Raw genomic sequence first — 55,570 nt, 5'->3', positions numbered from 1 at the left:
GTCGACAATGTCGTCGAGCCACGCGCGAAGACGGTCGTGCGGCAGATGATCGCCGAGACCTATGCCGATCTTCTTTCGTCCGTGATCGAGGAAAAGACCTTCCGCAAGATCGATGAAGGCCTCTATGTGCAGATCTCGCAGCGGCTCGCCGGCCGCACGCTCAAAGGTCTCTTCGTCGCCGACGAGCGCGAGCCGAATAACGAACTCATCTATTATGCGCGCGAAGGCGCCGTGGATGATATCGGCACGTCGCTGATCATGCATGATGGCGAAGTCCATCGCAAAACGCCCGATGGAAACGTCTCGGTCATCAAGTTCGATTCCTATTCCTTCGACCTTTCGGATATGACGGAAAATAACGGACAGGCGACGCTTCGCGCGAGCGACCGCGATCTCGCTTTCCTGCTCAATCCCGATCCGAAAGATCCTGATTATATCGCCAAGCCCGGCAGCTATACCGCCGAGCTTCATCGCCGCCTGACCGACTGGATGCTTCCCTTCGTTTTCGCGCTATTCTCGCTCGCCATAGCCGGGGATGCGCGATCGCATCGCGAGGCACGCATGCATCCGATGATCGGCGCACTGGGCCTCGCGTTCGTCCTGCGCTGGGCGGCGTTTTACGTTGCCAACCAGATCGACAAAAGCACGATCTATATCCCGATCCTCTATGCGATCCCGATCGTGACCAGCCTGGTTTCGATTATTTTCCTGAACATGCATAAGCGGCTGGCCATGCCGCTTGTCGTCAGAAACCGCACCTCGACGATCTGGAAGCGCGCCCAGAAGCGGGTACTTGCCGCGACGGACCGGACCGGCGGAGGCGCTGTGCGATGATTTTCGGGACATTGTCGCGGTATTTCTTCCGCCGGTATGTCGTAACCACGATGTGGTTCCTGATCGGCATGAGCGCCATCACCTTCCTGCTGGACTTCAGCGAGACGGCAAGCCGCATCTCCAATTTCCCCGGCTACACGCTGGGTGGTGCTGTGCTGCTCACCGCCGTTCGCCTACCGTTGATCCTGCAGCAGACCATCCCCTTCGTGGCGTTGTTCGTCGGCATCACCGTGCTGATCGGCCTCAACCGGAGATATGAACTCGTCGTCACCCGTGCGGCGGGCATCTCGGTCTGGCAGTTCATGCTGCCTTTTATCGCGGGGTCCCTGATTCTCGGGGTGCTGACGGTGGTGGCGCTCAATCCGCTCGCAGCCTGGGGCCAGAGGCAGGCAACACAATTCGAAACGGCCTGGCGCGGTCAGGACAATGCCATGATCAGGGCACTGCAGGTTCCGTGGCTGCGCCAGATCAGCGGCCGGGACGATGTCATCATCGGCGCCAAGACCGTGCTGGAGAACGGCACGCTGCTTATGGACGCCGTGCTTGTCCACTTCGATTCCACCGGTCAGGTCATTCTGAGGCAGGATGCCTCATCCGCCAAATTGGAAGATGGTTACTGGCAGCTTAACAACGTCGTCGAACGCAAGCCTGGGGAAATCCCGGTGCGTAAGGCTACGGAGCAGCTTCGTACCAATCTGAAGCAAGACTTCATCAAGGAGCGGCTCACAGCGCCGGAAACAATTGGTTTCTTTGACCTTTCCAACCGTATCGCTGCCGCCAAATCCTTCGGAATTTCAACGAAGGCACTTGAGACTCAATTCAACTCTCTGCTGTCGCAGCCGCTGCTCTTGGTGGCCATGACTCTCATTGCTGCAACAGTGTCTCTGAAATTTAGCCGGTTCAACCAATCACGCTCTGTGATTCTGGGTGGAATCCTTTCAGGCTTCATGCTTTATGTCGTCACCGTGCTTGTAAAAGCATTCGGAAGCAGCGGTGTCGTGCCGCCGTTTGTGGCGACTTGGATACCGGTGGTCGTAGCGCTCGCTTTAGGCGCAACGATCCTGCTTCATCAGGAGGATGGCTAGTGGCGGTAGGCGACCGCAAGGTTGTTAGTAAACAGTTGGTTGCCCTGCTCCTAGGTGCGGCTCTGTGTAGCTATTTCGAAAGTGCTCCGCTGGCCTATGGCCAAGAGAACAATACAGGCATGCCTGCGATCGGCCAGAATGTCTCGCCGGATGCTAAGCTGATGCTGTCCGCGAACGAGCTCCTCTATAATAGGGACCAGGAGCTCGTCTCTGTGATCGGCGGCGTGCAGATCAACTACGGCGGCTACAGGCTGGTCGCCCAGAAGGTCGACTATAACCAGAAGACCGGCCGCATGATGGCGACCGGCAACATCGAGATGGTGACGCCCGACGGCAACCGAATCTATGCCGACCACCTCGATGTGACCGACAATTTCGCAGACGGCTTCATGAATGCGCTGCGAATCGAGACAAGCGATAATACCCGCCTCGTTGCCGAAACCGGCCAGCGAGTCGGCGGTACGCAGATGATTCTCAATAAAGGCGTCTACACGGCCTGCTTGCCCTGCGCGGAAAAGCCCGAACGCGCGCCCTTCTGGCAGGTCAAGGCCGAACGCGTTATCCAGAACAGTGAGAAGCATACGATCCGCCTTGAAAAGGCGCGTTTCCAGCTGCTTGGCCGTTCGCTCGCATACCTGCCGTGGATCGAAGTCCCCGACAATACCGTGAAGCGCAAGTCCGGCTTCCTGTTCCCGTCGATGAGCGTTTCACAAAATCTCGGCTACGGTCTGTCCGTTCCCTATTATTACGTCATCTCCCCGAGTTCGGATTTCACCGTCACGGGCACCGGCTATACCTCGCAAGGCTTCCTGCTCGAGGGCGAATATCGCCGTCGCTTCGAAAACGGCACGGTGACGATGCACGTCGCCGGCATCGATCAGATGAATCCCGGTAATTTCAGCGCCGGTACAAGCGATGCCGAAGCTGAACAGCGCGGCATGGTCGCGTCGAAGGGGGATTTCAGGATCAATCCCCGCTGGACCTTCGGCTGGGATGTGATGGTGCAGAGCGACAACAACTTCTCGCGCACCTACAAGATCGATGGTTACGACAACACGCCGCAGGTCAATACCGTCTATCTGACGGGTCTCGGCAAGCGGAATTACTTCGACCTGCGCGCCTTCTATTTCGACGTTCAGGACGCCGATTCCGGCAGCACCGCTGAAAAGCAGCAGCCAATCGTCTATCCGACGCTTGACTATCACTATGTCGCGCCGCAGCCGCTCGCAGGCGGTGAGCTTTCCGCCGATGTCAATCTGACCAATCTTTCGCGCTCTCAGGACGACTTTACCACCGTCGACGGTTTCGATCGCTTCCCCGGCCTGGAAGGTCAGACCACACGTTTGACCACGGAACTACAGTGGAAACGGACCTTCGTAACACCCACTGGGCTGGTTATCACGCCGTTGCTCGCGGCACGCGGCGATGCTCTGGCGCTCAACATGCAAAGTCCGGTCGATGCCAACGGCGTTCCCTATGCCGGCAATTATCTGGACGATAATGCGGCAACGCGCGGAATGGTGACGGCCGGGCTGGAAATGCGCTACCCGATCCTGTTCACGACCAGCAACAGCACGCATGTTCTGGAGCCGATTGCGCAGATCTACGCACGACCGGATGAACCACTCGCCGGCCGGCTGCCGAACGAAGATGCGCAAAGCTTCGTCTTCGATGCGACCAACCTTTTCGATCGTGACAGGTTCTCCGGCTACGACCGTATCGAGGGCGGCACGCGCGCAAACGTCGGCTTCCAGTATACAGGCACCTTCGACAGCGGCTACAAGCTGCACGGCATCTTCGGACAGTCCTACCAGCTCGCCGGCCAGAATTCGTTTGCGACCGACGACCTCGTGAATGTCGGCGCCGATTCCGGCCTTGAGACCGACCGTTCCGACTATGTTGGCCTCGGCGGCATCGAAATGCCTTTCGGTCTCTCCGTGGCAGCATCCTACCGACTGGACGAGAAGGATTTCGCCTTCAATCGCGGCGACCTGACGACGGCCTATCAGAACGATACCTTCTCGGGCCAGGTCACCTATACGCACGTGGGTGCCCAGCCGGCATACGGCTTTGCTGAAGACCAAGACGAGATTCAGGCGAGCAGCAGGATCAAGTTCAAGGATTACTGGTCGATCTTCGGTGGTATCGCCTGGGATCTGAACAATGACGTTGTTGTCAGGCGTTCGCTCGGCATTTCCTATCAGGACGAGTGCACCATCTTCACCATCGCCTATGTGGATAGGCGGGATACGACGGATCAGACGGCAAGCGACTGGACGATCGCCGCCCGCCTGACCTTCCGCACGCTCGGCGATATCCGGCTGGGCACGGGTGATGCTGCGAATAACCTCTGATGACAGATGGACGGCCGGAGATTTCCGGCCGGGCCATTCTTTCGCCGTAAGCCTGTGCAGGACATTGCGACCAGTCGTTATGTGAGACATAGGGTGTCGCGGAGCAAGAGATGCGATTTCCGCTGGTCTCAGTGTATGGTAAGAACGCCGCGCGTTGGATCGTGCGGCGCTATCGGGAGGTCAACAGATGATTGACGCGAAGAAAACCGTAACCACGCTTATTGCAGGCGCAGCCTTCATGCTTGCTGCCTTCAGTACACCTGTCTTCGCCGCCAGCGAAGTCAAGGCAGTGGTAAACGGTACCGCGATTACCAGTGGCGACGTTGCAAAACGACAGGCCTTCATGCGCCTGCAGCGCTTGAAACCCGACGCCAAGGCTGCCGAAGAACAGCTTGTCGACGAGGCGCTGAAGCGGCAGGAAGTCTCCCGCGTGCGCATGTCCGTCTCGCAGGACGACGTCAACGCCTCCTTCGCTCGGTTTGCCGCCAGCAACAAGCTTTCCGTCGAGCAGATGGGGCAGATCCTCGACCGCGCCGGCGTCGGCGTCGATCATTTCAAGAACTTCATTGCCGTGCAGATGAGCTGGCCGCGCGTCGTCAACGCGCGTTACGGCTCCAGCGCACGCCTATCGAATTTCGACCTCGTCAACCGCATGATGCAGAACAACAAGCAGAAGCCGGTGACGACAGAATATATGCTGCAGCAGGTCATCTTCGTTGTTCCCGCATCCAAGCGCAACGCGATCACGGCGAAGCGCAAGAGCGAGGCTGAGGCGTCACGCTCCAAATATCCGGGTTGTGACCAGGCAAAGACTTTCGCCGCCACAATGCGGGACGTTTCGATCCGCGATCTCGGCCGCATGCTGGCCCCGGAAATTCCGGCGGACTGGAAGGATCTGGTCATAGGGGCCAAGGGCAACACCACGGCTACGCGCGTGACCGACAAGGGCGTGGAATATCTCGCGATCTGCAGCCAGCGCCAGGTCTCGGATGACCAGGCGGCTGAAATGGTGTTCCGTCAGGAAGACCTTGACAAGGCAAAGGCAGACAAGTCCGCGGCGCCGGAAAACGAAAACGCCACCAAATATCTGGATGAACTGCGTAAACACGCGCAGATCATCTATCGCTGATTTTTCCATGGCGACACCGTTTTCGCGACCGCTTGCACTGACGCAGGGCGACCCTGCCGGCGTTGGGCCTGATATAACGCTCATGGCTTGGCTTCGCAGGCGCGAGCTTGGACTGCCGCCGTTCTTCCTGATCGGCGATCCCGATGTGCTTGCGGTGCGGGCACGAAAGCTCGGACTCGACGTTCCCCTGCGCAGCATCGGCAACGCCGCGGAAAGTCTCGGTATATTTGCGGACGCGTTGCCTGTCTTGGCGATACCCGCAGGCGTCGATGTTGCGGCAGGAGAGCCGCATGTCGCGACGGCGAAGGGTACGATCGCCTCGATCGAGGCGGCGGTAGCATTCGTCATGCAGGGCGAGGCGCTTGCAGTCGTCACCAATCCGATCGCCAAGTCGGTGCTCTATGAGGCAGGGTTCAAATTTCCAGGCCATACGGAATTCCTTGCCGATCTTGCCATGCATGCGACCGGTCAGTCGGTCATGCCCGTCATGATGCTTGCGGGACCGAAACTGCGCGCCATTCCTGTCACCATCCACATTCCGCTCAAGGATGTGCCGCAGGCGTTGACGCTCGGCCTGATCGTCGAAACCTGCCGGATCGCGGACAAGGACCTTAAGCAGCGTTTCGGGATCGACTCCCCGCGCCTGGCCATTGCAGGGCTCAATCCACATGCGGGCGAAGGCGGCGCGATCGGCAAGGAGGATGAGACCATCATCCATCCGGCGGTGCAGATCCTTCGTGACGAGGGTATCGATGCGATCGGTCCCCTCCCCGCCGATACGATGTTTCATGACGAAGCGCGCGCACGTTACGACGTGGCCATCTGCATGTATCACGATCAGGCGCTGATCCCGGCCAAGGCGCTCGGTTTCGACGATTCCGTCAATGTGACGCTCGGCCTTCCTTTCGTGCGCACCTCCCCCGATCATGGCACCGCCTTCGGCATTGCCGGCAAGGGACTTGCCCGCGAAACGAGCCTCGTTGCTGCGCTGAAGCTCAGCGCGCAGCTTGGCCGGACTGCGGAAAGCCACCGTTAATGGCTGCACTCGACGGTCTGCCGCCGCTTCGCGAGGTTATCCAGCGCCATGGGCTCGATGCGCGCAAGGCGCTCGGGCAGAACTTCCTGCTCGATCTCAACCTGACGCAGAAGGTTGCCCGCACGGCCGGCGCGCTTGACGACGCGACAGTCTTTGAAGTCGGTCCCGGTCCCGGCGGCTTGACGCGGGCCATACTGGCGCTCGGTGCGAAGAAGGTCATCGCGGTCGAGCGCGATGCACGCTGCCTGCCGGCTCTCGCCGAGATCGCCGACCATTATCCCGGACGGCTGGAAGTCATCGAGGGCGATGCGCTGAAGACCGATTTCGAGGCGCTGGCACTGGAAGGTCCAGTCAAGATCATCGCCAACCTGCCCTACAATGTCGGCACCCAGCTTCTGGTGAACTGGCTGCTGCCGAAGGCATGGCCGCCCTTCTGGCAATCTCTGACGCTGATGTTCCAGAAGGAAGTCGGCGAGCGGATCGTCGCCTCCGAAGACGACGATCACTATGGCCGCCTCGGCGTGCTTACGGGATGGCGCACACATTCCCACATGGCATTCGATATTCCGCCACAGGCTTTCACGCCGCCGCCGAAGGTCACCTCGACGGTGGTCTACCTGACGCCGAACGAAAACCCGATCCCCTGCTCTGTCGCCAATCTGGAGAAGGTGACGCAGGCAGCCTTCGGCCAGCGCCGCAAGATGCTGCGCCAGAGCCTGAAGCCGATCGGCGGGGAGAGCTTGCTCGTCAAAGCCGGCATCGATCCGGCGCGGCGCGCGGAGACTCTTTCGGTGGAGGAATTCTGCCGGCTGGCGAACAGCCTTTAAAGAACCGGCGTCTCTTCCAGCAATTCGCGGACGAAATCGAACATGCCGTGGCGACGGTCGCGGCGCAGGCGCTCGGCCTTGACAATCGACTGCACCGCATCGAAGGCAGCGTTCAGGTCATCATTGATGATGACGTAATCATATTCGCGCCAGTGGGCGATCTCGGCACGAGAATTGGCCAGGCGCGTCTGGATGACCTCCTCGGAATCCTCGGCGCGGCGATGCAAGCGGGATTGCAGCTCGGTCATGGTCGGCGGCAGTACGAAGATCGAGACCACATCGGCCTGCATCTTCTGCTGCAATTGCTGAGCGCCCTGCCAGTCGATATCGAACAGCATGTCGCGGCCTTCGGACATGGCCTGCTCAACCGGCTCGCGGGGCGTGCCGTAGAAATTGCCGTGAACCTCGGCCCATTCCAGCAGAGAATCGGAATCGCGCAGCCGCTCGAATTCCCGCACGGTTTTGAAATGATAGTGAACGCCTTCCACTTCGCTCGGCCGGCGCTGGCGTGTCGTGACGCTGACGGAAAGGCCGATCTGCTTGTCCGTTTCCAGAAGCGTACGCGCGATGGTGGATTTACCGGCGCCCGAGGGCGACGAGATGACCAGCATCAGACCGCGACGGGCGATCTGGATGGGCGAGATTTTCGCCGGGCTCATATCCTACTCCAAATTCTGGACCTGCTCGCGGAACTGATCGATCACCACCTTCAGCTCGATGCCCGCTGCGGTGACGGCCGATGCGTTCGACTTCGAGCAGATTGTATTCGATTCTCGGTTAAATTCCTGTGCAAGGAAATCGAGCTTTCGGCCAACCGGGCCACCTTTTGTCACGAGATCGCGGGCGGCGGCGACATGGGCCTTCAGCCGATCGATCTCTTCGCGCAGATCCGCCTTGGTGGCGAGCAATGCTGCCTCGGCGTGCAGCCGGTCACGGTCGAGCCCGCCCGCTCCCTCCATGAGGAGTGCGACCTGCGCGGAGAGCCTTGTCGCGATCTCCTGCGGCGAGCGCGAGGGATCGGCCTCGATCGTGCTTGTCAGCGCTTCGATCGTCGTGACATGGCCGAGAAGCACACGCGCGAGTGCTGCTCCCTCATGCTCACGCATAGCCCTGAGATCGGAAAGAGCAGCCATCAGTCCAGACAGGATATCGGCATCGCGCGCGGCAATCGCCTCTTCGCTGTCCTGCGTCTCGCGGAAATCGACGAGGCCGCGGATGGAAAGCAGGGTATCGAGCCTCAGCGGCGCCGGATCGATGAGACCTTCCAGCTTGTCGCGCATGGTGAGAACGGCGGCGAAGGCATCCTGATTGAGCACGGCTTCAAGCTGGCTTTCGCCTGTCGTCAGGGACAACGTGGCCTGCAGGTTGCCGCGGCTGAAATTCTCGCCGGCAATGCGGCGAACATCCGTTTCGAGGCGCTCCAGACCGGGCGGGAGGCGGAGGCGGAGATCAAGGCCCTTGCCGTTGACCGAACGCAGTTCCCATGCCCAGCGCCAGCGGCCGGTCGTTCCCTCGCGCCGCGCAAAACCAGTCATGGACTGCAATGCCATCAAAGGCCTCCCGATATCAGTTGATCTTCTTTTTCTTCGGCGGAACCGCGGATGTATTGTCCGCAGGCTGGTCCTCCGGCTGTCCGTCGACGACAATTTCGGGATCGGCGCCCTTGTCGGCTTCCAGCTTACGCCAGCGCTTGACGTTGGCGTTGTGGTCTTCGAGCGTTGCCGCAAAGACGTGACCGCCGGTGCCATCGGCAACGAAATAGAGGTCCTGCGTCTTCCAGGGATTGGCGACAGCTTCCAGCGCGTCTTTGCCGGGATTGGCGATCGGCGTCGGCGGTAGGCCCTTGATGACGTAGGTATTGAAGGGCGTCTCTTTTTTCAGGTCCGACTGATAGATCGGCCGGTCTGCGGGTTTACCATCGCCACCGAAGAGACCGTAGATGATGGTCGGATCGGACTGCAGACGCATGCCCTTGCCCAGACGGTTCAGGAAGACGGAGGCGACATGAGCGCGCTCGTCCGGCACTCCCGTCTCCTTCTCGACGATGGAGGCGAGCGTGACGAACTCTTCCTTGCTCTTCAAAAGCAGGGACGGATCACGCCGTTCCCAGATTTGGTCGACCAGCTTCTGCTGGGCGGCAGCCATCTGATCGATGATCTCAGACCGCTTGGTGCCGCGCGAGAACTTGTAGGTATCGGGCCGCAGGCTGCCTTCTGCCGGCAGAGCCGCCGGCAGGTCGCCTTCGAGCACCGGATCGTCCAGCATGCGGTCGAACATCTGCCGCACCGTCAGACCTTCGGGGAAGGAGACGGAATAGAGGATCGACTTGCCTGATTTCAGAAGCTCCATGATCTCGTTCATGGATGCATGCGCCTTGATCTCGTATTCACCCGCCTTGAGGCTTTCGCCGGCGCTCAGATGCGTCGCGGTCAGATAACGGAAGACGCGCGCGTCCGAGATGATGAGATTGCGCTCGAGATTCGTGGCGATTTCCGCGAGGCCTGCGCCATTGCGGACGATGAAGTTGGTGTTCGTCTGCAGCGGGCCGGGGTTCTGATAGGCAGTGATGGCGTAGTAGAAGCCGATGAGACCCGCGATGCAGACGACCACCGCCATGGTCATGACGAAATTCAGGAAGAGGACGACCTGGCTGCGGGCATTCCTGGAGCGCTTCGGCGGCTCGGGAACACGTTCCGGCCGCAGGGCTTCGCTCGGCGATTTCGGGATGATCGGTCCCTTCTGCGCCGGCTGGCCGTTGTCGCTGCTCTGGTTGGTCGTATCGCTCACCGGCAATCCTCTAAAACTTGGCCCCCGCTTCGCTATTTCGCGAAGTAATGCGGCAAAAACAGGTTCTGCCGCGCTTCATGACGCCGTTTGACGTTCGCCCGTGCTCGGTGAACCACCTGTTACGCGACGTAGCGGCGCAACACGAGCGATGCATTCGTGCCGCCGAATCCGAACGAGTTGGATAGCGCCACGTTGATTTCTCGCTCACGAGCCTTGTGCGGAACAAGATCGATCGCAGTCTCCCGCTCAGGATTGTCGAGATTGAGCGTCGGAGGGGCGACGTTATCCCGAATTGCGAGGGTCGTGAAGATCGCCTCGATGGCGCCGGCAGCACCGAGCAGGTGGCCGGTCGCGGATTTGGTCGACGACATCGAGATCTTCGACGCCGCATTGCCGACGAGGCGCTCGACGGCACCGAGCTCGATCGTATCGGCCATGGTCGAGGTGCCGTGGGCGTTGATATAGTCGATATCGGCAGGCGTCAGGCCGGCGCGCTTCAGCGCCATGGTCATGCAGCGGAACGCGCCGTCGCCGTCTTCCGACGGAGCGGTGATGTGGAAGGCATCGCCGGAAAGCCCGTAACCGACCACTTCGGCATAGATCTTGGCGCCGCGTGCCAGCGCATGGTCGAGCTCTTCGAGTACCACGATACCGGCGCCCTCGCCCATGACGAAACCATCACGGTCCTTGTCATAGGGGCGCGACGCCTTCTGCGGGTCGTCGTTGTGCTGCGTCGACAGTGCCTTGCAGGCGGCAAAGCCGGCAAGCGAAATGCGGCTGACCGGAGATTCCGTGCCGCCGGCTACCATGACATCGGCATCGCCGAGCGCGATAAGGCGGGCAGCATCACCAATGGCATGCGCACCGGTGGAGCAGGCGGTGACGACCGAATGGTTCGGGCCGCGCAGCTTGTGGCGAATGGAAACCTGGCCGGAGACGAGGTTGATTAGTCGGCCTGGAATGAAAAAAGGAGAGATGCGGCGCGGGCCCTTGTCGCGCAGCGTATAGCCGGCTTCGACAATGCCTTCGATGCCGCCGATGCCGGAGCCGATCAGCACGCCTGTCGAGATCTGGTCCTCATCGGTTTCGGGATGCCAGTCGGCATCCTTGAGCGCCATATCGGCGGCGGCCATGCCGTAGATGATGAAGGGGTCTACCTTGCGCTGTTCCTTCGGCTCCATCCAGTCGTCAGCATTGAAGGTGCCGTCCGAACCATCGCCAACGGGAATGCGGCAAGCAATCTTGGCAGGGAGATCATCGACCTCGAATTCGGTCACGAGGCGGGCGCCGTTTGCTCCCGCACGCAGGCGGGACCAGGTAATTTCTGCTCCGCATCCCAAGGGCGATACCATGCCGGCACCTGTTATGACGACCCTTCTCATCGACTGCTTTCCCCCGTCTGTTATGTTTTATGGAGAAACATGCTCAAAAGAAAAGGGCGGACTCTTGGCCCGCCCTTTCTCGAATGCGCAGAATCAGGCCTGAGCCTTTTCAATAAACTTCACGGCATCGCCAACCGTCAGGATCGAGTCAGCGGCATCATCGGGGATTTCAACGCCGAATTCTTCTTCGAAGGCCATGACCAGTTCGACCGTGTCGAGCGAGTCTGCGCCCAGATCGTCGATAAAGCTGGCGCTCTCGACGACCTTGTCGGCATCGACGCCAAGATGATCAATAACAATTTTCTTTACGCGTTCTGCGATATCGCTCATGTCGGTTTCCTCGACCTTATGTCCTGATCGGAATGTCTTTCTGACACCCCTACCCTGTTTCAGCCTGCGATGCTTTCAGACATCCTCGGCAAACTCGTTTACCCGGCTTTAGAGAAGTCCCAGGCTTGCGAAAAGCCCGCCGGTCCGTCTGCTTTTTTCGGGACGACTGTTGACAGTCATGGCCCGCTTAACATGCTTTAAGTCTGCCGCAAAGCCAGAAAATCAACCGTTCGTGATTGCTCAACACGCTATTGGCTGAAATCGGCGGCTGCGGCAGCTAATCGTTTCAGATCATGGCCATGCCGCCGTTTACGTGCAGCGTCTGACCCGTCATATAGGCCGCTTCCGAGGAGGCGAGATAGACGACGGCAGAGGCCACTTCGGCACCGGTTCCCATGCGCTTCATGGGGATCGCACCCATGATCGTTTCCTTCTGCTTGTCGTTCAGCTTGCCGGTCATGGCGCTTTCGATGAAGCCCGGCGCAACGCAGTTGACCGTCACGTTGCGGGTGGCGATTTCCTGTGCCAGCGACTTCGAGAAGCCGATCATGCCCGCCTTGGAGGCGCAGTAGTTGGCTTGGCCCGGGTTGCCGGTGACGCCGACGATCGAGGTGATGTTGATGATGCGGCCATAACGGCGGCGCATCATCGGATGGGTGAGCTCGCGTGTCAGGCGGAAGGTCGCCGTCAGGTTCACTTCGAGAACGGCATCCCAGTCCTCGTCGCTCATGCGCACGAAGAGGCCGTCCTTGGTGATGCCGGCATTGTTGACCAGGATATCGACGCCTTCGAGATCGGCTTCCGCCTTCTGGCCGAGAGCCTTCACCTCATCGCGATCCGACAGGTTCGCCGGGAAGATCTTGACGCGGTCGCCTAGCTCATTTGCCAAGGCCTCGAGCTTTTCGACACGGGTGCCGTGCAGGCCGACAATGGCGCCCTGTTTATGGAGAAGGCGGGCGATTTCTTCGCCAATGCCGCCCGATGCGCCGGTGACGAGAGCCTTGCGGCCGGAAAGATCGAACATGGGAACGTTCCTTATATGAAGTGGGGCAATCAGGCCGTGAGAGCGGTAATGGCAGCGTCGATATCGGCAGGGCCGTTTACAGAGACGCCATTGATATTCTTGTCGATGCGGCGCGCAAGGCCGGTCAGCACCTTGCCGGCACCGAGTTCATAGAGCGTTGTGACGCCATTTGCGGCGAACCATTCCACCGTTTCGCGCCAGCGAACCTGTCCGGTGACCTGCTCGACGAGAAGTGCGGCGATCTCCTCAGCGTCAGTGACTGGAGTAGCGCGGACATTGGCGATGACAGGCACGGCCGGATTGGTCTTCTTCACACCGGCGAGTGCCTCACGCATGGCGTCTGCGGCAGGCGCCATCAGCTTCGAATGGAAGGGGGCGGAAACCGGCAGCAGGATGGCGCGCTTGGCGCCCTTGTCGGTCGCGAGGCCGGCGGCCTTTTCGACGGCCGACTTCTCACCTGATATGACGAGCTGGCCGCCGCCATTGTCATTGGCGATCTGACAGGAGCCGATCGCTGCGGCTTCTTCGCAGATGGCCTGCACGTCGGCATGTTCGAGGCCGATGATGGCGGCCATGGCGCCGACACCGACAGGCACGGCGGCCTGCATGGCGTTGCCGCGGATGCGCAGAAGTCGAGCCGTGTCGGCGATCGAGAAAGTGCCGGCGGCACAGAGGGCGGAATATTCGCCGAGCGAATGGCCGGCGACGTAAGCGACCTTCGCCTTCAGGTCGAGGCCCTTGGCTTCCAGAACGCGGATGACGGCCATCGAGACGGCCATCAGCGCCGGCTGGGCGTTTGCCGTCAGCGTCAGCTTGTCCTCGGGACCGTTGAAGATGACATCGGAAAGCTTTTCACCGAGCGCTTCATCGACCTCTTCGAAAACGGCGCGGGCTTCCGCAAAGTTCTCGGCGAGATCCTTGCCCATGCCGACGGCCTGGCTGCCCTGGCCGGGAAAAGTGAAAGCAATGGTCATTTTTCGGTCCCTCGATAGTGCCCATTGGGCCATTTCGCCTCCAATTGACATTCTTTCTTTCAGAGTCAAGTGGCGGCAGATTCTCTCCAAAGCCTTTCGCCTCAGCGGGAACACCCGGTTTTTCCTCTTGCGCTTCGGCAAATCCAGCCTAGATTTGCGCGGCTCTTCCCAAGCTCTTCCTTTCCCAGACCACGCCCAAGGTTTCCGATGAAATACAATAAATTAGGCCGCACAGATATTTCCGTTTCCGAGATTTGCCTTGGCACCATGACCTGGGGCACGCAGAACAGCGAGGCGGAAGCCCATGAACAGATGGACTACGCCGTCCAGGAAGGCATCAATTTCTTCGATACTGCCGAGCTTTATCCGACGACGCCCGTTTCGGCCGAAACGCAGGGCCGCACGGAAGACTATATCGGCAGTTGGTTCGAAAAGACCGGCAAGCGCAAGGATATCGTGCTCGCCACCAAGGTTGCCGGCACCGGCCGCTCCTATCTGCGCAACGGCGAAGGCGCCGACGCCAAGAATATCCGCCTCGCGCTCGAGGCCAGCCTGAAGCGACTGAAGACCGACTATGTTGATCTCTACCAAATCCACTGGCCGAACCGCGGCCATTTCCATTTTCGCCAGAGCTGGCATTACGACCCTTTCAAGCAGGACCGCGCCAAAGCCGTAGCGAATATGACCGACATTCTGGAGACGGTGGGCGAGCTGGTGAAGGAAGGCAAGATCCGCGCCTTCGGCCTGTCCAACGAGACGACCTGGGGTATCCAGAAATATTTGACGCTGTCCGAGCAGATGAACCTGCCGCGCGTCGCCAGCGTCCAGAACGAATACAATCTCCTCTACCGCCATTTCGATCTCGACCTGGCGGAACTCTCCCACCACGAAGATGTCGGCCTGCTCGCCTATTCGCCGCTTGCCGCCGGCATCCTGACCGGCAAGTACATCAACGGCCAGAAGCCGGCGGGCACGCGCGCATCGATCAACGGCGACCTCGGCGGCCGGTTGCAGCCGCTGCAGGAAGCGCCGACGAAGGCTTATCTCGACATCGCCGCCCGCCATGGCCTCGATCCCTCGCAGATGGCGCTCGCCTTCTGCCTGACCCGTCGCTTCATGACGTCAGTCATCATTGGCGCAACCTCGATGGCGCAGTTGAAGACGGATATCGGCTCGGCGAACGTGGGGCTCAGCAACGATGCGCTTGCCGAGATCGAGAAGGTTCACCGGCAGTATCCGATGCCGCTCTGAGAGCTTTCTGTCCCAAATATGTGGAGGCGCGAGCAATCGCGCCTCTTTTATTCCCAGAGGCATCTACCAATGTTTGCAGCTGCATTTCGCACTTCGCTGTTAAGTGGCATTTAACCGATCACCGGCACCATCCCGCTCAGTTTCAGCAATGATTTTCCCGCCATGACAGCGGCCATCGATCTTCGGGCTTCATGAGAAGGCAAAGAAGACGGGAGGAGCTTTGCAGTGATCGGTATTTCCCAGACATTTCATGCCCGTTTCCGCGGCGAGTATGCGCTTCAGCTGCTTCAGACCGCGTCAATCAACAATGGCGGCGGCAAACATGAACCTGGCGTCTTCGCCCAAGTCGGTGTCACAGCGGCCGGCGCAAATGGTGGCGCAATCGACAGCATCATGCGGATCATCATGGATGCGAAGGGTAATGCCGGCGTACTGATCAACTCCCCTGGCGGCGCAGCCTCAGTGACGACAGGCAGCGGGAATGATGTTGTCGATATCACCGCCAATGAGGTCAACAAGGTATCGACCGGACGCGGCGACGACGTCATCAACATCCGCGCCGGGGGACAAGGCCAGGAACAGACCTCCAATCCCTCCGTGGCGCACATCAAGTCGGGCAGAGGCGACGACTCCATCTCGATTACCAGCGGCGGGAATGTCGGCTGGGTTGATGGCGGCGGCGGTGACGATCAAATTTCCATCGAAACAACTGCTGATGTCAGCGGGCCGCTCGGCACCATTGAAAATCTGGTCAAGGGGATCGGCTCCACCGGCGGCGGCAAAGGCGACGATACGATCGCCCTTGAAAGCACGACCAGCGTGAGGGAGCACCGATGGCGACGATGGCAACGACACAATCAACATCAGTTCCGCTGCCTTTGCGTTTAGTACGGCAGGCGGGAAAGGCGATGACGCGATAACCGTCAGTTCGCGGAATGTATTCAGCGTTGACGGCGGCAGCGGCGATGATCTCATCGAAGTGACGGCCGTCAATGCGAGCGGTATCGATGGCGGCGACGGCAACGACGTCATCTCCGTCAATGCGACGGCTGCTGCGTACAATATTTCCGGCGGCAAGGGCGATGATTATGTCGTCATCAACAGCACATCCACCGTGCAATCGACCTATCATTTCGCCGAGGGCGATGGTCATGATATCATCGAGACGAACAATCCCATGGAGATCATGCGCTTCAGTTCTGATGGAACCGACCGGGGTGACATGGCAGATGCTGTCATAGAACGGCAGGGCAATACACTGCAGATCAGTTTTGCCGACAGCGCAGATACGATAACGATCAACCTCACTGGCCGCATGGCGGAGGCAGAGAGTTTGCAATTCGCCTATAAGAGCGGAACACAATCGCTGCTGATTGCCGACGACCAGTTCTTCGTCGATAATCCACCGGGACAGACCGTCTTCGTCCGGCCCGAGGTGACGAAATAAGGTTTCTTGCCCGGTTCCCTTGCCTTTCGCTCAAAAATCCGTATAAGCGCGCCTGTTCGTTAACCCGGTCTTCTGGCTGGTGGCTGAACGGAGGGCCGGTTTGCTTCATGCGAACCGTTCGGAACGGAAGCGTTCCAGCCTCCCGTGTCTCCGCTCTCGACCGTCTCGGAAACGCTTTTCTTGCTTGGCGCTTATCGCCTCTCAGGAGCAGTCGTTGAGGCTTAGCCGCCGAATGCCGGGTTCTGATCAACGCAAGAAAGGCAAAGCTGTCATGGCTCTTTATGAACATGTATTCCTTGCCCGACAGGATATCACGTCGCAGCAGGTCGATGCCCTCGTAGAACAGTACAAGGGCGTGATCGAAGCAAACGGCGGTAAAGTCGGGCGTATCGAAAACTGGGGCCTCAAGTCCCTCACCTACCGCATCAAGAAGAACCGCAAGGCTCACTACGCCCTGATGGACATTGATGCACCGGCAGCTGCGATCCAGGAAATGGAACGCCAGATGCGCATCAGCGAAGACGTTCTTCGCTACATGACCATCGCTGTTGAAAAGCACGAAGATGGTCCGTCTGCCATGATGCAGAAGCGCGACCGCGACGACCGTGGCCCGCGTGAAGGCGGCGACCGTGGCCCGCGCCGCGAATTCGGCGATCGTCCGCCGCGCCGTGACGGCGACTTCCAGCGTGGCCCGCGTCCTGATCGCGCTCCCCGCGAAGACCGTGCATAAGGAGAAATAAGAATGTCTGAATCTTCCTCCGCTCCGGTCCGTCGTCCGTTCCACCGTCGTCGCAAGACCTGCCCGTTCTCCGGTGCAAACGCTCCGCGCATCGACTACAAGGACGTCCGTCTCCTGCAGCGCTACATTTCCGAGCGCGGCAAGATCGTTCCGTCCCGCATCACGGCCGTTTCCCAGAAGAAGCAGCGCGAACTCGCCCAGGCGATCAAGCGCGCCCGCTTCCTCGGCCTGCTGCCGTACGTCGTCGCCTAATTGACTATTGGAGCCCCGGATCTTCGGATCCGGGGCTTCCTCCCTTCCGCGATGGGCGCGGATCGGAACCTTAAAACCCATGTTGAGGCATCTCCCGAACTCTCTCAGGGAAATCCTCTAACTGCTTGATGAAGCAGGACAGCGAAGTGACAAAACTGAACCCGAAAACGCTTGCGATCGGCGCACTCGCCGGATTGACCGCCGCCTTGCTTGTGCTTGGCGCGAGCATGCAGCCGTCGTTCAGCGCTGTGCTTTACGCCGCTTCCGCACTTCCGATCCTGCTCGTCGGCCTCGGTTGGGGCAATCTCGCCGCCATTTCCGCTGTCGTCACCGCTGCCGTGCTCGGCGCGATTGCCATTTCGCCCTCCTTCGCGCTCGTCATGACGCTGGTGACGCTGCTGCCGGCAGGCTGGCTGAGCCACCTTGCGAACCTTGCGCGCCCGGCCTCCGAACTCGGCGGCCCCGACAATCTGCTCGCCTGGTATCCGCTTTCCGATATCCTGCTGCATCTCTGCGGTCTCGTCACCTTTGCCGTCATCGTGACCGGCATCATGATCGGCTACGGGCCTGAGATCACCGACCAGATGGTCGATGTGCTGATGGCCTCGCTGCAGGAGCAGCAGCCGACATTCGTTCCGGATCCCGTCGCGACTGCGCAAACGAAGTCGCTCGTCGTCCTGATGCTGCCGGCCCTGCAGGGCGCCATCTGGGTGGTAATGCTGTTTGCCGCCTATTACATCGCGACGCGCATCGTTGCCGCTTCCGGTAAAGGCCTGCGCCCGCGCGAGGATATTCCCTCGTCGCTGCGCATGAACCGCAATTCGATCTTCATCTTCCTCGCCGGTCTTGCCGCCACCTTCATGGGCGGCGTCCCGGCAATGATCGGCGCCACGGTTGTCGGAGCCTTCGGCGCCGGCTTCCTGATGTCCGGCTTCGCCGCGTTGCATTTCCGCACGCGCGGCAAGGACTGGCGCTTGCCGGCCCTCATCCTCTGCTACCTGGCATCCACCATGATGCTGCCAGCCCTTTTCATCCTCGTGCTTGGTCTCGCCGATACCCGCAAGGCGATCGCCCTGACCCCGACCAAGGATGCTGATGCCCCCAAACAACCCGATAGCGAAATCTGAGAATAAGAAAGGAAAAACACCATGGACGTCATCCTCCTCGAACGCATCTCCAAGCTCGGCCAGATGGGCGAAACCGTAAAGGTTCGCGACGGCTTCGCACGCAACTACCTCCTGCCGCTCGGCAAGGCACTGCGCGCCAACGCTGCCAACAAGGCCCGTTTCGAATCCGAGCGCGCAACGCTCGAAGCCCGTAACCTCGAGCGCAAGTCCGAAGCCCAGAAGGTTGCCGACGTTCTCGACGGCAAGTCCTTCATCGTCGTCCGCTCTGCCGGCGAAACCGGCCAGCTCTACGGCTCCGTCGCTGCCCGTGACGTCGTCGACATTCTGGCCGCCGAAGGCTTCAACATCGCTCGCAACCAGGTTCACCTCAACACGCCGATCAAGGCGATCGGCCTGCACAAGGTCGAGCTGCAGCTCCATGCTGAAGTTGAGATCAACATCGAGCTGAACGTTGCCCGCTCCTCCGAAGAAGCCGAGCGCCAGTCCAAGGGCGAAGAGCTCACCTCTGTCGACGCCATCTACGGCGTTGACGAAGACGCCCTGCGTCCGGAAGACTTCTTCGATCCGGAAGCCGACGGCATCGACGAAGACGAAGCATAATCTCTGTCTTCAGACAGAACGGAAAGCCCGGCTCGCGCCGGGCTTTTTTGTTGCTTAGATGTGGGTCTTCAGAAGAATGTCGGGCTTTTCTGCTGCGCCTTCCAATCAGGGGCGATAAGATAACGGAATGTTGGAATGACGAAGTGAGTCGCCGCGGGCTGCGTGTCCCGCAAGTGACAGTCAGGATATTTCTCCTCAGCGGATCCGCCGACTGTGGAGAAGTCGAAGAACGTGCACAGCGCTGCTAATTTGACGACCGCTTGAACGCAGTTGCTGCGCGAGACTTGATTTTATGCGGCCCGCCCTGCAAATCCGAGTTTTGGAAAAAGACAGTACGGATGACGATGAACGAAGCTGCACGAAAGATTGCCGCCGTTGCTCCTGCAGAGCAGCACTATCGCGAAGCGCCGAACAACATCGAGGCCGAACAGGCGCTGCTCGGCGCCATCCTGATGAACAACGACGCCTATTACCGCGTCTCGGACTTCCTCAAGCCCACGCATCTTTACGAGCCGCTGCACCGGAAGATCTTCGAAGTCGCCGGCGACATCATCCGCATGGGCAAGATCGCCAACCCGGTCACGGTCAAGACCTTCCTGCCGGCCGACGAAAAAGTCGGCGACATCACCGTTTCGCAATATCTCGCCAGCCTCGTCACCGGCGCCGTGACGATCATCAACGCCGAGGACTATGGCCGGGCAATCTATGACCTGGCGATCCGCCGCGCGCTCATCACCATTGGCGAGGATGTCGTCAATATCGCCTATGACGCGCCGCTCGACATGCCGCCGCAAGCGCAGATCGAAGATACCGAACGACGTCTTTTCGAGCTTGCCGAAAACGGCCGCTACGATGGCGGCTTCCAGGCTTTCAACGATGCCGTGGCGCTCGCCATCGACATGGCGGCCGTTGCCAAGGAACGCGACGGCGGCCTCTCCGGCATTTCCACCGGCATCCATTCGCTCGATTCCAAGATGGGCGGCTTGCAGCGGTCGGACTTGATCGTGCTCGCCGGTCGTCCCGGCATGGGCAAGACCTCGCTTGCCACCAACATCGCCTATAACATCGCTGCCGCCTACGAAGGCGAAGTGCAGTCCGATGGCAGCATGAAGGCGAAGAACGGCGGCGTCGTCGGCTTCTACTCGCTGGAAATGTCGTCCGAACAGCTCGCCACGCGTATTATCTCCGAGCAGACGGAAGTCTCTTCCTCGAAGATCCGCCGCGGCGACATCAACGATGCCGATTTCGAAAAGCTCGTCGCCTGCTCGATGATGATGCAGAAAGTGCCGCTCTTCATTGACCAGACCGGTGGTATCTCGATCGCCCAGCTGTCGGCGCGCGCCCGCCGACTCAAGCGCCAGCGCGGTCTCGACGTGCTCGTGGTCGACTACGTGCAGCTGATGACCGGTTCCGGCAAGTCCAACGAGAACCGCGTTCAGGAAATCACCCAGATCACCACGGGTCTCAAGGCGCTCGGCAAGGAACTGAACGTGCCGATCATCGCGCTCTCCCAGCTCTCGCGTGCCGTCGAAAGCCGCGAAGACAAGCGCCCGCAGCTTTCCGACCTTCGTGAATCCGGCTCGATCGAGCAGGACGCCGACGTCGTGCTCTTCGTATTCCGCGAGGAATATTACGTGAAGAACATGGAACCGCGTGATATCCACGACCCGAAATATCCGGAATGGGAAGCACTGTTCGACAAGGTGAAAGGCACGGCAGACGTCATCATCGCCAAGCAGCGTCACGGACCGACCGGCACTGTGAAGCTCGCCTTCCAGTCGGAATTCACGCGCTTTGCCGATCTCGCCGATCCGTCCTTCACTCAGTACGAGGAACATTGACGCGGGCTTTCCGCGTCAACTTCTTCTAGAGTCCTGCAGCTCGCAGCAAAGCCACTGTTGCAACGCCGACAACGACGCTTGCCAGCATCGGCAAGCGGGTGGCGGCGATTGCGGTAACCACACATGCCAGCGTCTCCGCCCAGCCGGTCGCGAAAGCGGTCGGGGCAATGACAGCCATCAGCACAGCCGGCGGGATGGCTTCGATTGCCGTTTTCCTGTTCTCGTCAATTTCCACATAGCGGATCAGCACGAGGCCGCTGATACGAGTGAAGATCGTCGCGGCAGCCATGACGAGGATGGCGAGCAGTGTATTGAGATCGAGCGTCATGCCGCTTGCTCCCGCATCCTGCCTCTCCAGAGAGCCATTGCCAGCCCAGCCAGTGCGCCGGCTGCGATATACCAGACACCTGGCACAAACTGATGGACCGCAACGGCCGCAATCCCGCTTGCGGCGAGAACGGCACCGGTTTCCGGTCCCTTCCAGAAGCCCATGACCAGCACGATGAAGACGGCCGGAAAGGCGAAGTCGAGCCCGATGACGGCGGGATCGCCGAGAAAGGCGCCGAGCAGCGCACCTGCAAGCGATGAGCCGACCCAGGTGAGGTAGAAGGGCATGACGATGCCTGCATACCAGGCCGGGGTCAGACGCGTGCTGCCGGCGCGGAATTCCGCCATGGCCCAGAGCTCATCGGCGAGGAAGAGCATGGCGATATAACGCTTGATGCCGGAGAAGGACTGCATCTTCGTGCCGATCGAGGCGCTCATCAGTACGTGGCGGATATTGACCAGCAAGGCCGCGAAACCGACACCGATCCAGCTTGCCGGATGCGTCCAGATATCCATCGCCACGAATTGCGAGCCGCCGGCAAAGACGAGCGCGCTCATCAACGTCGTTTCCAGGGCCGAGAGACCCTTGGTCGCCGAAACTGCGCCGAAGACGAGTCCGATCGGCAGGACCGCGACGATCAATGGGAAAATGGCTCGCATTCCGGCAAGAAATTCGCCGGCTGGCCGGCTTTGCTGCAACATTGGCAATCTCCGCATCAAGATGGCGGAGAAGTAGCCGAACAATGGAAGCCTGTATTGAACGAAAGTGATCAGGCGACGCGGAACTGGCCGGGGGTGACGCCGGTGCGCGATTTGAAGTGGCGGGTGAAATGCGCCTGATCGGCAAAGCCGCATTCAACGGCGACATCGGCCGGCATGCGGCCCTCCCTCAGCAACCGACGAGCGACGAGCACGCGCCGATCGGTCAGGAAGGCATGCGGGGTGATATAGTATTCCCTGCGGAAGGCGCGGATCAGATGGGCGCGGCTTAGCCCTGCCACCTTGGCCAGTTCCTCGAGGCCGACATCGCTGTCGAAATTCTCGGTGAGGTAATCGCGGGCGCGGCCGACAGCGCTGCGCTCCTTGGTGTCGACGGGCAGGACGATCGTGCTGCCATAGCGGGCGAAGATCGCAGCCAGCACCGAGAACATGCTTTCATCGGATTCCAGCGCGCCCGCTCCACTTTCAAGCGTGCGGTGGGCAGTGTGGAAAGCTTTTGCAAGTTGCGGATCGCGCGGCAGCGCTCCCGCAAAGGACGGTGTCGCGTTGAAGGCCTTGCCGGTGACATCCTCCAGTATGTCGATGAAGAGCTTCGTATCCGGGTAGATCATCCGATAGCGATACCCCTCGCCGCCGGGAGTGCCATCGTGCACCACACCGGGGTCGATCAGATAGAGGTCGCCCGGACCGGTCTCTTCCCGCCTGCCGCGCACGGTGGCGATCTGGCTGCCGCTTTCGATCGCGCCAATGCTGAAAGTGTCGTGGGCATGCGGGGCATATTCATGTGTTAGGAAGCTGGCGCTCAGGCACTCCATGTCGCGAAAGCGGCTATCCCGCCAGAAGCGGGCCGATTCCACCTTGGCGAGCGGCATGGCGTCTGCCGCCTCTTTCTGCGAAACGTTCTGCATCCCGCCAGATTAGCGCGCTGGCCACGCTACGTCTTGAACAAAAGTGATCGCATGTGGGAAAGGCTGGTATGTCGCCCCCTGTGCTTTCTCTTTGCCACAATGCTCTTTAGAGTGTTTGCAGCGATTTTCCTTTCCCTTTCAGCGCGGCGATTCATGACAGATTTTTCCATTCCCTTTGAAGACGACGACCTTTTCGCTTCCGCCGGCCTGCGGCTGACCGTCGATCTGACGGCGCTGGCCGACAACTGGCGGGATATGGCGCGCCGCTCCGGAAAGGCGCGCACGGCCGCTGTCGTCAAGGCGGATGCCTATGGGATGGGGATCGAGGATGCCGGCGAAGCGCTCTATCTTGCCGGCGCGCGGGATTTCTTCGTCGCCACCGTCGATGAAGGTGTCACGCTGCGCATGTTTGCGCCTGAGGCACGCATCTTCGTACTGGCGGGAATCTGGCCGGGCACCGAGCGGCGTTTCTTCGAAAACGATCTTGTGCCGATCATCTCCTCGGAAGAGCAGCTTGCCTTCTGGATGGCGGTGCTTGCCGATTATGGCGACTATCCGTGCGCGCTGCATGTCGATACCGGATTCAACAGGCTCGGCCTGACGGTGGACGAAGCAATTGCGCTCGCCAACGACGTGTCACGGCCGGCGAGTTTCGCTCCCGTTCTCGTCATGAGCCATCTTGCCTGCGGCGACGATCATTCCTCGGCGATGAACAAGCAGCAGCTTGAATCATTCCGCACGGTTAGCGCCGCCTATGAAGGTATCGATTCAAGCCTTGCTGCCTCCGGCGGCATCTTCCTGGGGGATGATTATCACTTCGATCTCACCCGGCCGGGCATCGCGCTCTATGGCGGCCAGGCGGTCAATGGTATCGCAAACCCGATGCGGCCGGTGGCAACTGCCGAGGCGCGCATCATCCAGATCCGCACGGTCAAGGCCGGTGAAACCGTCAGTTACGGGCGAGCACTGCAGCTGACGCGTGACAGCCGGCTGGCGATTGTCTCGGCCGGTTATGCCGATGGCTATATGCGCAGCCAGTCGAGTGGCGGCGTGCCGCTGCGCGAGGTCGTGCCGCAGGGTGGACAGGGTTTCGTTGCCGGCCAGAAGGTACCGGTCGCCGGTCGTATCACCATGGACCAGACGATCTTCGACGTGACCGACCTGCCGGAGGGCGCAGTGCGCGCCGGTGACTATATCGAACTCTTCGGCAAGAATGTCCTCGTCGACGATGCGGCGAAGTCGGCGGGTACGATCGGCTATGAGATGCTGACCAGCATCGGCCTGCGCCACGAGCGCAAGTACGAAATGGACGAGGAATAGTCTCTAGCGTGTCGTGAGCGCGAGGCGGACACCAAGCGCCACGAAGAGCGCGCCGAGACCACGGTCGAGCCACAGGCCGATTTTCGTATTGTTCTTGAAGAGATCGGCAAGGCGGCCTCCGGCCAGGATCAGCGGCGGCTCGATGAAAAACGCCACCACAATGATCAGGCCACCGTGAACGGCAAGCTGCAGCCATGCAGGACCTGCGCCCTCGACGACGAATTGCGGCAGGAAGGCAAGGAAAAAGATCGCTACCTTCGGATTGAGCAGCGAGACCAATACGCCCTGTCGATAGATGCGCCGCCAGCCGAGCGTTTCGCCTGCCACCCGCACGAAGCCGCCCTCACCTTTCGACCGCAGCGCCTGGATGCCGAGCCAGACGAGATAGATCGCGCCCACCCATTTGACGGTGGAGAAGGCGATTGCCGAGGCAGCAAGGATCGCCGACAGGCCGAAGGCGGCGAGAAGCACATGGATGCAGGCACCCGTCCAGATGCCGAAGACGGCCGAGAAGCCGGCCCGTGTGCCGCTCTTCATCGTGTGGCCGAGGATGAAGGCCATGTCAGGACCTGGCGAGATGTTCAAAAGAACCGCCGCGGTAAAGAAACCGATCCAGTGAGCGAGCGAATAATCGAGCATGGCCTGTCCTTTGAGAGCGCGGCAATGCTGCCAGCCCGGTCGCTGATAGGAAAATCATTAGTTTTGATCGATGCCGGAAGCCATTATCTAGGGCAAAACTCCGATTCGGGCGCTTGCCGCGCCCCCTTACCCGAAAGCAGTCATTGATGGCCAAGGCCAGAACACAATTCATCTGCCAGAGTTGCGGCGCGGTGCATAATCGCTGGGCCGGCAAATGCGAAAATTGCGGCGAGTGGAACACCATCGTCGAGGAAGATCCAATGGGCGGCATCGGCGGCGGCCCTGCCAAGACGCCGAAGAAGGGCCGGCCGGTCGCATTGACGGCTCTCTCCGGTGAGATCGAGGAAGCGCCGCGCATCCAAACTGGTATTTCCGAACTCGACCGAGTGACCGGCGGCGGCTTCGTGCGCGGTTCTGCCGTGCTCGTCGGCGGCGATCCCGGCATCGGCAAGTCGACGCTGCTGATGCAGGGAGCTGCGGCGCTTTCGCGTCGCGGGCACCGGATCATCTACGTCTCCGGCGAAGAGGCGGTGGCGCAGGTGCGGCTGCGCGCACAGCGGCTCCATGCCGCCGATACGGATGTGTTGCTGGCGGCGGAAACCAATGTCGAGGACATTCTTGCCACGCTGGCGGAGGGCAAACGCCCTGATCTCGTCATCATCGATTCCATCCAGACGCTCTGGAGCGAGCTTGCCGAATCTGCGCCGGGCACAGTCACCCAAGTGCGTACCGGCGTGCAGTCGATGATCCGCTTTGCCAAGCAGACGGGTGCGGCCATGGTGCTCGTCGGCCATGTGACCAAGGATGGGCAGATCGCCGGCCCGCGTGTCGTCGAGCATATGGTCGATGCCGTGCTCTATTTCGAGGGCGACCGCGGACATCACTATCGCATCCTGCGCACCGTGAAGAACCGCTTCGGACCGACCGACGAGATCGGCGTTTTCGAAATGTCGGACAAGGGCCTGCGCGAGGTCGCCAACCCATCCGAACTCTTTCTCGGCGAGCGCAATTCGAAATCGCCGGGTGCTGCAGTCTTTGCCGGCATGGAAGGCACGCGGCCCGTACTCGTCGAAGTGCAGGCGCTGGTCGCCCCCACTTCGCTCGGCACGCCGCGGCGCGCGGTCGTCGGCTGGGACTCTGCCCGCCTGTCGATGATCCTTGCGGTTCTGGAGGCCCATTGCGGCGTTCGGCTCGGCCAGCATGACGTCTATCTCAACATTGCCGGCGGCTTTCGCATCAGCGAGCCGGCGGCCGATCTTGCGGTCGCATCGGCCCTCGTTTCCTCGCTTGCCGGTATTGCCCTTCCGGCCGATTGCGTCTATTTCGGCGAAGTCAGCCTGTCGGGCGCCGTCCGGCCTGTTGCGCAAACCGCTCAGCGCCTTAAAGAAGCCGAAAAGCTGGGGTTCTCGGCAGCTCTGCTACCGTCCGGTTCCGTCGATCTGCCGAAGGGTAACGGCCGCTGGAGCGAGATCGAGAGCCTGCCGGATCTGGTCGCGCGCATTGCAGGGTCGAAAGGGGCGTTGCAGCGTGTGGAAGAAGACGTTTGATCCTTCATCACCGATAGCGGGAATGCTATAGGATCAGCCAAACAAGGCGCGACGCGGCCCGCAAGGCGGCAGTCTGGAGTGGAATTTATATGCCCATTACGATTTTCGACGGTATTGTCATCGGCGTCGTGCTCTTCTCCGCCGTTCTGGCAATGGTCCGCGGCTTTTCGCGCGAAGTCCTTTCGATCGCGAGTTGGGGCGGCTCAGCCGCTGCCGCCTACTACCTCTACCCCTATCTCGTGCCTTATGCGAAGCGGTACACGGATGATGACCGCATCGCGATCGTTGGTTCGGCTGCCGTCGTCTTCCTCATCGCGCTGATCGTCATCTCCTTCATTACGATGAAGGTCGCCGATTTCATCATCGACAGCCGCATCGGCGCGCTCGACCGCACTTTGGGCTTCCTCTTCGGTGCTGCGCGCGGCATACTTCTGCTCGTCGTCGCCGTTGCTTTCTGGAACTGGCTGGTCGATGCCGATCATCGCCCGTCCTGGGTCAATAATGCCAAATCGAAGCCGTTCCTGGATTCTCTCGTCGTTCGCCTGCAGGCAGTGCTGCCGGATGAATTCGCGCAGATGATCCAGAAGAGCATCACCGAGAAGCTTGGTGGCGCGCGCACGACGGAAGAAAATGCGCCGGCCAACAACGATCAGGCTCCGGCAGAAGACGCAGCACCCGCGCCTAACAATGGCGCACAGCAGCCATCGAATTGACGCAGTGTTCACTAGCTTGACCCGCGGCCTGGCAATTGCCATTTGAGCGGGACGTAAGATCAAAGGTCCGGCCGGGCATTTCGCTCTGCCGGGCCTCAGCCGTTTCAGAGCCGGTGAACGGGCTTTGAGGCAGGTGTTATCAGCATGAACTTATCGGAAAGCAGCATTTTTTCCGGTATCATGCTACTGGAAAAGCCGATCCATTCTTGTGAGAGCAGAGGCCCGCAGAAATGAACCAGTCCCATTCCTTCCCGATTGACGATCCGCTCGACGGAGATACGCTGCATGAGGAATGCGGCGTTTTCGGAATTCTGGGACATCCCGATGCGGCAGCGCTGACGGCGCTTGGCTTGCATGCGCTTCAGCATCGCGGGCAGGAAGCGGCCGGTATCGTCTCCTTCGACGGCAAGCGCTTCCATCAGGAACGCCATATGGGCCTCGTCGGCGACCATTATACCAACCCGATGACGCTCGCCCGCCTGCCCGGCAGCATGTCGATCGGCCATACGCGCTATTCGACAACAGGCGAAGTGGCGATGCGCAACGTGCAGCCGCTCTTTGCCGAGCTGGAAGAAGGCGGCATCGCCATTGCCCATAACGGCAATTTCACCAATGGCCTGACGCTGCGCCGCCAGATCATCGCAACCGGCGCCATCTGTCAGTCGACGTCGGATACCGAAGTCGTCCTTCACCTCATCGCCCGCTCCCGCCACACTTCCACAACCGATCGCTTCATCGACGCCATCCGCCAGATGGAAGGCGGCTATTCGATGCTCGCCATGACGCGCACGAAGCTGATTGCCGCGCGTGACCCCACCGGCATCCGCCCGCTGGTCATGGGTGAACTCGACGGCAAGCCGATCTTCTGCTCGGAAACCTGCGCTCTCGACATCATCGGCGCCAAGTTCATCCGCGACGTGGAGAATGGCGAAGTCGTCATCTGCGAAATCCAGCCCGACGGTTCGATCAGCATCGATGCGCGCAAGCCCAGCAAGCCGCAGCCGGAACGCCTCTGCCTGTTCGAATATGTCTATTTCGCCCGTCCGGATTCGGTCGTCGGCGGCCGCAACGTCTATACGACGCGCAAGAGCATGGGCATGAACCTTGCCAAGGAATCGCCTGTCGATGCCGACGTGATCGTGCCTGTTCCCGATGGCGGCACACCTGCTGCTCTCGGCTATGCGCAGGCAAGCGGCATTCCCTTCGAATACGGCATCATCCGTAACCACTATGTCGGCCGCACGTTCATCGAGCCGACGCAGCAGATCCGCGCTTTCGGCGTGAAGCTGAAGCATTCCGCCAACCGGGCGATGATCGAAGGCAAGCGCGTGGTACTGGTGGACGATTCCATCGTGCGCGGTACGACCTCGCTGAAGATCGTGCAGATGATCCGTGAAGCCGGCGCCAAGGAAGTGCATATCCGCGTTGCGAGCCCGATGATCTTCTTTCCGGATTTCTACGGTATCGATACGCCTGACGCCGATAAGCTCCTGGCAAACCAGTATGCCGATGTCGAAGCCATGGCCAAATATATCGGCGCGGATTCGCTGGCCTTCCTGTCGATCAACGGCCTCTATCGCGCCGTCGGCGGCGAAGACCGCAACAACGCCCGCCCGCAGTTCACCGACCACTATTTCACCGGTGACTATCCGACCCGCCTGCTCGACAAGAACGGCGAGTCCATGGGCAACAAGATTTCCATGCTTGCCAGCAACGGCTGAGCCGCTTCCGCTTTGACTTTCCTATCTGGGGCGCCTATTGCGCCCCTTACCTTTTCAAGCGCATCGGGAACCGGGGCAGATGAACATCAATCTTGAAGGCAAGATCGCGCTGGTCACAGGCGCATCGCGCGGCATCGGCTATTTCACGGCACTCGAACTCGCCAAGGCCGGTGCGCATGTGATTGCCTGCGCCCGCACCGTTGGCGGCTTGGAAGAGCTCGACGATGCCATCAAGGCCGCGGGCGGTTCCGCGACGCTGGTTCCCTTCGATCTCGCCGACATGGAAGCGATCGACCGCCTCGGCGGCTCGATCTTCGAGCGCTGGGGCAAGCTCGACATTCTCGTCGCCAATGCCGGCGTGCTCGGCGTCATCTCGCCGATCGGCCATATCGAGGCGAAGGTCTTCGAGAAGGTCATGAACATCAACGTGAATGCCACCTGGCGTCTCATCCGCTCGGTCGATCCGCTGCTGACCCGCTCTGATGCCGGCCGCGCCGTCATCATGTCCTCAGGCGCCGCCCACAAATGCCGGCCCTTCTGGAGCGCCTATTCCGCCTCCAAGGCCGCTGTCGAAGCATTGGCGCGCACCTGGGCCGGCGAGACGCAATCGACGCCGCTGCGTATCACCAGCGTCGATCCGGGTGCCACGCGCACCGCCATGCGCGCGCAGGCGGTTCCGGGTGAAGACCCGATGAGCCTGCCGCATCCTTCCGAGGTGGCGAAAGCAATCCTTCCCTTGCTCGGCCCCGGCGTGACCGAGACCGGTAAGCTGTTCATTGTACGCGAGAACAAGCTGGTGGATTACCAGCTGCCGGAATAGCCGGACGCTTCAATTCGCTGCAGCAGTCGCGAACAGATGAGCGAAACCGGTCTCCGACGCGCACATCGCGTTAAGATCGACCGGTCCCTGGATACCGTCCAAGGTGCCGTTATCGGCGAATTGCCAGATTGACCAGTGACTGCATTCTTCCTGCCTAGGTTCCTTGAAGACGCTTCGAAGCCACAGGTAATGGTCGGGGAACCGTGATTCATTGCCTTTCAGATATTGATCAAAGAACTCCTGAGTAACGTAAAAAATGGGCTTCTCGGGAAAGGTGCCTTTCAACTCGACGAAGAACGCGTTCACCTCGGCAGCCATTTCCTCGATCGTTGGAATCTTGTTGCAGTTGCCGACAAACTCCAGATCGACTGCAATGGGTAGAGTCCCCGGCTCCTTTGACACCGTCGCCAGGACATTCTGCGCCTGATCCTTGCCCGGGCGACAGAAGGTGAAGAAATGATACGCACCCCTTACCAGTCCGGCATCCCCGGCACGCTGCCAATTCTCGGCAAATTTGGAATCCCGGTGATCTCCGCCTTCGGTCGCCTTCATGATCGCAAAACGGACATTCGCCTGCGACGCGACAGTCTTCCAATCGATATCGCCTTGATGGTGGCTGACATCGATACCCTGGATCGGATAGCGGCTTAGAGACGGATTGTTGAAGCGAAGCATACCGAAATCATAGGCGAAATATGCGGCGGACGCGATTGTCAGAATTGCGGTCGCTCCTATTGTCCATCGTGCCGCTCTCCTCACCCAATCCCCCTATTTTCACCGGTTTCGCAATTGGCTATGCAAGATTTGCGTCTTGAAAATGACCAAAAATCTTAAAGCAAGCACGCCTCCTTTACTGGATGTCCATCGCGGCCATCGATTCACGAGATGGATAGCTCCGGTTGCCCGCGGGATCGTTGCTCGCCCTCTTGACCAAACTCCGATCCCACGCCATAAAACGCGTCATGAAAACGGTTACCTGCATTATTTGCCGGAAGATTATTCGCTAGCCCAAAGCTGGCCTGGCCGTTTTCGTCTCCCAAATTTCCAAGATGCGAAACGCCCCGGCCTGCCGGTGGTGGTATATTTTCTGCATATGCATTTTAGGAGAGTGAAATGGGCGGCACGCCGGAACTGAAGCTGTACAATACGCTGACGCGGGAGAAATCGGTCTTCAAGCCGATCGATGCCGAAAACGTCCGCATGTATGTGTGCGGCCCGACGGTCTATGATTACGCCCATATCGGCAATGCGCGACCGGTCATCGTCTTCGACGTGCTGTTCCGCCTGTTGCGCCATGTCTACGGCGAAAGCCACGTCACTTATGCCCGCAACATCACCGATGTCGACGACAAGATCAACGCGCGGGCGCTGCGCGACTATCCGGGCCTGCTGCTGAATGCGGCGATCCGGGCGGTCACGGAAAAGACCGAGAGGCAGTTTCTTGACGATGCCTTGGCACTCGGCTCGCTCGAGCCGACGTTGCAGCCGCGCGCCACCGACAATATCGCTGAGATGATCGCGATCATCGAGCGGCTGATTGCGCGCGGCCATGCCTATCAGGCATCAGGCGAGGTACTGTTCGACACCAGGTCGATGGCCGATTACGGCCAGCTTTCGAAGCGCAATCTCGATGAGCAGCAGGCGGGCGCCCGCGTTGCCGTCGATGCTCACAAGAAGAGCCCCGGCGACTTCGTGCTCTGGAAACTCTCCGACGACAACGAACCCGGCTGGGAAAGCCCGTGGGGTCGAGGCCGCCCAGGCTGGCATATCGAGTGCTCGGCCATGAGCGGGCGCTATCTTGGCGACGTCTTCGATATCCATGGCGGCGGGCTGGACCTGATCTTCCCGCATCATGAAAACGAGATCGCCCAGTCGCGTTGCGCCCATGGCACGGACGTGATGGCGAATGTCTGGATGCATAACGGCTTCTTGCAGGTCGAAGGCCGCAAGATGTCGAAATCCGAAGGCAATTTCGTCACCATCTACGAGTTGCTGCACACGGAAACATTCGCCGGCCGCCAGTGGCCGGGCGAAGTGCTGCGTCTTGCGATGCTGATGACGCACTATCGCGAGCCGATCGACTTCTCGGTGAAGCGGCTGGAGGAAGCCGAGCGGCTGCTCGCCAAATGGCCGGCGGCCGAACCCGGCGATGCCAAGCCGGATGAGACCGTGCTGAATGCGCTCGCCGACGACCTCAATACGGTCGCGGCAGTGCAGGCGCTGCATGCGCTCGCCCAATCTGGAGACCCTGCCGTCTTCGCCGCCAGTGCCGCCCTGCTCGGTGTGCTGCCAAGGAAGACCGAGATCGACGAGGCGGTGGCTGCGGAAATCGATGCGCGGGTTAAGGCCCGGCTGGAACTGCTCAAGGCGAAGAACTTCGCCGAGGCTGACAAGATTCGCGATACGCTCGCCGCCGAGGGCATCCAGCTCAAAGACGGCAAGGATCCGGCAACGGGTGAACGCGTGACGACGTGGGAGGTGAAGAAATGAACACCTACACCGGCGGCTGCCAGTGCGGGGCGATCCGCTTCCGTGCCACAGGCGTCCCGCAGGATTCGTCGATCTGTCATTGCCGCATGTGCCAGAAGGCATTCGGCGCCTATTACGCGCCGCTGGTTTCCATGCGCGGGATGGAGTTCGAGTGGACCAGGGGGCAGCGCAAGACCTTCCGGTCCTCGAATTTCGTCAGCCGCGGCTTCTGTGGTGATTGCGGCACGCCGCTAACCTATGAGGCGCCTGACGGTGTGGCGGTTGCGGCAGGGGCGTTCGACGACCCATCGCTGCTGCGGCCGACCATCCAGTGGGGTATGGAAGGCAAGATCGGCTTCGTCGATCATCTGCATGAACTGCCGGGAGAACGGACCGAGGCGGACCTCGCCGTAGGCTCCTTCCTCCACGAAATCGTCTCCTATCAGCATCCGGACCATGATACGCCGGTCTGGCCACCGGAGGATCACGCTTGACGGCAAAGATGGAACTGACCGGTGGATGCCAGTGCGGCGCGGTTCGTTACAGGGCGAGCGGCGAACTCAACTATCCGCATATCTGCCACTGCCGCATGTGCCAGAAGGCCGCCGGCAATTATTTCCTGCCGCTTGCAGGGGTGATGCGGGTCGATTTCGAGTTGACGCGCGGCGAGCCGAAATGGTTCCACTCCTCCGGTCTCGTGCGGCGCGGCTTTTGCGGCGACTGCGGCACGCCGCTTTTCTATGATATTCCCGATGCTGACTCCATCACCATCGCGCTCGGCTCGCTGGATGATCCGCAGGCTGTAAAGCCCGTCATGCAATCCAATCTCGACAGCAAAATGGTCTGGTTTCATGCGCTCGATGGCTTGCCTGTCGAACCGGAACCGGAAACAACCGATCGCGAGGACAGGATCGCGGCGAGCAATCACCAGCATCCCGACCACGATACATCCCACTGGCCACCCGGAGCTCATCCATGACCGAGACGACAAGAACAGGCGGCTGCCAATGCGGCGCCGTGCGCTTCCGCATCACAGGAAAGCTCGGACGCCCGTCCATCTGCCATTGCCGCATGTGCCAGAAGCAATTCGGCGGCTTCTTTTCAGCACTGGTAACAGCGCCGGAGGAAGGCATGGAGTGGACACGCGGCGAACCCGCCTATTTCCAGTCTTCGGTCAATATCGAGCGCGGCTTCTGCCGGGATTGCGGTACTCCGATGACATATCGTCATCCGGGCGGGCTGGAGCTTGCGATCGGCACCTTCGACGACCGGAGCGACCTCGCCCCGCAGATCCAGGTCAATTATGATGCCCGCCTGCCCTGGGTCGAGACCATCTTCGACGCGCCGGTTCATAAGGACCCTGATTTCTATTCCCGGCAGGAGGCGATCATCTCCTTCCAGCATCCCGACCATGATACCGCCGTCTGGCCGGCGAAAGGCGTGAAGATATGACCGAAGTGCTGCGCACGCTTTATCCTGAGATCGAACCCTATGCTTCCGGCCATCTCGATGTCGGCGATGGCCACGTGATCTATTGGGAGCGCTGCGGCATGCCGGACGCCAAGCCGGCGGTCTTCCTGCATGGCGGTCCGGGCGGCGGCATTTCGCCTGCGCATCGCCGCGTGTTCGACCCGAAGCTCTATGACGTCCTCCTGTTCGACCAGCGCGGCTGTGGTAAGTCGACCCCGCATGCGAGCCTCGAAGCCAATACGACCTGGCATCTCGTTGCCGATATCGAGCGGCTGCGCGAGATGGCCGGCGTCGACAAATGGCAGGTCTTCGGCGGCTCCTGGGGCTCCACGCTGGCGCTTGCCTACGCCGAGAAACATCCGGAACGCGTTTCCGAACTCGTCGTGCGCGGCATTTACACGCTGACGCGGGCCGAACTCGACTGGTATTATCAGTTCGGCGTCTCCGAGATGTTCCCGGACAAGTGGGAGCGCTTTGTCGCACCCATCCCGCCTGAAGAACGCCATGAGATGATGCTCGCCTATAACCGCCGGCTTACCGGTCCGGACCGGGCCGTAGCGCTGAAGGCCGCGCAGGCCTGGAGCATCTGGGAAGGCGAGACGATTACGCTGCTGCCGGAGAAATCGACCAGCGGCAAGTTCGAGGAAGCCGAGTTCGCCTATGCCTTTGCGCGCATCGAGAACCACTTCTTCGTCCATGCCGGATGGATGGAGGAAGGCCAGCTGCTGCGCGATGCCTATAAGCTGAAGGATATCCCCGGCGTCATCGTGCACGGGCGTTATGACATGCCCTGCCCGGCCAAATATGCCTGGATGCTGCACAAGGCATGGCCAAAGGCCGAATTCCACCTGATCGAGGGTGCGGGCCATGCCTTTTCGGAGCCCGGTATTCTCGACCAGCTGATCCGGGCGACGGACCGGTTCGCAGGAAAACAATAAAGGCCGCAAGCGGCGACAGGAAACACCCATGACACGCGAAAGAATCTACCTCTTCGATACGACGCTCCGGGACGGACAGCAGACGCCCGGCATCGACTTTTCCGTCGAGGACAAGATTGCGATTGCAAGCATGCTGGACGAGTTCGGGCTCGACTATGTCGAGGGCGGTTATCCGGGCGCAAACCCGACCGATACTGCCTTCTTCGCTGAGAAGCGCACGAACCAGGCCTCTTTCGTCGCCTTCGGCATGACGAAACGCCCCGGTGTTTCCGCCTCCAACGATCCGGGTATTGCCGGCCTGCTGCAGGCGCGCAGCGACGCCATCTGTTTCGTCGCCAAGAGCTGGGATTACCACGTGCAAGTGGCGCTTGGCTGCACCAATGAGGAAAACCTCGAATGCATCGCCGAAAGCGTGAAAGCCGCTGTTGCCGCCGGCAAGGAGGCACTGGTCGACTGCGAGCATTTCTTCGACGGCTACAAGGCCAATCCGGAATATGCGCTCGCCTGCGCAAGGACAGCCTATGAGAACGGCGCGCGCTGGGTGGTGCTCTGCGATACCAATGGCGGCACGCAGCCGCCGGAGGTGCGCGCCATCGTCGAGGCCGTGATTGCCTTCGGCGTGCCGGGGCACTGTCTCGGTATCCATGCACATAACGATACCGGCCAGGCGGTCGCCAATTCGCTCGCCGCCGTCGAGGCGGGCGTACGCCAGATCCAGGGCACGCTGAACGGCGTCGGCGAGCGCTGCGGCAATGCCAATCTGGTGACATTGATCCCGACATTGGCGCTGAAGAGCGCCTACAACACGCGTTTCGAAACGGCGATCGATGCGGATCGGCTGACCAATCTCACCCGCCTGTCGCATGCCTTCGACGAGCTGCTGAACCGCTCGCCGGATCATCAGATGCCCTATGTCGGCGCCTCTGCCTTCGCTACCAAGGCCGGCATCCACGCCTCGGCGCTGCTGAAGGACCCGCGCACTTACGAGCACGTGCCGCCGGAAAGTGTCGGTAATTTCCGCAAGGTCATGGTCTCGGATCAGGGCGGCAAGGCAAACTTCATCAATGCGCTGAGGCGGCGCGGTATCGATGTCGCCAAGGACGATCCGAAGCTCGATCTGTTGATCTCCATCGTCAAGGAGCGCGAGGCATCCGGCTATGCCTATGAGGGGGCCGATGCGAGCTTCGAGCTTCTGGCGCGCCGTACCATGGGCACCATTCCGGATTTCTTCACCATCGACGGCTTCCGGGTGATGATCGAACGGCGCTTCGATTCCCACGGCCGCATCAAGATCGTCTCCGAAGCCGTCGTGAAGATCGCCATCGACGGCCAGACGCTGATGTCGGTTGCGGAAGCCGAGGGACCGGTCAATGCGCTCGACCTCGCGCTGCGCAAGGATTTCGGCAAGTATCAGCATGAGATCGACGATCTTGTGCTCGCCGATTTCAAGGTGCGTATCCTCAATGGCGGCACCGAGGCCATCACCCGCGTTCTCATCGAATCCACCGATTCCAGCGGCGTGCGCTGGTGGACGGTCGGCGTGTCCGAAAACATCATCGACGCCTCGTTCCAGGCGCTGATGGATTCGGTCATCTACAAGCTGATGAAGAACCGGCAGCTCGCCGGCAAGATCGCGGCCGAGTGAGCTAAAGCAATTCCAGCAAAAGTGTGCAGCGGTTTTGCGTCCGGAATTGCGTGAGAATAAAAGAGATAGGGCATTTCCGTGTTTCGAAGAAAAACGAAAGTGCCCTATAGGAGGCCCCAGTCCTCCTCCGAATACCATTCGTCCTCCTGCTTCGGCTCTTTCCAGCGCAGCCGCGTGACCCTTCCCATGCCGCCCTGCCGGAAAGTGGAGTCCAGCACCTTGTATGTCTCGATCGTGCCGGTCGCGCCATGGCCCCAGACGAAGACGGTAGGGCTCAAATAACGGGCGCGATAGTGTTCGGGCGTGCGCTGGATCAGGAAGAAGCCGCCGCGCGCGCTGCGTGGCCGCAAATTGTCGTTGCCATCCCGCGAGGGAGCGCAGAGCGGAAAGATCAGCCTGCCGCCGATGGCGAGATTGTCCACCCAGGCTTCGGACGGCCTATGGACCCCGAAATTGACGTAGATCGCGTCGGCCGGCGACTGCGGCCATTCCAGGCCGTTGCCGCAGACAACCTCGACATTGCCATAGGGAGCCAGGTTGGCAATGGCGCGGGCGGCGAGATCCCGGTCATATTCGATCGCCGAGACATGGCCACCGCTGCCCACCAGATGCGACAGCATGGCGGTGTAATAACCACCGCCGACGCCGATGTGACAGGCTGTATCGCCGGGTTGAGATGCCAGCCAGTGGAGGCCGAGCGCATGAAGCGAGGGGCTGCCGTTGTTGACCTGCCTTCCCTCCTGCAGCGCAATCAGAACATCCTGATAGAGGATGACGGGATCGGTCGACGGCATATCCTGATAGCCGGTCCCGTTTGCCATGCGCCACGGCGGCGGGTCCAGGAAATCCTCACGTGGCACTGTGGCAAAAGCCTGTCGCAGCCGCTCGTCGCCCACGATACCCATCTTCGCCAGCATTTGAGTGGCATAGGCTTGCCGGCAAATCGCCAGTTCCGTTTCGTCCATGCTTGCCTCCCGCGTTGCCAGGCGCATGCGGATCCATTCACTGAAATGAATTGGCCTATTCACGCCGCTTAAGCTAATCCGGATCAGAAACAGAACAAAGATGGAAACACCCGATGTCTGCCGATGCAAGCGCCCCCCTCATCAAGAACGAAGACAGTCCACGCGGCTTTGCCTTCGCGCTGACGGCCTATCTTCTGTGGGGCTTCCTGCCGATCTATATGAAGGCTCTGGCGCATATTTCGCCTGCCGAAGTCATCGCCCACCGTATCGTCTGGTCGCTGCCGCTCGCCGGCATTGTGCTTCTGGTGCTGGGGCGCACGCAGGATATCGCTATTGCGCTGCGTTCACCGCGCATGCTCGCCATGGCAATGATGACCGCGGCGCTGATCACCATGAACTGGGGCACCTATGTCTGGGCGATCGGCGCCGGCCATTCGCTCGATGCCGCCATGGGCTATTTCATCAATCCGCTCTTCAGCATCTTCCTCGGCGCCGTGCTGCTCAAGGAAAAGCTGCAGCCGATGCAGATCGCGGCGATCTGCCTTGCCGGCCTTGCGGTCGTCGTGCTCGCCTTCGATAGCGGCGGCATTCCCTGGGTGGCGCTGACGCTGGCGATCAGCTGGGGCTTCTATGCGCTGTTTCGCAAGACGTTGCCGCTCGGGCCGAACCAAGGCTTCTTCCTGGAAGTGCTGATCCTCAGCCTGCCAGCACTGCTCTATATCCTCTACCTGGAATTCGTCAGCGGCGAAGGGCATCTGTACCGCACGAGCCTTAGCGATACCGCCCTGCTGCTTGGCTGCGGGCTGATCACCGCCGTACCGCTGATGATCTACGCCAATGGCGCCAAGCTGCTGAAGCTCTCGACCATCGGCATCATGCAGTATATCGCGCCGACCATGATCTTCCTGATTGCCGTTTTCGGTTTCGGAGAAGAACTGGATACGGCGCGCATGATCGCCTTCCCGCTGATCTGGGCCGGCCTGTTCTTCTACAGCTGGTCTATGTTGAGGACGACGCGCGGACGTTAGACCTGCGCCTGTCTGCATGTAATTCCAGCAAAACCGCTGCGCACTTTTGCTGGAATTGCTTCGGCGACTTACATCTTCGAGATCACGTCATCCTCGCCGTCACGGTCGGCGGCAAGCTCTGCCGCCTGCGCCATGATGGCCGGAATGATGCCCGATATCTCATCGATGACCAGCGGCTGCACGCGATGGGCAGTGTGCAGGAAGCCCTCGCCCGTCATGTGGCGCAGGAGCTCCATCATCGGATCCCAGAAGCCGTTGATGTTGGCGAAGACCATCGGCTTTTCGTGACGGCCGAGCTGTGCCCAGGTCATGATTTCGACGATCTCTTCCAGCGTGCCGATACCGCCCGGCAAGGCCACGAAGGCATCCGAGCGCTCGAACATCGTGTGTTTGCGCGCATGCATGTCAGGGGTTACAATAAGCTCGTTGAGTTGGCCGAGCGAATGGCGAGTCGCCTCCATGTCGATCAGGAACTCGGGAATGATGCCCGTCACCTGACCGCCGTTGGATAGGGTCCCGCTGGCCACAGCACCCATGATGCCCTTAGTGCCACCGCCGTAGATGAGGCGAAGGCCATATTCCGCGATCTCTTTTCCGAGCGCGCGGCCGGCAGCCATATGGGAAGGATCGCGTCCCGGCCGAGAGCCGCAGTAAACGCAAATGGATCGAATCGGTACAGATTGTTCGGTCATAAGGGAAAAACAACTATTCCATTTCAATGCAGTCAAGAAAATTGACTGAAAAGCGGCTTCCGGAGCTTGCCTATTTGCTTTGAATGCTTGTGCAAAGCAACGGGAATCGCTAGCAATTTCTGAATACTACGGCAATTTGCCGCCTTTGGAGACGCAATGATGAAAAACCGTGCCGGCTTGCTGGCCCTCGCAGTGCTCGTAATCGCAATCATACTGATGGTGTTTTTCGTCATGCCACGGCTCGGCTCTGATGTGGCGAAGGTTGGTGACGCTATCAATCAGGCCGGCACCGAGGTCAACAACACGGTTAACGAAGCGTCTAAGACTTCCCGCTCCGCTGCCGCGGATGCCACAGAAGCCGCCCAGAAGGTCGGCAGCCTCACCGCCGATGCCGTGCGGTCTCTCTCCGGCCTGAAGGCGCTGTTTGCGGACGGTAAGGTGCCTGCTGCCGATGCGCTGGCAGGCGCAAAGACTGCCGCCGTGAATACGCTGACCACGATCGTCGATTTCGCTGCCCCTGAAGGTCTCGATACTACCACCGCAAGCCTCGTCTCCAAGGCCAAGGACGGTGCGGGCAAGGCGCGCGACATCATCCGCAATCTCCCTGAAAATGCGGCCGACGCATTGGCCGCCCTCGCACGGGCCGAAGCCGCGCTGACCGGTGCGCCGGAGCCAACCGGCCAACCGGCCGCAGCCAATAACCAGACTGCTCCCACAGCCGATACCGCTGCCAACACCGGCCCGAAGATCCCAGCTTTCGACGTGCTGCGTGTCGAGCCGGATGGTTCGACCGTCATTGCCGGCTCGGCTGAGCCGCATGGCAAGCTGGAAGTGCTCGACGGCGACAAGGTGGTCGTAACAACCGATGTCGACGGCACCGGCGATTTTGCGGCCGTTCTCGACAATCCGCTTCCAGCCGGCGACCATCAGCTCGTGCTGAAAGTAACCGGCAAGGATGGCAAGACCACGCTGTCTGAAGAAGTTGCAACCGTTTCCGTGCCGAAGGATGGCAGCGGCAGCGAGTTGCTCGCCATGGTTTCCAAGCCGGGCACGGCAAGCCGCATCATCACCGCACCGAAGGCTGAGGTCGCAAACGCCCAGCCGCCGGCTGCTGACAGCTCGCAGCCTGCCCCTAATAGTGGTGCTCCGAGCGACCAGGTCGCGATGCAGACGCCGAATATGCCCGTGACATCTGATGGTGCGGGCAAAACAGCACCTCCTCTTCCCAGCACTCAGCAGGGCACCGAGGCTGTTGCCGATGTGGTGATCACTGCTGTGGAGATCGAAGGCAACAAGATCTTCGTGGCCGGCACGGCGCGCGCCAATGCCAAGGTTATCGGTTACGCCGATGATGCGCTGATCGGCCAGGATACCGCGGAGCCGGATGGTCACTTCGTTATCAGCGGCGCGATGGACCTCCCGGTCGGTGATCACAAGATCCGTGTCGATGTCGTCGATGGGACGGGCAAGGTCCTCATCCGCGCGACCGTCAATTTCAACCGTCCGGAAGGCGATCAGGTAACGGTTGCCGCGCAGTCCGGCAGTAATGCCAATGTCAATCAGGCGACGGTGCCGCTCGACGAGGGCCAGCTCGGCAAGCTCAAGGGCGATGCGACGAAAGCCTTCGGCCTGCTGAAGGGGCTGTTCGCAGACGGCAAGGTGCCGGGTGCCGAGCAGCTTGCGGCAGCCCGCTCGGCCACCGAGTTCGCGCTGCGCTCTCTCGTCGACTTCCGTCCGGGCATCGATGCTACCGACGCCTTCAAGCAGGCATCGGCTTCCGCCTCACAGGTTGCGGCGAATGCGCTGACAGTGCTGCAGAGCCTGCCGAAGGATGCCAAGTCGGTCGGCGCGGTACTCGACAAGCTCGGCTCGATCATCGCCGAACTGACGGTTCCCGGTGCCAATGTCGCGCCGATGCCCTCAAACGAGGTATCGGACGCCAGCCAGCCAAAGACGATTGAGCAGGCGCCGCTGACGGCAAACAACAACGCGGTCATCATTCGCCGTGGCGATACGCTCTGGCAGATCTCCCGGCGTACCTATGGCCTTGGTGTGCGCTATACGACAATCTACATCGCCAATGAGGACAAGATCCTCAATCCGGACCGCATCCGTCCGGGCCAGGTCTTCGGCCTGCCGAAGGATGCGCTTCCGAATGCCGAGGAACTGCACCGCAAGCGGCTCTCGGGCGGGCATCTCTAAATCAAAAAAACGGCGGCCCATCGGCCGCCGTTTTCGTTAAGACCGGCGCGCAACACCCCGCCTATAAAATCCCCGTCAATGTTGTAATCCGCCAGCCGGTGGCATATCTCGCGGAAGCGGCGACAAGCCGCGGCGATAGCGGCCCGCCGGGCTGGAGAAAAGCATGGCAAACGGCAAGACAGTTTCAGACTCCAACCTGTTGGGAACGCTCTACAATCTCTGGCCCTATATGTGGCCGAAGGATAGGCCGGATCTCAGGATGCGGGTCGTATGGGCCTCGGTCTACCTGCTGATCTCGAAGTTCGTCCTGCTGCTGGTGCCCTATTTCTTCAAGTGGTCCACCGATGCGCTGAACGGCAGGATGGACCTGCAGGGCACGCTGCCGCCGCTGCTGATCGGCGCCACCGCCCTCGTCATCGCCTATAACCTGACGCGCCTCATCCAGCTCGCCCTCAACCAGCTCAGAGACTCGCTCTTTGCCAGCGTCGGCCAATATGCGGTGCGCCAGCTTGCCTACCGCACCTTCGTGCATATGCATGAGCTTTCCCTGCGCTTCCATCTGGAGCGCAAGACGGGTGGGCTTTCGCGCATCATCGAGCGCGGCACCAAGGGCATCGAAACGATCGTGCGATTCACGATCCTGAACTCGATCCCGACGGTCATCGAATTCCTGCTGACGGCGGCGATCTTCTGGTGGGGTTACGGCTTCTCCTATCTCGCCGTCACCGCCTTCACCGTCTGGGCCTATATCTGGTTCACGATCCGCGCTTCCGACTGGCGCATCTCGATCCGTAGGGCGATGAACGACAGCGATACGGACGCCAATACCAAGGCGATCGACTCGCTCCTCAACTTCGAGACCGTCAAATATTTCGGCAATGAGGAGATGGAGGCCAAGCGCTTCGACAAGTCGATGGAGCGTTATGAGAAGGCGGCAACCGACGTCTGGACCTCGCTCGGCTGGCTGAACTTCGGCCAGGGCGTGATCTTCGGCATCGGCACGACGATCATGCTCGTCCTCTCGGCCTGGTCGGTGCAGAGCGGCGAACATACGATCGGCGATTTCGTTTTCGTCAATTCCATGCTGCTGCAGCTTTCCGTGCCGCTGAACTTCATCGGTTTCGTCTATCGCGAAATCCGCCAGGGGCTGATCGATATCGAGCAGATGTTCGATCTTCTGGAAGTGAAGGCCGAGGTGCTGGACGCGCCTGACGCGAAGGATCTTGCCATCGCCCAGGGCACCATCTCCTTCAAGGACGTGCATTTCGCCTATGATGCGGCCCGGCCGATCCTCAAGGGCATTTCCTTCGAGGTGCCGGCGGGCAAAACAGTTGCCGTCGTCGGCCCCTCGGGTGCCGGCAAATCGACACTGTCGCGCCTGCTCTATCGCTTCTACGATATCCAGAGCGGTTCCATCACCGTCGACGGGCAGGATATCCGCACGATCACTCAGAAGAGCCTGCGCTCGGTGATCGGCATGGTGCCGCAGGATACGGTGCTGTTCAACGACACTGTCGCCTATAACATACGCTATGGCCGCCCTTCGGCCAGTGAAGCCGAGGTGAAGCAGGCGGCTGAAATCGCCCAGATCGGACATTTCATCGAAATGCTGCCGGAGGGTTTCGAAACCAAGGTCGGCGAACGCGGGCTGAAGCTTTCAGGCGGCGAAAAGCAGCGCGTGGCGATTGCCCGCACTATCCTGAAGGCTCCGCCGATCCTGATCCTCGACGAGGCGACATCGGCGCTCGACACGACGACAGAGCGGGAAATCCAGACGGCACTCGATGTCGTTTCCAAGAACCGCACGACGCTGGTCATCGCCCACCGCCTGTCTACCGTGATTGGTGCCGACGAGATCATCGTGTTGAAGAGCGGGGAGATTGCCGAGCGCGGCACGCACGCGGCCCTTCTCGAACAGAATGGCCTCTATGCCTCGATGTGGAGCCGTCAGCGCGAAGCGACACAGGCCGAAGAGCATCTCAAGCAGGTTCGCGAAAGCGACGAGCTCGGCATCGTCAACCGGCTGGCGCCGGCGAGCTAGCGCAGTAAACGGGCGAGATCGTCCGTTTTGTTGTTCAGAACCGACGCGCTGGAGGCGGCCTGAGATCCACGCCATTGCTCCTCCTGTCGTTTTTCTGTAACCAGCGGATACGAAAAACGACAGGAGACCGGCATTCATGAGCTTGTTCGATACGGTTCGCAACACGATCGTTCCGGTGCACAAGGAGGGTTACCCCTTCGTTGCCGCCTTCTTCGTCGCGTCGCTCGTATTGGGCTGGATCTTCAAGCCGCTCTTCTGGATCGGCCTCATCCTGACGCTCTGGTGCGCCTATTTCTTCCGTGATCCCGAACGCGTCACGCCGCAGGACGACGATCTCGTCATTTCGCCGGCCGACGGCAAGGTTTCCTCGATCCAGATGGTCACGCCGCCCGCCGAGCTGAACCTCGGCAACGAACCGATGCTGCGCATCTCCGTGTTCATGAACGTCTTCAACTGCCATGTGAACCGCGCGCCGATGCGCGGCCGCATCGTCAGCATCAACTACCGCCCCGGTACCTTCGTGAATGCCGAGCTCGACAAGGCGAGTGAAGAGAATGAGCGCAACGGCCTCGTGATCGAGACCCACCACGGCCAGATCGGCGTGGTGCAGATCGCCGGCCTCGTGGCACGGCGTATCCTCTGCTTCTCGCATGCCAATGAACCTCTCGATGCGGGCGAGCGTTTCGGCCTCATTCGCTTCGGTTCGCGCCTCGATGTCTTCCTGCCGGCGGGTGCCGCCCCGCGCGTCTCGCTCGGCCAGACGGCGGTTGCCGGCGAGACTGTTATCGCCGAATTCGCCTCGACCAAGGGTCCGGTCATCAGCCGCCGCAGCTAATTTTCAGGAGAGCGCGATATGGAAACACCCTTTCCGCCCTTCGAACCGAACGGCCCGAACGACGATTCGGCCCGCGGGCCGCGCCTGCGCGAGATTCCGATCCGGCTCGTCGTTCCGAACCTCATCACTATCCTTGCCATCTGCGCCGGCCTGACCGGCATCCGGCTTGCCTTCGAAGGCCGCTACGAGCTGGCTGTCGCCATGGTGCTCGTCGCCGCATTCCTCGACGGCATCGACGGCCGTGTCGCGCGGCTGATGAAGGCCACGTCGAAATTCGGTGCGCAGATGGATTCGCTTGCCGATATCGTCAATTTCGGCGTCGCCCCTGCCCTCGTGGTCTATGTCTATGCACTTGACGCGGCGCGTTCGCTGGGCTGGATCGCGGCGCTCATCTACACGATCGCCGCCGGCCTCAGACTGGCGCGCTTCAACGTGATGTCGGAGCGCGAGAACCGCGCGCCCTGGCAATCGGAATATTTCGTCGGCGTGCCGGCCCCGGCCGGCGCAATGCTGGTGCTTCTGCCTGTCTATCTCGGCTTCCTCGGCCTCACCACCGACCGGACCTTCGCCTTTCTCTCCTCCGGCTACACGGTCCTCATCGCCTTCCTGCTCATCAGCCGCCTGCCTGTCTGGTCCGGTAAATCCGAAAGCCGGATGCGGCGTGATCTCGTGCTGCCAGCCATGCTCGGTGTCGTGATCTACGTCGCGCTGCTGATGAGCTTTACCTGGGAAGTGATGGTCTTCACCGTCTGCGCCTACCTCATTTCGCTGCCCTTCGGCGCGCGAAAGTGGAAGCGCAAATATGGCACGCTGACCATCGAGGAACCCGGTATCGGCGAGGACGACATCGGTCGCCACATCTGAGCATCTACTTTATTAAGTAAGTATTAACGAACGCAGGCTTCGGTTAAGCCTCGCGAATTATGGTCTGTGTTTACATTTCCTGATAGGCGGTGCCTCGCTTTTGTCGCTATTAAAGACAAAAGAACAAGACAGATAAAATTCTAGAGAAACACGTAAGGAGAGTATCGTGACCTCGAAGAAGTCGGAACAGCAGCAGGCAGCCAAGCCGGATCTCGCGACCAACTACCGCCCGCTCGGCCTCAAGGCCGTGGCTGCGGCCTCGATGATGGCAAAGCCGGCGCCGGTCAAGAAACTCGCCTAAGCGAGTGCGAAGAAGCGCACGAGCGGGCTGATTGACAGCAGGCTCATGACGATGCCGGATACGGACATCCAGAACCCGCCATGCGGCGGGTCTGGCAAAAATGGGCTGAAAGAGACGCGCCTCTTGGCCAAAACCGGCTGGCAGAGATCACCGGGTTTTCCATTCAACAGGATGGTGGGTTCGGGTTTCAAAAGAAGCTGAGCTGGCCGTCGTCAGATGTCTTTTTCTGCGGCTGCTTCGGCACCTTTTCGAGCGGCACTGGATCCTGCAGATCCGGCCCCATATTGGCGACCTTGTTGACCTTGTCGGAGACCGGGATCGCCTCGAAGAAATCCTCCTGGACCGGCTGCATCAGGTCGGCGACCTCACGCGGCTCCTGCGTCTTGCAGTCCAGCCAGCGGGAAAAATCCTCCGGCTTGATGACGACGGGCATGCGGTCGTGGATCGAAGAGATCGCGCTGTTGGCCTTGGTCGTCAGGATGGCGCCGGTATCGACCTCAGACCCATCGGCCGAGGACCATGTCTCCATGAGGCCGGCAAAGGCGATAACGCCGCCGCGGCGCGGCCGGATCCAATAGGCCTGTGCCTTCTCGCCGCTTTCCTTTGAGGGTCGATGCCATTCATAGAAGCCGGAGGCCGGAATGAGGATGCGGCGATGGCGCATGGCGGCGCGGAAGGAGGCTTTGCCGATTGCGGTTTCCGAGCGCGCATTGATCAGCAGCGGAAATTCCTTGGGATCCTTGACCCAGCCCGGCGTGAAGCCCCAACGCACCAGAAGCGCCCGGCGATCCGGCAGGTTGCTGCCCGGTTCCTGCCCTTCGCCCGCAATGACGACGAGGATCGGCTGCGTCGGCGCAATATTGTAACGCGCCGGAAAGCCTTCCAGCTCGGCGAGACTGAAAGCTTCGGCGATATCCTTGACCACTTCTGTCAGGGCAAAACGTCCGCACATGGGGATGTCTTTGCATCGTGCCCGACATCGGTCAAGGCGGTTTGCCCTCAAGCAATTCCAAATGGGGGGCGCTGCACATCTTTTGCGGAATTGTTCTAACTGCGCGGTGCAAAGAGGATGATCGCCGTCCCGACGAGGCAGACCATCGCGCCGCCGATGTCCCAGCGATCGGGAACGCGGTTTTCCGCCAGCCATAGCCACAGCAGTGAGGCGACGATGTAAATGCCGCCATAGGCCGCGAAGGTGCGCCCGGCCGCCTCGCTCGGCACCAGCGTCAGCAGCCAGGCAAAGAGCGCCAGCGACGCCATGCCGGGCGCCAGCCACCAGACGGGCTTTGCCAGCCGCAGCCAGGCCCAGAAGGCGAAGCAGCCGGCGATTTCGAAGAGGGCGGCAAGGGCATAGATCAGGTAGGTCACGGGCATCTCGCAGGAATCGTGGAACCATATTCCATGCAATGCCGACAGTTGCGCAAGGTGAGCCGCCCGTGGGATAAGGCGCCATCACAGCAAAGCGTGCGAAGCAATGACCTCCCAAGCCAAACCCGCCTCTTCCGCCATCCTTGAACGTGATGGCCGGTTCCTTCTCGTGCTCAGGCGAAACCCGCCTTCGGCCGATATGTATGCCTTTCCCGGTGGACGAGGCGAACCCGGCGAGACGCCCGAGGAAACGGCACTGCGCGAATTCCTCGAGGAGACCGGCATTCAGGCACGAAATCCGCGCCTGTTCTCCACCTATGACCTGAAGACGCATGCACCCGATGGCAGCATCAGCAGCCATTTCTTCCTCTCCGTCTTCCGCGTCGAGGCGGACCGCCACCTGGTGGCTGAAGCCGCCGACGATGCGGCAGCGATCGGATGGTACAGCGTGGAAGAGATCCGGCGCATGCCGGTGCCACAGAGCGTGCTCGAATGCGCGGAGCGGTTGGCCGCCGGTGAATGAGGCCCTCGCTAGAATAGAAGTGGAACTAGAATAGAAGTGGAAATTGCCGCATCCGCCTTGTTCCTGTCATGCTCCCTGTATCAACTGGGAGCATGATTCCCGTTCGACGCGTTGTTTTGTCATCTCTCGTCTTTGGCGGCCTCGTCGGGGCCGGTCCCACAATGGCGCAAGGTGGGGCGCAGGGCGGCAAGAATGCGCCTCCGCCGGTGGAGGAGATAGTGCCGCAGGTTGCGACCGTACCCTATGACGACAAGCTGGCGCGGCTGGCGGAGGTTCTGGGCTCGGTGCATTATCTGCGCACGCTCTGCAAGGCGCCGGGGGCGGACGAATGGCGGGCCGACATGCAGCAACTACTTGATTCCGAAACGAATGGGGAGCCGCAGCGCAAGGAAAAACTGACCGCAGCCTTCAATCGCGGATACCGAGCATTCGCCTCTGTTTACACGGATTGCACGCAGGCGGCCATCGTGGCAGAAGAGCGCTACCGTAACGAAGGTGCAACACTTGCCACAGAAATTACTTCGCGCTTTGGAAATTAACGTTTAATTAACCTGATTTCGCATGCGGCCGTGTCGTTTTGGGAAAAGGCTGTTAGTGTTGTTAACGTAGCGGTAAGACATGAGAAGTTCTGAGGAAAAGATAATGGAACCAAGCCTCAACGACATCGACGACATGATCGTCCACGAAAAGATGCAGGCGGCTCTGGAATACCAGAACGAGGCTTGGGCTGACGGCATGGCCGATGGTATCGAGCCTGAAATCATTGCCGATGCTGCGATTGCTCATGCGTTGCGCGAGACGATCAGACTGCATGGAGAAAACAGTGCCGAGGCCTTGCTGGACTCGTTGCGCGACCGCATGCTGGCAGGTGAGTTTTCCACCAACAGGACCCTGCAATAGGGGCAATACAGAGAGTCTCATGCGTACCGGTAAAGATATTTCCTCGCGAATTTCGCTCGCGCCGGTCCTGCTTGCCATCGGCCTCGCCGCAGGCAGCATGCTGTCCGCTTCTTCCGCCTACGCGCTTTCCGAACTTCAGAAGATCCCGGGCCAGGCCGATGCGCCTGCCACGGCGCAGCAGAGCCCACAGCAGCCGGCTCCACCGCAGAACGGTTCGTCAGGCATTCCCCAGCCAGATCCGCTCGTCAACAAAGAGAGCGGCCAGAGCGTCGACAAGACGCCAGGCGCATCCGACGATTCCAAACCCGTCGAAGTGATCTACGACATCAGCAAGGCGCCGGAACCGGTGCGCAAGATGCGCGAACAGATCGTCGAGGCGGCCGCCTCAGGCGATCTCGAACGCCTGCGCCCGCTGATGGGGACCGGTGCCGATCAGACCCAGGTGACGGTCGGCGAACCCACGGATGATCCAATCGGCACGTTGAAGGATCTCTCCGGCGATCCTGATGGCGACGAGATCCTCGCGATCATGCTCGACGTTATCTCGACTGGTTTCGTGCATGTCGGTCAGGGCACGCCCGAGGAAATGTATGTCTGGCCCTATTTTGCTGAAAAAGACTTGAAATCGCTGACACCGCCGGAACGCGTGGAGCTCCTGCGCATCGTCACGGCAGGCGATCTCTCCGACATGCAGGAATTCGGCGGCTATAATTTCTATCGCGTCGGCATTGCGCCGGATGGCAAATGGAAGTTTTTCACAGCCGGCGACTGACGCTGGAGCGCCGTGCGTCCATTCGGACGCACTAACTCCTTGAATCTACGCATCAGGCTTTTTGAAAATCGATTCCGATTTTCGGGCCGATACTGTAGAGCGCTTGCACCATCCGCTTCAAAGACTTACCTCTGAGCGATCACCAACGCGACAGGTTTCGCCATGCCAGCCGTATTCCTGAAAGACCGCTCGCTCATTGCCGTCGGCGGCGTGGAAGCAGAATCCTTCCTGCAGAATCTGATCACCACAGACATCGTCTCGCTCGGTGCGGACGAGGCGCGGCCGGGCGCATTGCTGACGCCGCAGGGCAAGATCTTGTTCGACTTCGTCATCTGGCGCGAGGGTGATGACTTCATCATCGAAACGGATGCGACCCAACGAGAAGCCCTGCTGAAGCGGCTGACCATGTATCGCCTGCGCGCGCCGGTGACGCTGACGCCAGGTGCCGAAGATGGTGTTACCGTTTCCTGGGGCGAGGATGCCGAAAAAGGCGTCAAGGACAGTCGCTTTGCCAAGGCTGATGTTACCGTTCTGCGTCGTGCCGGTCATCATGGCAGCGATGATGCGGCGCTCTACGATGCGTTGCGCATCGAGAATGGCATCGTCACGTCAGGACCTGATTATGCGCTTCAGGACGCTTTTCCGCATGATGTGCTGATGGATTTCAACGGCGGCCTCTCCTTCAAGAAGGGCTGCTATGTCGGCCAGGAAGTAGTGTCCCGCATGCAGCATCGCGGCACGGCACGACGCCGTGTCGTGACCGTTTCGGCCGGGACTGCGCTGCCTGCAAGCGGCACCGAAATAACCGCCAATGGCAAGCCGGTCGGCATGCTCGGCTCCGTCGAGGGGTCGAGCGGATTGGCGATCGTGCGCATAGACCGCGCAGGCGAAGCCATGGCATCCGGCACGCCGCTGCTTGCCGGCGATGTTTCCGTGACGCTCAGCCTGCCCGCCTGGTCCGGGCTCAGCTTCCCGACTTCCTCAGACGAGGCCAGCGCGTGACGACTGCGAAGGCTCCACGTGCCTGGCAACGCATGCTGTCCGGCCGGCGGCTCGATCTGCTCGATCCCTCACCGCTCGACGTCGAATTGAGCGATATCGCCCACGGACTTGCACGCGTCGCCCGCTGGAACGGCCAGACGTCGGGTGACCATGCCTTTTCCGTTGCGCAGCACTGCCTTGTCGTCGAATCCATCTTCCGGCATTTCAATGAGGCCACACCCGGCGATTGCCTGATGGCGCTGCTGCATGACGCGCCCGAATATGTGATCGGCGACATGATCTCCCCCTTCAAGGCCGTCGTCGGCGGCGGATACAAGACCGTCGAGAAGCGACTGGAAGCGGCCGTGCATCTGCGTTTCGGCCTGCCGCCGCACCCCTCCCGCGAGCTCAAGGACAAGATCAAGAAGGCCGATACGATCGCCGCCTATTTCGAGGCAACTGTCCTTGCCGGCTTCACGCCTGCGGAGGCGCAAAAATTCTTCGGTCAGCCGCGTGGTATCACCCGGGACATGCTCTCGATCGATCCCGTCCCGGCGCTCGAAGCGCAGCGGCTCTTCTGCGAGCGTTTCGCTGAGATCGAGGCGGAGCGGGGCATCGCGTCGTGACCGTGATCGTGGTTTCCCCACTGGCGCGCATCGCCGAAATGGCCGTGCGGCACAAGGCGCGCGAGATGATCAGCCTGATGGCAAAGGAGCAGGCCTTTCACCGGCCAGGTGTCATCAAGGCCGACCGGCATCTGCTGCTCAACATGAACGATATTGCCTTCAAGGGCACGGGCGATCTGGTGGCGCCCGACGAAAAGCATGTGCGGGCGATCATCGATTTTGCCGCCGGCTGGCAGCAGGAAGCACCGCTGCTCGTCCATTGCTGGATGGGCGTGTCGCGCTCGCCTGCCGCGGCGCTGATAGCGGCTCTCTCGCTCGCGCCCGAGCAGGAGGATATGGCGCTTACCCGGCGGCTGCGAACCGCCTCGCCCTATGCGACGCCGAATGCCCGGATCGTCGAAATCGGCGATGCGCTGCTTGACCGGCGCGGCCGGCTCGTCGATGCCGTGAGAGCCATCGGCCGCGGTGCAGACGCCGACGGCAACGCGCCCTTCGTGCTGACCGTCAGGGGCGATTCAAACGGTTGACGCTCCTCACCCCTGCTCCATCTAGCCCCCGACGAGGCATTCGAGGAGTACGTGATGGAACAGCAGGCCACCGACCTTATCATTGCAACCCGCTCAGCGCTCGATCAGGCGAGCGCGCTTGCCGTACAATATTCCTTTTCCATCCTCGGGGCGATCATCCTGCTCATCGTTGGCTGGGTGACGGCGAGCCTCATCAGCCGCTGGGCCTATGAGGGCATCTCGCGCGTACGCGGCATCGACGAGACGCTCGCCCGTTTCTTCACCAATGTGGTGCGCTATGCGCTGCTGGTGCTGGTCTTCGTCACCGTTCTCGGGCAGTTCGGCGTGCAGACGGCATCGATTATCGCCACACTCGGCGCCGCCGGCCTTGCCGTCGGTCTGGCGCTGCAGGGCACGTTGCAGAATATCGCTGCCGGCATCATGCTGCTCGTGCTGCGCCCGTTCCGCGTCGGGGAATATATTGAGACGAGCAGCGTCTCGGGAACGGTTCTTGAGATCGGCCTGTTTGCCACCGAGCTTAGAACCGGAGACGGTCTCTACCGGTTGGCACCCAATTCAACGCTCTGGAACACGCCGATCACCAATTACAGCCGCCAGCCGACGCGGCAGAACGAAGTGAAGATCAACATTACGCATCAGAACGATCTCGATCTCGCCATGGAGACGCTGATGAAGCTAGCAACCGCCGACAAGCGCGTACTCAAGACGCCGGCGCCGAGTGTCTTCATTGATAGTCTCAGCGACAGTGCGGTCAGCGTGACGTTGCGCTACTGGGCATCGACCGGCGACTGGTGGAGCCTCAGTCGCGACATGATCAAGCGCGTCAAGCTTGCCTTTGACAAAAGGGGCGAGGTTGGCGACGCTCCGGCGGAGGTTTCGAACGCTCCCGTTCCCGAACCGGCACGCGAGGAAGCGCAGGTCAGGGTTTCGGCCCGCAAGAGGACGCCGAAGACGTCCGCGCAAACGCAGCCATAACCTATTTGATCACGCCGCAGGCGATCCTGTCGCCGGCGCCGCCCGAAGGCTGGGTTCGATAATCATCGGAATCGGCATGCACCATCAGCGCGCGGCCACGCACACCATCCTCCTTGCCGTCGAGCGAGATCATGGTGTCGAAGACCTGTGCGCGCAGGATGCCGTCCTGACCGACATATTGGTTCGGCATATCGCCGGCATGCGGTCCCTTGGCGGCCAGGAAACCATGCTCGGCCTTGGTCGGATTGAAATGACCGCCGGCCGATTCGTGATGGGTCGCGGCATCGCAGCGGCCGGTCTCATGAATATGAAAGGCGACCCATTTATTGACGGGCAGGCCGGAGATTTCCGCCTCGATGAAGACACCACCATTGGCCGCAGCGGTGAGTGTGGCGCGGCCGGCCTCCTTGCCGTCAGGGCCGATAAAATTTGCCGTCGCCGTCTGCTTGTCCTGGGCAAAGCCTTGGGACGCCGCCGCAAGCAGCCCGAGGGCAGCGATGGTGCATATGATTTTCATCAGGTTTCCTTCCGTTTCGGGGACTGTGTCCCAACGCCTCACGAGGGAAGGTGTTCCTGCCTGCATAAAAGGCAAGAAAAAGCCGGCCACGAGGCCGGCTCGACTTCTGCAGTCTACGACTAAGGCTCAGGCGGCGATACCGAGATCGAACTCGCCGTAGGTATTGCGATAGATCTGCATCGCCTGGTCATCAGCATCAGGAGCAACCTGCTGCAGCGCATAGGGAACGGCCGTGCCGGTTGCCGAGCCGTTGTCGCTGTATTCCATCATGAGCGCGACGAGGCTGCTCGGATATTTCGGCTGCGTATTATCGCCATCATCATCTTCGAGAAACTCTCTGATGATGCCGGGCTTCTCATCTGCCGCACGTTCCGTGCGGCTCAAGACGCCGTCACCATTGGCATCAAGCCGCGAGAGCGTTGCCAAATATGCATAAGAGATGTCTGGAACTGATGAAATAACAGTCATACAAACCTCCGTTCACCGCTTCTTCCGGTGAGAGTCTGTACGCAATACGCGGGTGGGAAATATCAAGGACTGGATTGTTGACTAAACTGATTTGCGGCTTCGGTCAATAAGCTGTTAACACTCGATTAACCATAGTTGACAAAGTGTAACGACCCATTTCCGCGGCACTTTCCAATTGCCTCAAAAAGCCAGGTTTCCTCGGTATTTCAGTAGTTTGCGAGATACACGCAAATTGCCGGCTAGCTATAATGGCCGGGAGTTGCAACCGATTATTAATCGGCCCGGTAGAAGATGCCGCCTGCGAGTTGCCGGAAATGGCCACCTGCTGCTTACAAAAAATGATTCTTGCATCCATTTTAGAGAGGTCTTTTTCATGCCCGGCTCGATATGGCACCTTTGCCAGTCGAAGACGCCTTCGCCTTTTGCCATGCTTCCATCGCAATCGTCCCGCGAGGGGACTCGTGCGCATGAAAGCTGAGACGCTTTTCTGGCAACAGTGCACGCAGGCCGTCGATGAGGACGGATCGATCGATGCAGAGCATCTGATGGAGCTCGTCATCGCGACCTATCGCAGCCATGAAAGCGAATATGATGAAATCGAGCGCAGCGCCGGGACGCTGCTCATCGAAAACCGCGAACTGCAGAAAACGATCAGTTCCACCACGCAGGCCCTTGCGGAACAGCGCAAGCTCTTCGAAATTGTCCTGAACAACCTGCCGCTCGGCCTCAGCGTGTTCGATGCGGACCAGCGGCTGACCCTTTCCAACCTGCGCTTCCGCCAGCTCTTCGGCTTTAGCGACGGCGATGTCACGCCCGGCACCACGATTGCCGACCTGATGCACAAGACGCGTGGCACCGAGCAGGCCGGTGCCAGGACACGCAGCAGGAAGGAAGGCCAGGGAGCTTCCTCGAAGGCAGGACGCATCCGTCGGCGCGAATGGCTGATGGATGACGGCCGCATCATCCAGAGCGTCGTTACCATCCTTGCCGACGGCAGCAATATCGCCATCCATGCCGACATTACCGAAGACCGCAAGGCCGCCGAGCGCATTACCTATCTCGCCCATCACGATCCGCTGACCGGTCTGCCGAACCGCATTCGCTTCCGCGAGCAGCTCGATGCGGCCCTTGCCGAGCGCAAGGAAGACGAGCAGATCGCGCTCGTGCATCTCAATCTCGACCGGTTCAAGTCGATCAACAATACGATGGGTGTTTCTGCTGGCGACAAGATCCTGCAGCAGGTCGCAGAGCGCATCCGCGCCTCGGCCGGCTCGGAAAACATTCTTGCCCGTCTCGGCTCGGACGAATTCGCGATCCTGCAGACGCACCGCCAGCAGCCGTGGAACATCACAGCACTTGCCGACCAGATCCGCCGTGAGCTCAGCGAACCCTTCTTCCGCAGCGACAAGCAGGTGGAACTCAGTGTTTCCATGGGCATTTCGATTGCCCCTGACGATGCTGTCGAGACCGACAAGCTGCTGCGCAATGCGGCGATGGCACTCTCCCACGCCAAGGCGGACGGGCGCCGGCATGAACGCTTCTTCACCGTCGAGATGGACGAGAAGATGCAGGCCCGTCACGCGCTGGAGGCCGACCTGCGGGCTGCCGTGCACAACGAGGAATTCGAACTTCACTACCAGCCGCTCTACGACCTGACGCAGCATCGCATCTGCGGCTTCGAGGCGCTGATCCGCTGGAATCATCCAGTGCGCGGCCGGGTCTCGCCGATGGATTTCATTCCGCTTGCCGAAGAGGTCGGCCTCGTGGTCGATATCGGCCGCTGGGTTTTACGCCGCGCCTGCAACGATGCAGCGCAATGGCCCGAGGATATCAAGATTGCCGTCAATGTCTCGGCTATCCAGTTCAGCAGCAGCGACCTGCCGAAGGATGTCGGCGAGGCGCTTGCTGCCGCAGAACTTTCTCCTTCGCGTCTCGAACTGGAGATCACCGAAAGCGTGCTGATGGAAAATCGTGATGAGGTAATGCCGATCCTGCATGCGCTCAGGGAACGCGGCATCCGCATCTCCATGGACGATTTCGGGACGGGCTATTCGTCGCTGAGCTACCTCTCGAGCTTCCCGTTCGACAAGATCAAGATCGACAAGTCCTTCGTGAACGACATCGCCGAGAACAGGGAAGCACATGCGATCATGCGTGCGATCATCCTGCTTGGCGATGCGCTTGGCATGCGCGTGACCGTGGAGGGCGTGGAAACCGCAGAGCAGATGGCGCTGCTCGAACGCGAAGCGTGTGACGAGATCCAGGGCTATTATATCAGCGCCCCAAAACCGTTTGGCGATGCGACCCGCATGCTGTCCATGCCGCCAAAGGCGAATGGCATTACGCCGTTCGCCAAATTCCGGCGCTGATCTCGGCACGTTGCGACTCGCCGGCCAAGCCGTTATCGACGGTATACGAACCCTTTGAAAACCGGTGACGACGATGTTCAAGGCCGAAGCCTTCTCTCCCCACGAGTCTCTGGCTGTGGAGCTCATTCCACATGCGACCGAGGGTGACGACGGGTCCCACGACCTCGCCCATATCCTGCGTGTCTTCCGTAATGCCATGCGCCTCCACGCCGCAGAAGGCGGCAAGGGCCACGTGCTGGCCGCTGCCGTTCTGCTGCATGATTGCGTCGCCGTCGAGAAGAATTCGCCGCTGCGCGCCCAGGCATCGGCACTCGCCGCAGAAAAAGCGTCGCGGATATTGAAAGAGCTTGGATGGGGCGA

The 55,570-nt window shown here is 60.5% G+C and carries 58 protein-coding genes and 2 pseudogenes (2 of these 60 only partly in view); 41 read left to right on the top strand and 19 right to left on the bottom strand.

The features are described from left to right. From AB8B33_RS04775 to rsmA, 6 genes are all read left to right on the top strand, one after another. Positions 1–834, top strand: the 3' portion of a protein-coding gene (locus AB8B33_RS04775) for an LptF/LptG family permease (protein ID WP_439014527.1). The gene continues 348 nt to the left of window position 1, outside the view; only the last 834 of its 1,182 coding nucleotides appear in the window; its start codon lies off the left edge, out of view; the stop codon is at positions 832–834. Continuing rightward, complete coding sequence (lptG, locus tag AB8B33_RS04770) at positions 831–1,919, top strand: LPS export ABC transporter permease LptG (RefSeq protein WP_439014526.1); 1,089 nt, start codon at positions 831–833, stop codon at positions 1,917–1,919. The genes AB8B33_RS04775 and lptG overlap by 4 nt, the downstream gene beginning before the upstream one ends. Further along, positions 1,919–4,273, top strand: a complete 2,355-nt coding sequence (locus AB8B33_RS04765; protein WP_439014525.1) for an LPS-assembly protein LptD — start codon at positions 1,919–1,921, stop codon at positions 4,271–4,273. Before lptG ends, AB8B33_RS04765 begins: the two co-directional genes overlap by 1 nt. 187 nt (positions 4,274–4,460) lie before the next feature. Beyond that, positions 4,461–5,402 (top strand): peptidylprolyl isomerase, encoded by a 942-nt coding sequence (locus AB8B33_RS04760; protein WP_439014524.1) that lies wholly within the window; start codon positions 4,461–4,463, stop codon positions 5,400–5,402. Between the two features lie 7 nt (positions 5,403–5,409). Continuing rightward, a complete protein-coding gene (pdxA, locus tag AB8B33_RS04755; RefSeq protein ID WP_439014523.1) occupies positions 5,410–6,438 on the top strand; it encodes a 4-hydroxythreonine-4-phosphate dehydrogenase PdxA in 1,029 nt (342 codons plus the stop codon). Further along, positions 6,438–7,265 (top strand): 16S rRNA (adenine(1518)-N(6)/adenine(1519)-N(6))-dimethyltransferase RsmA, encoded by an 828-nt coding sequence (gene rsmA, locus AB8B33_RS04750; RefSeq protein WP_439014522.1) that lies wholly within the window; start codon positions 6,438–6,440, stop codon positions 7,263–7,265. Before pdxA ends, rsmA begins: the two co-directional genes overlap by 1 nt. Here rsmA and gmk read toward each other — a convergent pair. From gmk to fabD, 7 genes are all read right to left on the bottom strand, one after another. Beyond that, positions 7,262–7,924: a guanylate kinase gene (gmk, locus tag AB8B33_RS04745; protein ID WP_113323382.1), complete on the bottom strand. Its 663-nt coding sequence runs from the start codon at positions 7,922–7,924 to the stop codon at positions 7,262–7,264. The genes rsmA and gmk overlap by 4 nt on opposite strands. Before the next feature lie 3 nt (positions 7,925–7,927). Next, a complete protein-coding gene (locus AB8B33_RS04740; RefSeq protein WP_439014521.1) occupies positions 7,928–8,815 on the bottom strand; it encodes a YicC/YloC family endoribonuclease in 888 nt (295 codons plus the stop codon). A gap of 16 nt (positions 8,816–8,831) precedes the next feature. Further along, positions 8,832–10,052, bottom strand: a complete 1,221-nt coding sequence (gene mltG, locus AB8B33_RS04735; protein WP_310382859.1) for an endolytic transglycosylase MltG — start codon at positions 10,050–10,052, stop codon at positions 8,832–8,834. A gap of 119 nt (positions 10,053–10,171) precedes the next feature. Then, positions 10,172–11,434, bottom strand: coding sequence for a beta-ketoacyl-ACP synthase II (gene fabF / locus AB8B33_RS04730; protein WP_439014520.1), 1,263 nt, complete (start codon positions 11,432–11,434; stop codon positions 10,172–10,174). A gap of 93 nt (positions 11,435–11,527) precedes the next feature. Further along, positions 11,528–11,764 (bottom strand): acyl carrier protein, encoded by a 237-nt coding sequence (locus AB8B33_RS04725; RefSeq protein ID WP_003547058.1) that lies wholly within the window; start codon positions 11,762–11,764, stop codon positions 11,528–11,530. A 286-nt stretch (positions 11,765–12,050) separates the two neighbouring features. Then, a complete protein-coding gene (gene fabG, locus AB8B33_RS04720; RefSeq protein WP_113311640.1) occupies positions 12,051–12,788 on the bottom strand; it encodes a 3-oxoacyl-[acyl-carrier-protein] reductase in 738 nt (245 codons plus the stop codon). Positions 12,789–12,817: 29 nt separating this feature from the next. Then, the gene (gene fabD / locus AB8B33_RS04715; protein ID WP_439014519.1) at positions 12,818–13,762 is read right to left on the bottom strand and encodes an ACP S-malonyltransferase; all 945 of its coding nucleotides are present in this window, start codon (positions 13,760–13,762) and stop codon (positions 12,818–12,820) included. Between the two features lie 207 nt (positions 13,763–13,969). On the opposite strand from fabD, the gene AB8B33_RS04710 reads away from it, so the two are divergent. The 8 genes from AB8B33_RS04710 to AB8B33_RS04675 all read left to right on the top strand — a co-directional run bounded on the left by AB8B33_RS04710 (position 13,970) and on the right by AB8B33_RS04675 (position 21,019). After that, the gene (locus tag AB8B33_RS04710; RefSeq protein WP_439014518.1) at positions 13,970–15,013 is read left to right on the top strand and encodes an aldo/keto reductase; all 1,044 of its coding nucleotides are present in this window, start codon (positions 13,970–13,972) and stop codon (positions 15,011–15,013) included. A gap of 225 nt (positions 15,014–15,238) precedes the next feature. Next, positions 15,239–15,901, top strand: a complete 663-nt coding sequence (locus tag AB8B33_RS04705) for a hypothetical protein (RefSeq protein WP_439014517.1) — start codon at positions 15,239–15,241, stop codon at positions 15,899–15,901. 91 nt (positions 15,902–15,992) lie between these two features. Then, the gene (locus AB8B33_RS04700) at positions 15,993–16,460 is read left to right on the top strand and encodes a hypothetical protein (protein WP_439014516.1); all 468 of its coding nucleotides are present in this window, start codon (positions 15,993–15,995) and stop codon (positions 16,458–16,460) included. A gap of 271 nt (positions 16,461–16,731) precedes the next feature. Continuing rightward, entirely contained in the window at positions 16,732–17,190 is a 459-nt protein-coding gene (rpsF, locus tag AB8B33_RS04695; RefSeq protein ID WP_007820237.1) for a 30S ribosomal protein S6, read from the top strand. Positions 17,191–17,202: 12 nt separating this feature from the next. After that, entirely contained in the window at positions 17,203–17,451 is a 249-nt protein-coding gene (rpsR, locus tag AB8B33_RS04690) for a 30S ribosomal protein S18 (RefSeq protein ID WP_007531286.1), read from the top strand. Between the two features lie 128 nt (positions 17,452–17,579). Then, entirely contained in the window at positions 17,580–18,578 is a 999-nt protein-coding gene (locus AB8B33_RS04685) for a DUF2232 domain-containing protein (protein WP_439017189.1), read from the top strand. A gap of 21 nt (positions 18,579–18,599) precedes the next feature. After that, positions 18,600–19,178 (top strand): 50S ribosomal protein L9, encoded by a 579-nt coding sequence (gene rplI, locus AB8B33_RS04680; RefSeq protein ID WP_113323376.1) that lies wholly within the window; start codon positions 18,600–18,602, stop codon positions 19,176–19,178. A 344-nt stretch (positions 19,179–19,522) separates the two neighbouring features. Next, complete coding sequence (locus tag AB8B33_RS04675) at positions 19,523–21,019, top strand: replicative DNA helicase (RefSeq protein WP_007820234.1); 1,497 nt, start codon at positions 19,523–19,525, stop codon at positions 21,017–21,019. Between the two features lie 25 nt (positions 21,020–21,044). Here AB8B33_RS04675 and AB8B33_RS04670 read toward each other — a convergent pair whose 3' ends face one another. From AB8B33_RS04670 to AB8B33_RS04660, 3 genes are all read right to left on the bottom strand, one after another. Continuing rightward, complete coding sequence (locus AB8B33_RS04670; protein ID WP_113323375.1) at positions 21,045–21,347, bottom strand: AzlD domain-containing protein; 303 nt, start codon at positions 21,345–21,347, stop codon at positions 21,045–21,047. Further along, on the bottom strand, positions 21,344–22,048 hold the full coding sequence (locus tag AB8B33_RS04665; protein WP_439014515.1) for an AzlC family ABC transporter permease: 705 nt from the start codon (positions 22,046–22,048) through the stop codon (positions 21,344–21,346). The genes AB8B33_RS04670 and AB8B33_RS04665 overlap by 4 nt, the downstream gene beginning before the upstream one ends. 68 nt (positions 22,049–22,116) lie before the next feature. After that, positions 22,117–22,938, bottom strand: coding sequence for an AraC family transcriptional regulator (locus tag AB8B33_RS04660; RefSeq protein ID WP_439017188.1), 822 nt, complete (start codon positions 22,936–22,938; stop codon positions 22,117–22,119). A 189-nt stretch (positions 22,939–23,127) separates the two neighbouring features. Between AB8B33_RS04660 and alr the strand changes: the two genes are divergently transcribed. Beyond that, positions 23,128–24,294 (top strand): alanine racemase, encoded by a 1,167-nt coding sequence (gene alr / locus AB8B33_RS04655; protein WP_439014514.1) that lies wholly within the window; start codon positions 23,128–23,130, stop codon positions 24,292–24,294. A gap of 3 nt (positions 24,295–24,297) precedes the next feature. Here the strand turns inward: alr and AB8B33_RS04650 are convergent, their stop codons facing one another. Next, positions 24,298–24,933 (bottom strand): LysE family translocator, encoded by a 636-nt coding sequence (locus AB8B33_RS04650; protein WP_439014513.1) that lies wholly within the window; start codon positions 24,931–24,933, stop codon positions 24,298–24,300. 146 nt (positions 24,934–25,079) lie between these two features. Here AB8B33_RS04650 and radA point away from each other — a divergent pair, with 146 nt between their 5' ends. The 4 genes from radA to AB8B33_RS04630 all read left to right on the top strand — a co-directional run bounded on the left by radA (position 25,080) and on the right by AB8B33_RS04630 (position 29,734). After that, complete coding sequence (gene radA / locus AB8B33_RS04645; RefSeq protein ID WP_310382839.1) at positions 25,080–26,480, top strand: DNA repair protein RadA; 1,401 nt, start codon at positions 25,080–25,082, stop codon at positions 26,478–26,480. A gap of 89 nt (positions 26,481–26,569) precedes the next feature. Then, positions 26,570–27,193, top strand: a complete 624-nt coding sequence (locus tag AB8B33_RS04640) for a CvpA family protein (protein WP_439014512.1) — start codon at positions 26,570–26,572, stop codon at positions 27,191–27,193. 230 nt (positions 27,194–27,423) lie between these two features. Then, the gene (gene purF, locus AB8B33_RS04635; protein ID WP_439014511.1) at positions 27,424–28,914 is read left to right on the top strand and encodes an amidophosphoribosyltransferase; all 1,491 of its coding nucleotides are present in this window, start codon (positions 27,424–27,426) and stop codon (positions 28,912–28,914) included. 79 nt (positions 28,915–28,993) lie between these two features. Next, positions 28,994–29,734: an SDR family NAD(P)-dependent oxidoreductase gene (locus AB8B33_RS04630; RefSeq protein WP_310382837.1), complete on the top strand. Its 741-nt coding sequence runs from the start codon at positions 28,994–28,996 to the stop codon at positions 29,732–29,734. Positions 29,735–29,743: 9 nt separating this feature from the next. Here AB8B33_RS04630 and AB8B33_RS04625 read toward each other — a convergent pair whose 3' ends face one another. Next, a complete protein-coding gene (locus AB8B33_RS04625) occupies positions 29,744–30,493 on the bottom strand; it encodes a glycoside hydrolase family 25 protein (RefSeq protein WP_439014510.1) in 750 nt (249 codons plus the stop codon). 354 nt (positions 30,494–30,847) lie between these two features. Here AB8B33_RS04625 and cysS point away from each other — a divergent pair, with 354 nt between their 5' ends. Genes cysS through cimA form a run of 6 tightly spaced genes read left to right on the top strand, consistent with a single transcriptional unit; the run spans position 30,848 to position 36,256 of the window. Next, the gene (gene cysS / locus AB8B33_RS04620) at positions 30,848–32,224 is read left to right on the top strand and encodes a cysteine--tRNA ligase (protein WP_439014509.1); all 1,377 of its coding nucleotides are present in this window, start codon (positions 30,848–30,850) and stop codon (positions 32,222–32,224) included. After that, complete coding sequence (locus AB8B33_RS04615) at positions 32,221–32,697, top strand: GFA family protein (RefSeq protein WP_439014508.1); 477 nt, start codon at positions 32,221–32,223, stop codon at positions 32,695–32,697. The genes cysS and AB8B33_RS04615 overlap by 4 nt, the downstream gene beginning before the upstream one ends. 8 nt (positions 32,698–32,705) lie before the next feature. Continuing rightward, positions 32,706–33,182, top strand: coding sequence for a GFA family protein (locus tag AB8B33_RS04610; protein WP_439017187.1), 477 nt, complete (start codon positions 32,706–32,708; stop codon positions 33,180–33,182). Then, positions 33,179–33,655, top strand: coding sequence for a GFA family protein (locus AB8B33_RS04605; protein WP_439014507.1), 477 nt, complete (start codon positions 33,179–33,181; stop codon positions 33,653–33,655). The genes AB8B33_RS04610 and AB8B33_RS04605 overlap by 4 nt, the downstream gene beginning before the upstream one ends. Continuing rightward, positions 33,652–34,611, top strand: a complete 960-nt coding sequence (gene pip / locus AB8B33_RS04600) for a prolyl aminopeptidase (protein WP_439014506.1) — start codon at positions 33,652–33,654, stop codon at positions 34,609–34,611. Before AB8B33_RS04605 ends, pip begins: the two co-directional genes overlap by 4 nt. 28 nt (positions 34,612–34,639) lie before the next feature. Then, a complete protein-coding gene (gene cimA, locus AB8B33_RS04595) occupies positions 34,640–36,256 on the top strand; it encodes a citramalate synthase (RefSeq protein ID WP_007820198.1) in 1,617 nt (538 codons plus the stop codon). 104 nt (positions 36,257–36,360) lie between these two features. Here cimA and AB8B33_RS04590 read toward each other — a convergent pair whose 3' ends face one another. Beyond that, positions 36,361–37,221: a protein-L-isoaspartate O-methyltransferase family protein gene (locus AB8B33_RS04590; protein ID WP_439014505.1), complete on the bottom strand. Its 861-nt coding sequence runs from the start codon at positions 37,219–37,221 to the stop codon at positions 36,361–36,363. A gap of 113 nt (positions 37,222–37,334) precedes the next feature. Here AB8B33_RS04590 and rarD point away from each other — a divergent pair, with 113 nt between their 5' ends. Further along, the gene (gene rarD / locus AB8B33_RS04585; protein WP_439014504.1) at positions 37,335–38,249 is read left to right on the top strand and encodes an EamA family transporter RarD; all 915 of its coding nucleotides are present in this window, start codon (positions 37,335–37,337) and stop codon (positions 38,247–38,249) included. A 68-nt stretch (positions 38,250–38,317) separates the two neighbouring features. Here the strand turns inward: rarD and AB8B33_RS04580 are convergent, their stop codons facing one another. Beyond that, a complete protein-coding gene (locus AB8B33_RS04580) occupies positions 38,318–38,941 on the bottom strand; it encodes a TIGR00730 family Rossman fold protein (RefSeq protein ID WP_081493273.1) in 624 nt (207 codons plus the stop codon). Positions 38,942–39,097: 156 nt separating this feature from the next. On the opposite strand from AB8B33_RS04580, the gene AB8B33_RS04575 reads away from it, so the two are divergent. From AB8B33_RS04575 to AB8B33_RS04555, 5 genes and pseudogenes are all read left to right on the top strand, one after another. Beyond that, positions 39,098–41,143, top strand: a complete 2,046-nt coding sequence (locus tag AB8B33_RS04575) for a LysM peptidoglycan-binding domain-containing protein (RefSeq protein ID WP_439014503.1) — start codon at positions 39,098–39,100, stop codon at positions 41,141–41,143. A 163-nt stretch (positions 41,144–41,306) separates the two neighbouring features. After that, the gene (locus AB8B33_RS04570) at positions 41,307–43,184 is read left to right on the top strand and encodes an ABCB family ABC transporter ATP-binding protein/permease (RefSeq protein WP_439014502.1); all 1,878 of its coding nucleotides are present in this window, start codon (positions 41,307–41,309) and stop codon (positions 43,182–43,184) included. A gap of 133 nt (positions 43,185–43,317) precedes the next feature. Further along, positions 43,318–44,019, top strand: a pseudogene (locus tag AB8B33_RS04565) (phosphatidylserine decarboxylase); the annotation flags it as partial. 18 nt (positions 44,020–44,037) lie between these two features. Continuing rightward, positions 44,038–44,883 (top strand): CDP-diacylglycerol--serine O-phosphatidyltransferase, encoded by an 846-nt coding sequence (gene pssA / locus AB8B33_RS04560; RefSeq protein ID WP_113324910.1) that lies wholly within the window; start codon positions 44,038–44,040, stop codon positions 44,881–44,883. A 166-nt stretch (positions 44,884–45,049) separates the two neighbouring features. After that, positions 45,050–45,184: a hypothetical protein gene (locus AB8B33_RS04555; protein ID WP_018115574.1), complete on the top strand. Its 135-nt coding sequence runs from the start codon at positions 45,050–45,052 to the stop codon at positions 45,182–45,184. Here AB8B33_RS04555 and AB8B33_RS04550 read toward each other — a convergent pair. From AB8B33_RS04550 to AB8B33_RS04540, 3 genes and pseudogenes are all read right to left on the bottom strand, one after another. Next, positions 45,181–45,313 (bottom strand): annotated as a pseudogene (locus tag AB8B33_RS04550) (amino acid transporter); the annotation flags it as partial. The gene AB8B33_RS04555 and the pseudogene AB8B33_RS04550 sit on opposite strands and share 4 nt — an antisense overlap. Before the next feature lie 58 nt (positions 45,314–45,371). After that, positions 45,372–46,136 carry an SOS response-associated peptidase gene (locus AB8B33_RS04545; protein ID WP_310382827.1) on the bottom strand — a complete coding sequence of 255 codons (765 nt, stop codon included), beginning with the start codon at positions 46,134–46,136 and terminating at the stop codon, positions 45,372–45,374. A gap of 95 nt (positions 46,137–46,231) precedes the next feature. Continuing rightward, positions 46,232–46,552: a YnfA family protein gene (locus tag AB8B33_RS04540; RefSeq protein WP_439014501.1), complete on the bottom strand. Its 321-nt coding sequence runs from the start codon at positions 46,550–46,552 to the stop codon at positions 46,232–46,234. Between the two features lie 106 nt (positions 46,553–46,658). Here AB8B33_RS04540 and AB8B33_RS04535 point away from each other — a divergent pair, with 106 nt between their 5' ends. The 8 genes from AB8B33_RS04535 (at position 46,659) to AB8B33_RS04500 (ending at position 51,856) form a co-directional block, all read left to right on the top strand. Continuing rightward, positions 46,659–47,075, top strand: a complete 417-nt coding sequence (locus tag AB8B33_RS04535; RefSeq protein ID WP_037095812.1) for an NUDIX domain-containing protein — start codon at positions 46,659–46,661, stop codon at positions 47,073–47,075. Positions 47,076–47,143: 68 nt separating this feature from the next. Further along, positions 47,144–47,614 carry a TIGR02301 family protein gene (locus AB8B33_RS04530; RefSeq protein WP_439014500.1) on the top strand — a complete coding sequence of 157 codons (471 nt, stop codon included), beginning with the start codon at positions 47,144–47,146 and terminating at the stop codon, positions 47,612–47,614. Positions 47,615–47,717: 103 nt separating this feature from the next. Then, entirely contained in the window at positions 47,718–47,975 is a 258-nt protein-coding gene (locus AB8B33_RS04525; protein WP_007820178.1) for a hypothetical protein, read from the top strand. A 19-nt stretch (positions 47,976–47,994) separates the two neighbouring features. Continuing rightward, positions 47,995–48,747 carry a hypothetical protein gene (locus AB8B33_RS04520; RefSeq protein ID WP_439014499.1) on the top strand — a complete coding sequence of 251 codons (753 nt, stop codon included), beginning with the start codon at positions 47,995–47,997 and terminating at the stop codon, positions 48,745–48,747. 162 nt (positions 48,748–48,909) lie between these two features. After that, entirely contained in the window at positions 48,910–49,749 is an 840-nt protein-coding gene (gene ygfZ, locus AB8B33_RS04515) for a CAF17-like 4Fe-4S cluster assembly/insertion protein YgfZ (RefSeq protein ID WP_439014498.1), read from the top strand. After that, the gene (locus AB8B33_RS04510) at positions 49,746–50,354 is read left to right on the top strand and encodes an HD domain-containing protein (RefSeq protein WP_113324903.1); all 609 of its coding nucleotides are present in this window, start codon (positions 49,746–49,748) and stop codon (positions 50,352–50,354) included. Before ygfZ ends, AB8B33_RS04510 begins: the two co-directional genes overlap by 4 nt. Beyond that, on the top strand, positions 50,351–50,881 hold the full coding sequence (locus AB8B33_RS04505; RefSeq protein WP_439014497.1) for a tyrosine phosphatase family protein: 531 nt from the start codon (positions 50,351–50,353) through the stop codon (positions 50,879–50,881). The genes AB8B33_RS04510 and AB8B33_RS04505 overlap by 4 nt, the downstream gene beginning before the upstream one ends. Before the next feature lie 54 nt (positions 50,882–50,935). Continuing rightward, complete coding sequence (locus tag AB8B33_RS04500) at positions 50,936–51,856, top strand: mechanosensitive ion channel family protein (protein ID WP_439014496.1); 921 nt, start codon at positions 50,936–50,938, stop codon at positions 51,854–51,856. Between the two features lies 1 nt (position 51,857). On the opposite strand, the gene AB8B33_RS04495 is transcribed toward AB8B33_RS04500, so the two are convergent. Beyond that, a complete protein-coding gene (locus AB8B33_RS04495) occupies positions 51,858–52,373 on the bottom strand; it encodes a superoxide dismutase family protein (protein ID WP_310382817.1) in 516 nt (171 codons plus the stop codon). Between the two features lie 126 nt (positions 52,374–52,499). After that, positions 52,500–52,841 (bottom strand): hypothetical protein, encoded by a 342-nt coding sequence (locus AB8B33_RS04490; RefSeq protein WP_439014495.1) that lies wholly within the window; start codon positions 52,839–52,841, stop codon positions 52,500–52,502. A 467-nt stretch (positions 52,842–53,308) separates the two neighbouring features. Between AB8B33_RS04490 and AB8B33_RS04485 the strand changes: the two genes are divergently transcribed. After that, positions 53,309–55,210 (top strand): putative bifunctional diguanylate cyclase/phosphodiesterase, encoded by a 1,902-nt coding sequence (locus tag AB8B33_RS04485; RefSeq protein WP_439014494.1) that lies wholly within the window; start codon positions 53,309–53,311, stop codon positions 55,208–55,210. Between the two features lie 73 nt (positions 55,211–55,283). After that, positions 55,284–55,570, top strand: the start of a protein-coding gene (locus AB8B33_RS04480; protein WP_113324897.1) for an HD domain-containing protein. It continues 358 nt past the right edge of the window; only the first 287 of its 645 coding nucleotides appear in the window; its start codon is at positions 55,284–55,286; its stop codon lies off the right edge, out of view.

Source organism: Rhizobium sp. 768_B6_N1_8, from assembly GCF_051811225.1.
In the GTDB taxonomy this organism is placed as follows: Bacteria; Pseudomonadota; Alphaproteobacteria; order Rhizobiales; family Rhizobiaceae; genus Rhizobium.
The sequence above is the reverse complement of the archived record's forward strand: the minus strand, read 5'-3'. Positions and strand labels throughout refer to the sequence as shown.

What these genes read in the sequence shown, in the direction of transcription:
- pdxA (WP_439014523.1), top strand. Translation starts at nt 5,410, where the DNA reads ATGGCGACACCGTTTTCGCGACCGCTTGCACTGACGCAGGGCGACCCT.
- fabF (WP_439014520.1), bottom strand. Translation starts at nt 11,434, where the DNA reads ATGAGAAGGGTCGTCATAACAGGTGCCGGCATGGTATCGCCCTTGGGA.
- AB8B33_RS04575 (WP_439014503.1), top strand. Translation starts at nt 39,098, where the DNA reads ATGATGAAAAACCGTGCCGGCTTGCTGGCCCTCGCAGTGCTCGTAATC.
- AB8B33_RS04725 (WP_003547058.1), bottom strand. Translation starts at nt 11,764, where the DNA reads ATGAGCGATATCGCAGAACGCGTAAAGAAAATTGTTATTGATCATCTT.
- AB8B33_RS04760 (WP_439014524.1), top strand. Translation starts at nt 4,461, where the DNA reads ATGATTGACGCGAAGAAAACCGTAACCACGCTTATTGCAGGCGCAGCC.
- AB8B33_RS04485 (WP_439014494.1), top strand. Translation starts at nt 53,309, where the DNA reads ATGAAAGCTGAGACGCTTTTCTGGCAACAGTGCACGCAGGCCGTCGAT.
- AB8B33_RS04675 (WP_007820234.1), top strand. Translation starts at nt 19,523, where the DNA reads ATGAACGAAGCTGCACGAAAGATTGCCGCCGTTGCTCCTGCAGAGCAG.
- rsmA (WP_439014522.1), top strand. Translation starts at nt 6,438, where the DNA reads ATGGCTGCACTCGACGGTCTGCCGCCGCTTCGCGAGGTTATCCAGCGC.
- AB8B33_RS04670 (WP_113323375.1), bottom strand. Translation starts at nt 21,347, where the DNA reads ATGACGCTCGATCTCAATACACTGCTCGCCATCCTCGTCATGGCTGCC.
- AB8B33_RS04530 (WP_439014500.1), top strand. Translation starts at nt 47,144, where the DNA reads ATGCTCCCTGTATCAACTGGGAGCATGATTCCCGTTCGACGCGTTGTT.
- AB8B33_RS04500 (WP_439014496.1), top strand. Translation starts at nt 50,936, where the DNA reads ATGGAACAGCAGGCCACCGACCTTATCATTGCAACCCGCTCAGCGCTC.
- AB8B33_RS04545 (WP_310382827.1), bottom strand. Translation starts at nt 46,136, where the DNA reads ATGTGCGGACGTTTTGCCCTGACAGAAGTGGTCAAGGATATCGCCGAA.
- AB8B33_RS04630 (WP_310382837.1), top strand. Translation starts at nt 28,994, where the DNA reads ATGAACATCAATCTTGAAGGCAAGATCGCGCTGGTCACAGGCGCATCG.
- AB8B33_RS04685 (WP_439017189.1), top strand. Translation starts at nt 17,580, where the DNA reads ATGAAGCAGGACAGCGAAGTGACAAAACTGAACCCGAAAACGCTTGCG.
- AB8B33_RS04525 (WP_007820178.1), top strand. Translation starts at nt 47,718, where the DNA reads ATGGAACCAAGCCTCAACGACATCGACGACATGATCGTCCACGAAAAG.
- alr (WP_439014514.1), top strand. Translation starts at nt 23,128, where the DNA reads ATGACAGATTTTTCCATTCCCTTTGAAGACGACGACCTTTTCGCTTCC.
- AB8B33_RS04580 (WP_081493273.1), bottom strand. Translation starts at nt 38,941, where the DNA reads ATGACCGAACAATCTGTACCGATTCGATCCATTTGCGTTTACTGCGGC.
- AB8B33_RS04660 (WP_439017188.1), bottom strand. Translation starts at nt 22,938, where the DNA reads ATGCCGCTCGCCAAGGTGGAATCGGCCCGCTTCTGGCGGGATAGCCGC.
- purF (WP_439014511.1), top strand. Translation starts at nt 27,424, where the DNA reads ATGAACCAGTCCCATTCCTTCCCGATTGACGATCCGCTCGACGGAGAT.
- AB8B33_RS04640 (WP_439014512.1), top strand. Translation starts at nt 26,570, where the DNA reads ATGCCCATTACGATTTTCGACGGTATTGTCATCGGCGTCGTGCTCTTC.
- cimA (WP_007820198.1), top strand. Translation starts at nt 34,640, where the DNA reads ATGACACGCGAAAGAATCTACCTCTTCGATACGACGCTCCGGGACGGA.
- AB8B33_RS04650 (WP_439014513.1), bottom strand. Translation starts at nt 24,933, where the DNA reads ATGCTCGATTATTCGCTCGCTCACTGGATCGGTTTCTTTACCGCGGCG.
- rplI (WP_113323376.1), top strand. Translation starts at nt 18,600, where the DNA reads ATGGACGTCATCCTCCTCGAACGCATCTCCAAGCTCGGCCAGATGGGC.
- AB8B33_RS04740 (WP_439014521.1), bottom strand. Translation starts at nt 8,815, where the DNA reads ATGGCATTGCAGTCCATGACTGGTTTTGCGCGGCGCGAGGGAACGACC.
- rpsR (WP_007531286.1), top strand. Translation starts at nt 17,203, where the DNA reads ATGTCTGAATCTTCCTCCGCTCCGGTCCGTCGTCCGTTCCACCGTCGT.
- fabD (WP_439014519.1), bottom strand. Translation starts at nt 13,762, where the DNA reads ATGACCATTGCTTTCACTTTTCCCGGCCAGGGCAGCCAGGCCGTCGGC.
- rarD (WP_439014504.1), top strand. Translation starts at nt 37,335, where the DNA reads ATGTCTGCCGATGCAAGCGCCCCCCTCATCAAGAACGAAGACAGTCCA.
- pssA (WP_113324910.1), top strand. Translation starts at nt 44,038, where the DNA reads ATGGAAACACCCTTTCCGCCCTTCGAACCGAACGGCCCGAACGACGAT.
- AB8B33_RS04490 (WP_439014495.1), bottom strand. Translation starts at nt 52,841, where the DNA reads ATGACTGTTATTTCATCAGTTCCAGACATCTCTTATGCATATTTGGCA.
- AB8B33_RS04610 (WP_439017187.1), top strand. Translation starts at nt 32,706, where the DNA reads ATGGAACTGACCGGTGGATGCCAGTGCGGCGCGGTTCGTTACAGGGCG.
- AB8B33_RS04590 (WP_439014505.1), bottom strand. Translation starts at nt 37,221, where the DNA reads ATGGACGAAACGGAACTGGCGATTTGCCGGCAAGCCTATGCCACTCAA.
- gmk (WP_113323382.1), bottom strand. Translation starts at nt 7,924, where the DNA reads ATGAGCCCGGCGAAAATCTCGCCCATCCAGATCGCCCGTCGCGGTCTG.
- AB8B33_RS04495 (WP_310382817.1), bottom strand. Translation starts at nt 52,373, where the DNA reads ATGAAAATCATATGCACCATCGCTGCCCTCGGGCTGCTTGCGGCGGCG.
- AB8B33_RS04535 (WP_037095812.1), top strand. Translation starts at nt 46,659, where the DNA reads ATGACCTCCCAAGCCAAACCCGCCTCTTCCGCCATCCTTGAACGTGAT.
- AB8B33_RS04665 (WP_439014515.1), bottom strand. Translation starts at nt 22,048, where the DNA reads ATGTTGCAGCAAAGCCGGCCAGCCGGCGAATTTCTTGCCGGAATGCGA.
- radA (WP_310382839.1), top strand. Translation starts at nt 25,080, where the DNA reads ATGGCCAAGGCCAGAACACAATTCATCTGCCAGAGTTGCGGCGCGGTG.
- cysS (WP_439014509.1), top strand. Translation starts at nt 30,848, where the DNA reads ATGGGCGGCACGCCGGAACTGAAGCTGTACAATACGCTGACGCGGGAG.
- lptG (WP_439014526.1), top strand. Translation starts at nt 831, where the DNA reads ATGATTTTCGGGACATTGTCGCGGTATTTCTTCCGCCGGTATGTCGTA.
- AB8B33_RS04570 (WP_439014502.1), top strand. Translation starts at nt 41,307, where the DNA reads ATGGCAAACGGCAAGACAGTTTCAGACTCCAACCTGTTGGGAACGCTC.
- rpsF (WP_007820237.1), top strand. Translation starts at nt 16,732, where the DNA reads ATGGCTCTTTATGAACATGTATTCCTTGCCCGACAGGATATCACGTCG.
- AB8B33_RS04520 (WP_439014499.1), top strand. Translation starts at nt 47,995, where the DNA reads ATGCGTACCGGTAAAGATATTTCCTCGCGAATTTCGCTCGCGCCGGTC.
- ygfZ (WP_439014498.1), top strand. Translation starts at nt 48,910, where the DNA reads ATGCCAGCCGTATTCCTGAAAGACCGCTCGCTCATTGCCGTCGGCGGC.
- fabG (WP_113311640.1), bottom strand. Translation starts at nt 12,788, where the DNA reads ATGTTCGATCTTTCCGGCCGCAAGGCTCTCGTCACCGGCGCATCGGGC.
- AB8B33_RS04615 (WP_439014508.1), top strand. Translation starts at nt 32,221, where the DNA reads ATGAACACCTACACCGGCGGCTGCCAGTGCGGGGCGATCCGCTTCCGT.
- AB8B33_RS04710 (WP_439014518.1), top strand. Translation starts at nt 13,970, where the DNA reads ATGAAATACAATAAATTAGGCCGCACAGATATTTCCGTTTCCGAGATT.
- AB8B33_RS04605 (WP_439014507.1), top strand. Translation starts at nt 33,179, where the DNA reads ATGACCGAGACGACAAGAACAGGCGGCTGCCAATGCGGCGCCGTGCGC.
- pip (WP_439014506.1), top strand. Translation starts at nt 33,652, where the DNA reads ATGACCGAAGTGCTGCGCACGCTTTATCCTGAGATCGAACCCTATGCT.